The 57671-nt window shown below is 53.2% G+C and carries 42 protein-coding genes and 1 tRNA gene (2 of these 43 only partly in view); 22 read left to right on the top strand and 21 right to left on the bottom strand.

What is annotated here, in order from left to right:
* The 12 genes from MK110_12100 to MK110_12045 all read right to left on the bottom strand — a co-directional run.
* On the bottom strand, positions 1-551 hold the 5' portion of the coding sequence (locus MK110_12100) for a cbb3-type cytochrome c oxidase subunit I (protein MCH2212038.1). Its footprint begins 1312 nt before the window's first position; 551 of the gene's 1863 nt are visible here — the first part of the coding sequence; it begins with the start codon at positions 549-551; its stop codon lies beyond the left edge, outside the window.
* Between the two features lie 185 nt (positions 552-736).
* Positions 737-1567, bottom strand: a complete 831-nt coding sequence (locus MK110_12095; GenBank protein ID MCH2212037.1) for a cytochrome c oxidase subunit II — start codon at positions 1565-1567, stop codon at positions 737-739.
* Between the two features lie 137 nt (positions 1568-1704).
* Positions 1705-3114 carry a c-type cytochrome gene (locus MK110_12090; protein ID MCH2212036.1) on the bottom strand — a complete coding sequence of 470 codons (1410 nt, stop codon included), beginning with the start codon at positions 3112-3114 and terminating at the stop codon, positions 1705-1707.
* 50 nt (positions 3115-3164) lie between these two features.
* Positions 3165-4046 (bottom strand): hypothetical protein, encoded by an 882-nt coding sequence (locus MK110_12085; GenBank protein MCH2212035.1) that lies wholly within the window; start codon positions 4044-4046, stop codon positions 3165-3167.
* Between the two features lie 26 nt (positions 4047-4072).
* Complete coding sequence (locus tag MK110_12080; GenBank protein MCH2212034.1) at positions 4073-7948, bottom strand: hypothetical protein; 3876 nt, start codon at positions 7946-7948, stop codon at positions 4073-4075.
* Positions 7949-8143: 195 nt separating this feature from the next.
* Positions 8144-9505, bottom strand: a complete 1362-nt coding sequence (locus MK110_12075; protein ID MCH2212033.1) for a hypothetical protein — start codon at positions 9503-9505, stop codon at positions 8144-8146.
* A gap of 67 nt (positions 9506-9572) precedes the next feature.
* On the bottom strand, positions 9573-10346 hold the full coding sequence (locus MK110_12070) for a cytochrome b N-terminal domain-containing protein (GenBank protein MCH2212032.1): 774 nt from the start codon (positions 10344-10346) through the stop codon (positions 9573-9575).
* A gap of 82 nt (positions 10347-10428) precedes the next feature.
* Positions 10429-11502 (bottom strand): Rieske 2Fe-2S domain-containing protein, encoded by a 1074-nt coding sequence (locus MK110_12065; protein MCH2212031.1) that lies wholly within the window; start codon positions 11500-11502, stop codon positions 10429-10431.
* A gap of 630 nt (positions 11503-12132) precedes the next feature.
* Positions 12133-12633: a DUF420 domain-containing protein gene (locus MK110_12060; protein ID MCH2212030.1), complete on the bottom strand. Its 501-nt coding sequence runs from the start codon at positions 12631-12633 to the stop codon at positions 12133-12135.
* Positions 12633-14330, bottom strand: a complete 1698-nt coding sequence (locus tag MK110_12055; GenBank protein MCH2212029.1) for a GH3 auxin-responsive promoter family protein — start codon at positions 14328-14330, stop codon at positions 12633-12635. Before MK110_12055 ends, MK110_12060 begins: the two co-directional genes overlap by 1 nt.
* 397 nt (positions 14331-14727) lie before the next feature.
* Complete coding sequence (locus MK110_12050; protein MCH2212028.1) at positions 14728-14952, bottom strand: small basic protein; 225 nt, start codon at positions 14950-14952, stop codon at positions 14728-14730.
* Positions 14953-15228: 276 nt separating this feature from the next.
* Positions 15229-15972 (bottom strand): hypothetical protein, encoded by a 744-nt coding sequence (locus MK110_12045; protein MCH2212027.1) that lies wholly within the window; start codon positions 15970-15972, stop codon positions 15229-15231.
* 336 nt (positions 15973-16308) lie between these two features.
* On the opposite strand from MK110_12045, the gene MK110_12040 reads away from it, so the two are divergent.
* The 5 genes from MK110_12040 to MK110_12020 all read left to right on the top strand — a co-directional run bounded on the left by MK110_12040 (position 16309) and on the right by MK110_12020 (position 22994).
* On the top strand, positions 16309-16935 hold the full coding sequence (locus MK110_12040) for a nucleoside monophosphate kinase (protein MCH2212026.1): 627 nt from the start codon (positions 16309-16311) through the stop codon (positions 16933-16935).
* Between the two features lie 171 nt (positions 16936-17106).
* Positions 17107-17787 carry a hypothetical protein gene (locus tag MK110_12035; GenBank protein MCH2212025.1) on the top strand — a complete coding sequence of 227 codons (681 nt, stop codon included), beginning with the start codon at positions 17107-17109 and terminating at the stop codon, positions 17785-17787.
* A 201-nt stretch (positions 17788-17988) separates the two neighbouring features.
* On the top strand, positions 17989-20385 hold the full coding sequence (locus MK110_12030; protein ID MCH2212024.1) for a penicillin acylase family protein: 2397 nt from the start codon (positions 17989-17991) through the stop codon (positions 20383-20385).
* A 7-nt stretch (positions 20386-20392) separates the two neighbouring features.
* Positions 20393-21817, top strand: a complete 1425-nt coding sequence (gene larA, locus MK110_12025; GenBank protein MCH2212023.1) for a nickel-dependent lactate racemase — start codon at positions 20393-20395, stop codon at positions 21815-21817.
* Positions 21818-21941: 124 nt separating this feature from the next.
* The gene (locus MK110_12020; protein MCH2212022.1) at positions 21942-22994 is read left to right on the top strand and encodes a cyclase family protein; all 1053 of its coding nucleotides are present in this window, start codon (positions 21942-21944) and stop codon (positions 22992-22994) included.
* Positions 22995-23098: 104 nt separating this feature from the next.
* Here the strand turns inward: MK110_12020 and MK110_12015 are convergent, their stop codons facing one another.
* Together MK110_12015 and MK110_12010 are read right to left on the bottom strand one after the other, a co-directional pair.
* Positions 23099-26860, bottom strand: coding sequence for a PQQ-binding-like beta-propeller repeat protein (locus tag MK110_12015; GenBank protein MCH2212021.1), 3762 nt, complete (start codon positions 26858-26860; stop codon positions 23099-23101).
* A 104-nt stretch (positions 26861-26964) separates the two neighbouring features.
* Positions 26965-30894 carry a PQQ-binding-like beta-propeller repeat protein gene (locus MK110_12010; protein MCH2212020.1) on the bottom strand — a complete coding sequence of 1310 codons (3930 nt, stop codon included), beginning with the start codon at positions 30892-30894 and terminating at the stop codon, positions 26965-26967.
* Positions 30895-31068: 174 nt separating this feature from the next.
* On the opposite strand from MK110_12010, the gene MK110_12005 reads away from it, so the two are divergent.
* From MK110_12005 to MK110_11970, 8 genes are all read left to right on the top strand, one after another.
* Positions 31069-32319 (top strand): hypothetical protein, encoded by a 1251-nt coding sequence (locus MK110_12005; protein MCH2212019.1) that lies wholly within the window; start codon positions 31069-31071, stop codon positions 32317-32319.
* Between the two features lie 116 nt (positions 32320-32435).
* Positions 32436-33791: an ABC transporter permease gene (locus tag MK110_12000; protein MCH2212018.1), complete on the top strand. Its 1356-nt coding sequence runs from the start codon at positions 32436-32438 to the stop codon at positions 33789-33791.
* Between the two features lie 6 nt (positions 33792-33797).
* Entirely contained in the window at positions 33798-34496 is a 699-nt protein-coding gene (locus MK110_11995) for an ABC transporter ATP-binding protein (protein MCH2212017.1), read from the top strand.
* A 459-nt stretch (positions 34497-34955) separates the two neighbouring features.
* Complete coding sequence (gene modA, locus MK110_11990; GenBank protein ID MCH2212016.1) at positions 34956-36605, top strand: molybdate ABC transporter substrate-binding protein; 1650 nt, start codon at positions 34956-34958, stop codon at positions 36603-36605.
* On the top strand, positions 36602-37501 hold the full coding sequence (locus MK110_11985; GenBank protein ID MCH2212015.1) for an ABC transporter permease: 900 nt from the start codon (positions 36602-36604) through the stop codon (positions 37499-37501). The genes modA and MK110_11985 overlap by 4 nt, the downstream gene beginning before the upstream one ends.
* Positions 37502-37636: 135 nt before the next feature.
* Complete coding sequence (locus MK110_11980) at positions 37637-38278, top strand: ATP-binding cassette domain-containing protein (protein MCH2212014.1); 642 nt, start codon at positions 37637-37639, stop codon at positions 38276-38278.
* The gene (locus MK110_11975) at positions 38275-38556 is read left to right on the top strand and encodes a MoaD/ThiS family protein (GenBank protein ID MCH2212013.1); all 282 of its coding nucleotides are present in this window, start codon (positions 38275-38277) and stop codon (positions 38554-38556) included. Before MK110_11980 ends, MK110_11975 begins: the two co-directional genes overlap by 4 nt.
* Positions 38557-38731: 175 nt before the next feature.
* On the top strand, positions 38732-39511 hold the full coding sequence (locus tag MK110_11970; protein ID MCH2212012.1) for a HesA/MoeB/ThiF family protein: 780 nt from the start codon (positions 38732-38734) through the stop codon (positions 39509-39511).
* Positions 39512-39771: 260 nt separating this feature from the next.
* On the opposite strand, the gene MK110_11965 is transcribed toward MK110_11970, so the two are convergent.
* Positions 39772-40062, bottom strand: coding sequence for a YunC family protein (locus tag MK110_11965; GenBank protein MCH2212011.1), 291 nt, complete (start codon positions 40060-40062; stop codon positions 39772-39774).
* Between the two features lie 81 nt (positions 40063-40143).
* A complete protein-coding gene (locus tag MK110_11960; protein ID MCH2212010.1) occupies positions 40144-41112 on the bottom strand; it encodes a nitrilase family protein in 969 nt (322 codons plus the stop codon).
* A gap of 236 nt (positions 41113-41348) precedes the next feature.
* Between MK110_11960 and MK110_11955 the strand changes: the two genes are divergently transcribed.
* Both MK110_11955 and MK110_11950 read left to right on the top strand, forming a co-directional pair.
* A complete protein-coding gene (locus tag MK110_11955) occupies positions 41349-41639 on the top strand; it encodes a hypothetical protein (protein ID MCH2212009.1) in 291 nt (96 codons plus the stop codon).
* A 535-nt stretch (positions 41640-42174) separates the two neighbouring features.
* Positions 42175-42247, top strand: a tRNA-Lys gene (locus MK110_11950).
* A gap of 200 nt (positions 42248-42447) precedes the next feature.
* Here MK110_11950 and MK110_11945 read toward each other — a convergent pair.
* Together MK110_11945 and MK110_11940 are read right to left on the bottom strand one after the other, a co-directional pair.
* Entirely contained in the window at positions 42448-42780 is a 333-nt protein-coding gene (locus MK110_11945) for a hypothetical protein (protein MCH2212008.1), read from the bottom strand.
* 131 nt (positions 42781-42911) lie between these two features.
* On the bottom strand, positions 42912-43778 hold the full coding sequence (locus tag MK110_11940) for a carbon-nitrogen hydrolase family protein (protein MCH2212007.1): 867 nt from the start codon (positions 43776-43778) through the stop codon (positions 42912-42914).
* Positions 43779-44010: 232 nt separating this feature from the next.
* Between MK110_11940 and MK110_11935 the strand changes: the two genes are divergently transcribed.
* On the top strand, positions 44011-44247 hold the full coding sequence (locus MK110_11935; protein ID MCH2212006.1) for a hypothetical protein: 237 nt from the start codon (positions 44011-44013) through the stop codon (positions 44245-44247).
* 135 nt (positions 44248-44382) lie between these two features.
* Here the strand turns inward: MK110_11935 and MK110_11930 are convergent, their stop codons facing one another.
* Positions 44383-45882 (bottom strand): hypothetical protein, encoded by a 1500-nt coding sequence (locus MK110_11930; GenBank protein MCH2212005.1) that lies wholly within the window; start codon positions 45880-45882, stop codon positions 44383-44385.
* A gap of 838 nt (positions 45883-46720) precedes the next feature.
* On the opposite strand from MK110_11930, the gene MK110_11925 reads away from it, so the two are divergent.
* The 6 genes from MK110_11925 to MK110_11900 all read left to right on the top strand — a co-directional run bounded on the left by MK110_11925 (position 46721) and on the right by MK110_11900 (position 55457).
* Positions 46721-47716, top strand: a complete 996-nt coding sequence (locus tag MK110_11925; GenBank protein MCH2212004.1) for an alpha/beta hydrolase — start codon at positions 46721-46723, stop codon at positions 47714-47716.
* Positions 47717-47932: 216 nt separating this feature from the next.
* Positions 47933-48655 (top strand): FHA domain-containing protein, encoded by a 723-nt coding sequence (locus MK110_11920; GenBank protein MCH2212003.1) that lies wholly within the window; start codon positions 47933-47935, stop codon positions 48653-48655.
* Positions 48656-48939: 284 nt separating this feature from the next.
* The gene (locus MK110_11915; GenBank protein ID MCH2212002.1) at positions 48940-50814 is read left to right on the top strand and encodes an RDD family protein; all 1875 of its coding nucleotides are present in this window, start codon (positions 48940-48942) and stop codon (positions 50812-50814) included.
* 38 nt (positions 50815-50852) lie between these two features.
* Positions 50853-53654, top strand: a complete 2802-nt coding sequence (locus MK110_11910; GenBank protein ID MCH2212001.1) for a hypothetical protein — start codon at positions 50853-50855, stop codon at positions 53652-53654.
* A 192-nt stretch (positions 53655-53846) separates the two neighbouring features.
* A complete protein-coding gene (locus tag MK110_11905; GenBank protein ID MCH2212000.1) occupies positions 53847-54848 on the top strand; it encodes a bile acid:sodium symporter in 1002 nt (333 codons plus the stop codon).
* A 108-nt stretch (positions 54849-54956) separates the two neighbouring features.
* Positions 54957-55457, top strand: coding sequence for a GNAT family N-acetyltransferase (locus MK110_11900; protein MCH2211999.1), 501 nt, complete (start codon positions 54957-54959; stop codon positions 55455-55457).
* Positions 55458-56070: 613 nt separating this feature from the next.
* Here the strand turns inward: MK110_11900 and MK110_11895 are convergent.
* Both MK110_11895 and MK110_11890 read right to left on the bottom strand, forming a co-directional pair.
* Positions 56071-57504 carry a DUF1501 domain-containing protein gene (locus MK110_11895; protein MCH2211998.1) on the bottom strand — a complete coding sequence of 478 codons (1434 nt, stop codon included), beginning with the start codon at positions 57502-57504 and terminating at the stop codon, positions 56071-56073.
* Between the two features lie 89 nt (positions 57505-57593).
* On the bottom strand, positions 57594-57671 hold the 3' portion of the coding sequence (locus tag MK110_11890; protein ID MCH2211997.1) for a PSD1 and planctomycete cytochrome C domain-containing protein. It continues 2343 nt past the right edge of the window; the window shows 78 of its 2421 coding nt (coding positions 2344-2421); its start codon lies off the right edge, out of view; the stop codon is at positions 57594-57596.

The raw sequence follows: 57671 nt of genomic DNA, 5'->3' as shown, positions 1-57671 counted from the left end.
GCGAGTCCCGACAGAAGCGGGTAAGACGTCCAGCCAGCTGCAGGTCCTGCGGTGACTCCGCCGGCAAAGAAGCTGAAACCGAAGCAGGCAATCGCCGGCAGCATGAACCAGTAACTCAACATGTTCAGTGTGGGAAATGCCATGTCGTCCGCACCGATCTGCAGCGGGATCAGGAAATTTCCGAATGCCCCGGCGAGAACCGGAATGATCACCAGGAAAATCATCACGGTGGCATGCATCGTAAACAGCATGGTGTAGAACTCGGGCGAGATCTGACCACCCTGACCCGCGAAGATTGACGTGCCGGCACCACTGAGCAAACCGAACAGGTCGCCGATGATCGGCATTTTTGTCCACGGAAAGGCCAGCTGCCAGCGCACAGCAAGTGCCAGCGCACCGCCCACCAGCAGCATAAATAACGTGGTAAACAGGAACTGCAGACCGATCATCTTGTGATCAGTTGAGAACACATATTTTTGGACGAAACTCAATTCGTGATGATCATGTGCATGATCGTCATGAACTCCGATTGTCGGACTGGCCGTGGCCATCGACATTGCCTTTTCGATGAGGAATCAGGATCTGGATCTGGAGGGCCGGACACTCCTGCCGGACGACCTCGCCTTACGTCTGGCTCCACTCACTTGAAGCCTCATATTGTCTGTGGCGAACCGCTTGTCCTCTGGTTCGCTCTACGGCATGCGACGGTCAAAACCTACCATCAATGCCGATTTGTTCATTCGTCGCTTTCTTCCACGTCAGGAACAACGCCGTCGAAATTCTGTTCCTGATGCAGTGTCTCAATATATTCGTTGTAAACGTGTTCCGGTTCGGCGTAGATCATGGCCCGCATTTTGTAATGGCCCCAGCCACACAGTTCCGCACACAGCAATTCATACTCATTGGGAAGTGGAATATCGAACCACATCGGGATGATCAGACCGGGGACTGCGTCCTGTTTTACTCGCAGTTCAGGTGCAAAAAACGCATGCTGCACATCCTGACTGCGGAGTAGAAAACGGACGGGGCGTCCCGCCGGTACATGCATTTCGTTGACAGTGTACAGGTCGTCCGGTTGTGGCGTGTTTTGTAGCTGTTTACCGGGAGCAGGATAACGCATTCGCCATTCAAACTGACGGGCAGTTACCTCAACAAGCGGCGACGCTTTGGCTTCATCAGGAAACTTTGCCTCCACGCGGAATTTCATCCACACGTCCATTTGGTACAGCGCGATGAAAACGAGGATAAATGCCGGAACGATCGTCCAGATCAATTCCAGACTGTGATTGCCATGACTGAATTCCGCAGGTTTGTCTTCGGACTGTGTGGCCGACTTCCACAGCACCCAGCCAAGAGCAAACTGAGTCAACACAAAAGTGATCGCGACAATACCCAGAATCAGATAAAACAGACCGTCGATTTCTTCACCCAGTGGAGTCATCGGATCACTGGGAAACCACCAGTTGCGACTGGGCGCAACCCAGCAGAAAACGATGGCGACCACCGGCCAGAAAAAGAAAAATATTGCCCAGAATTTCTTCACAATGATGACTCCAGAGGTCGCCATTTAACGTGAGTACAATTGTTGAAACGCCGGGTCACAGACGACCACGGGCGCTGCATCTCCGGTAGGAGTAATCGCGAATCTGAAATGCATCGGGGAATAGGGACGATCATCGGTTTCTACTCATTCAGTTATTACTCTTACTCAGCTGGTGCCGCTCGACCTGGGTCGACTTCAAAGGGCACACTCAATACGTAATTCACCAGATGCCAGATCTTCTCCTGCTCCAGATTCTTGAATGACGGCATACGGGTTCCTTTGATGCCGGCATGCACGCGTCGAAACAGGTCAATCGGCCGCCGGCCTCCGCGATAGATTCCGTAGGTCAGATTCCGGGGCTGATTCAGATTGTCCCAGATATCATGCAGTCCCGGTTCGTTATACAATTCTTCGGTCACCGGGTTCTTTTCGAAGACGGTTGATTGAGGCCCATTTCCCTGGCCACTGATTCCGTGGCAGTCCGCACAGGCAACTTCTTTGCTCAGAAAAAGCTCCCGTCCGATACGCCGGGATTCGATAGTGTCGGGAACCCGGGGAATTGAGGGGATCACAGCCACATCTTCTGATTCTGCTGCTTCCCAGGCGTCTGCAACACTGTCACCCACGAATTCCAGTGCATCATTGATCTCCTCACCCAGAACGTCTTTCAGACTGTCCACAATCTCCTTCCGGGTTTCGCCACCATCTGTACGGCTGCTGACCGCATCCCTGGAGTAATCACTGGACAGTTCACTGACAAGACGTCGTTCGAATTCACCACGCATTGCCAGAAAACGAATATATTCCACCACGTGATCCAGCTCGACTTCGCTCAGCATAGGAACGAACGACGGCATATAGGTGCCTGGAATTCCGTTGCGAAGGATCCGTTCCAGGTCATCCCGAGACGCCTTCTCCGGACCCTGAGTGGATGTGAATTTGAACACGCCGTTACGATAGTCGCGAGGCCTGGGGGTGAGATACTCGGCTGTCGGTCCTGCGCCGTCGCCGCTGGTACCGTGACAGTGAGAACAATGACGCTGGTAAAGCGCCCGGCCGCTTCTTAGAACGGTTCCGCCGTCCAGAATGACCCGATCACCTTCTGCCGGCGCGGTTGCCATTTTGTCATCCAGCAACGCCGTGCCGGTTTTCGGATCCCAGCTGACTACGGTTACGACTTCGGGCAGGTCTTGTGATGTTGCTGCTGCTCCGGTTACGAACTGCAGCAGATGCGCACTGTCATCGAATGCTTCCGGAGGTTCGTCAAACCGTAGTTGGAGTTGTTTGATCGCACCTGACTCGGGAGGGGCTGCTACGGAACCAAACAGACCACCCGCGTTGAGCGGCAGCTTTGACCAGAAACGTACCTGCTGCGGATTGCCAAACCGTACGTCGAGGTGCTGTTTGACACCTGGAAGGTCACCGCCGAAACCCTCCTGGGCTTCCCGCATCAGGGACCGTGTTCCCGGTCCGTAAACGAAGGTTGAATTCCCCCCGTCTGAGCAACCGGCGGCCGTTAGAACTGCCGCCGTGGTCAGTGTGAAGAACATTCTGTTGATCAACGTCAACATGGTCAAATTCTCAAATGTTATAGACTGATCTGCATGTGCAGACGATGTACCTAAAGTTCCAGCTGAGACGACGGGTAATCAATTTTTACACTGGTTGTCTCACCCGGTCGGATCTGCACTTTCAGTTTTCGATTAACGAATTTTCCCTTGGCCGCTTCGTGCCAGACCTGGAACACATGATCGCCGGACGGCAGGTCATTGATTTCAAAATTCCCGTCAGCATCTGTCAGTGCCGCATAGGGATGTTCCACCGGGAGGTGCCAGGCACTCATCCATGTGTGAAAATCGCAAACAACCCTTACCGGCTCTTTCTCTGCCGACTTGTACACAAACTCCAGTTTGCCGACACGGTCACCGGGATCCACTGTCTGATTGACTGCAGCATTTCGAGACGGATAGCTGTGGGTATTATGGCTGACTGTGTCGTCACTGAGGACCTTCACCAGCTGGCCGGTGGGAACTACAAGACAGTGTGGTAAAAAACGACAGTTCTTTTGATCGAAGATGACAGCTTCTTCGACCGGAGTCGGTCTGGGTGTCCCTTTGGGAGCCTTTTTTATATAGACAAATGTATTTGCAACTCCATTCCCTCCACCCAGAACCAGCTTCTCGTTAGGCATGTCTTCAGCGGAACAGGCCACCGCATCTTTGACGGCTGCTCCCTGAGCATGGATCAGTCCGACGGCGGGAACATCTCCCGTCATCACAACCTGACCTGAGAGGTTGCCCGTCCCGTCTCCCGCCGATGTCGTGGTACCGGGGCTTTCGCTTAAGTCATTACCGCTGTCTTCTTCGGCGGCGCCGAACAAATCAGGCGGCAGCACCACGATAGAAGTCGCCTGGGAGGCTCCTCCACCGATACCGTTGTCGCTGCAGCCACTCAAAAAGAGTGTCCCGAATACGATCAGGGTGAATGCTGGAAATGATTTCATCGAATTCTCTCGAACCGAACCTGAAGTTATTTGGATGATACTCGAAGTGGTTCCGATATTGCGTTGTTCCCGTCCTTCCGGACACCTGCGTTGGCGGCTTCCTTCTTCGGAGGCGCATAGGTGACAGGTCCGACTTCTTCCATCATGTGCGAATAGTTGAGCAAAGCGTCAACCGTTCCCTGTACCTGCGTACCGGCGTTTCCATGGTAAAGATCCGGGAACTGAGCTCCGTTGTTATGCGGGAAGTTCAGGGGCATGGACGTATAAGGGGTGATCCACTTGGGATTGTAAAGCCAGAGCCTGACCCAGTCAGAACGCAGTCGATGCTGCACGCGATTCAGATTGGGGCCCTGCACATCCTTGCCGGGATCGCTGACCTTGAATTTGCGGGTACCGAGCGAATGACATTTGATACACAACGGACCGTTCAAAGACTTCCAGCCTTCTTCAAGATAGTGCTGGCCAGGATCTAATGCTCCTGATTCCGTAAGTGCCTGCTGCTGAGATGTGAGGTAAGCCTGGCTTGTTGCCTGTTGTTCGTGATATGGAAAATCGGCCCCGTCTTTTGCCGCAAAGTAACCGGCCAGCACCCGTGCTTCATCGGGGCTCATGTTGAATCGGGGCATTCGCAGCACAGTGGTGTACCGAATCGTTTCCGGTTCCAGCAGGAAGTCGTACAGCCACGGTGTCTGGACTTTGATTCCTTCCTGGTACAAAGGTGGCGGGCTGGCCTGCCATGCCAGTTGGCGGTTACCGTCGGTCCTGGTGTCAACCAGATGGTTGACCAGCCATTCGGCAAAACGACCACCACGGCCTTCTTTGTAGTCAACCAGCCTTGTTTCCGGAACGATGACACGAGCCGACGGCAGCAGACGCACTGCGTCCTCGCCTTGGCCGAAATCAACAACGTCAAAGTTATCGAAACCGGTTTCCCGGAATTCCGGATCTTCCTCCTCCGGATCCGGCAGTACCATTCGCAGGCCGTTGATCGTGGCCAGCGGCAGGGTGATTTCTTCACCATCGATGGTGAATGTTCCGGTTTCGCCAGTAAATGCCTGTCTTGGTTGTCTGAGTTCCAGCAACAGATCGAGAGCCGCGGGGTGATCAGCAGGTGTCAGTTCGGTTGGCAGGATGTCCTCGGGAATGGCTCCATACGTTACTTCCGGCATTTCAACCATGTGGCAACCGGTGCAGTTATATTTTGTCAGCAGGAACTCGCCCTCAATGCGGGTTTTGTCCGGCACGTCCGGCTGGTAGATATATTTCGAGGCCGGTGGCTCGGCGACGAGACCTAATACAAACGTTGCGATGGCCTCGATTTCATCTTCCTGCAAAGGAAATTTTGGCATCCTGAGCAGTTCGTCGTATCCCTTGGTTTCCGTGGTTTCGAAATCATAGCTGCGAGGATCCCGAAGCTTTTGCCAGATGAAACCGGGCCGGCCGTGATGAATCAGACTGTCATAGAAAAATGCCGCAGACAATTCGCGTGTTTCTTCTTCGGGACTGGTAAATGATTTCGTCGCAACCCCACCGCCGGCGGCGGCGGTTACCGCGTGTTCAACCCGCCTGGCGGTTGACTTAAACGCTGCTCCTTCCGGCTCTCCGTGATGGTGTAAAAATTCTTCGATATGTTCGAGCCCCAGTTTGCTGGTGTCCTTGCGGCCCCAGTCGTGCAGTGCGGCTCCTATCGGACGCGAAGTTTCGAAGCCTGGAATATCGTGGCAACCGTAACATCCGTAACGAGACACCGTCTTGCGACCGACGTACTCAAGCTTCATGCGGTGCCATTCGGCATCGTCCGTAATTGCGGAACCGTCCACTGTCGCCAGAGCGATTTCATCGCCTTTCACGATCGATTTCTTCTGAGGGAACTGTTGACTCTCAAGAATTTGATCGACAGCGTTCTTGCTGAAGCGTGACTTGCGCAGGAACAGTTCAATCAGACTGTTAAGAGCCTGATCAGAATAATCAGGATTCTGAAATGTTTCCGGTGGTCCCTGGCTGAGAAGGAAGGCGGTTACATCTGCAGCCGGATCAATATCACCTGGAGACTCTTTTCCATCGTAATAATCATAGAACACCACCCCCATTTTTGTACGACTATGGTGCAGTGTTGGATCGCGAATCCACGTGTACAGCCAGTCACTGAACCCGGGATCGTCCGCGTTTCTTTTCACTTTACGGTGAATATCACTGATGTTCGGACCGAAGTCTTCTGAACTGCCTGCGACAGCGCTATGAGTGTGACAGGCCAGGCATCCCTTTTCAGTGAAGAACATTTTCCCGCGCTGAATGTCCGGCTGATAGGTGTCAGCCGGTTGCAACAGCTGAACGTCTTCAGAAATCCCCGTGAGCAGTGAAGCCAGTCCGGCGAGTTCCACGGCTTCGTAGTCTCTGGCCTGCTCACTCTGCTGATTACTGTTTCCAAAGAACCGTGGCATTTTTGTCGACGGACGGAACGCCGAAGGGTTTTTCGTCCAGTGGGCTATGAATGGTCCACCGGTTTTGGCGGCGATGTGTCGGAGACTGGGACCTACCTTGCGGAACATTCCCGCGTGTTTGTTGGGATCCGTGGCAACCGCCAGTACTTCCTCTTCGGTTTGTGGCTCAAGTCGCATATCCGGTCCAATGGCCATACCACTATCGTACCCGTGGATTTCATGGCAGCCAAAGCAGCCGTATTTACGAATCAGATTAAATCCACGAACCACTTTAGGAGCCGTTGTCCCGAATTCCGGATGCTGTCCCAATTCCACTACGTCGTGATGACACTTAATGCAGGTGGCTTCACGCAGGCGTTCCGGAAGCATGGGATACTCCCAGAAATGATTTGCGTGATAACCATATTCCTGCTCCCACTCATGTTGCTGATGCGGATCATTGGGTGTGTGCTCCCCATTGCCAAAACTGGTGCCGGATCCCTGTCCGTCGTGACAGATCGTGCAGCCGAATTCACCGACTGGATGGGGACTCGCAGCCGTCACGTACAGCTCTGGCCGCGGATGTGTGGCATAGGGATGAGGAAACTCGTTTGCTGCAACCCAGTCGGCAATTTCCTCGGACTTCGCTTTGCCGTGCGGGAACGCCAGTCGATTTCCTGGCAGCGTTTTGTCTACATTCATGTGACAGGTGCGACAGCGATCGAAGCGAGCAATCGACGTCATTCCCAGTGGCTGCATCAGGTCCGGCAGCCAGTCCTGGTGAGGTTTCAGGTGTGAATTGAAACCGTCAATGATAGGCAGTTCCATCGACCAGCGTTTGAGGGCTACGTACCACTTTGTCGGTTGTTCTTTTTCCTTAGCGGCGTTCAGCAGCCTTTCATCTGCCATCAGCTGATCGATTTGACCATTGACATTTTTCAGCTCCAGTTGAAGTTCAATCAGATCTTGCCGACGTTTCCGTTCCTCAGGATCTGTCGCCAGTTGCGGGCTGCCAATCTGTTCCAGCTCACGAACGGCTTCTTCCACCTTCAGTTGCTGCTCGTCAACTTCGTTCTGAGCAACGTTGAATGCGGCCATGGTGGCATCCGTCGGGAGTTCGTCACGAACCGCCAGATTGTTGTCTGCGCGTTCTTCGTCACGGACAGCTCCGAAAGACTTCAAAGTTTCACTGAACTGTTCCACCCGGCGCTGGGCGACATCTCTTTGTGAGGCAAAGTCGGCAGCGAGGTCGGCATAATCTTTGAGTGCATTTTCTGTTTTGAGACGTTCAGCCAAAAGGCGATCGTGCTCAGCATCGTAGTCGGTGGTGTGCAGGGCCTTAATGTCCCTTTCTTTGGTCGCCGCAGAGAGACTAAACCCTTTACGCTGATAAACACGCCATTCGTCTGTCTGGTCCTGAACCATCATCAAGAAGGTGGACACAAGCATCAGAATGCTGCTCACCGCAAATACGGTGTGCATTCGGTTTTGATTTCGAAAAAAATGTTCAGTTGCCGGCATTTCGAATCAGGTTCCGACTCTGTGTGTAAGAAACACTCACCATCGACAGAGCACCAGGGTGGTACAGGGTGTCGAATAGAGTAATTCAGATTCAGTAGTTGTTTTCGCGGATCGCCATCCTGCAGCTTTCCGTTTAACGATCTCGTAAAACAGATATCAAATATTAAAGAACCATTCCGGGATGCCGACGATGTACTTCAGGGACATTGTCCACCGAAGCACCATTTTGATCGGCAGGACTGCCATCCACAGAATCAAATTGGAGAACACGAGGAAGCGTACGACTCCCATTTGCACAAAATATTTTCGGAGTATCGTCATTCCGAGTATGGGCGGTAAAACAGCAAAATAAGCACCAACAAGGACGATGCCTGGAAGTTCGCGAATCAAAATAGTCACGATATCACCGCCTTTTGGAATGCCTCCAAAAAGACCGCGTGCTACCGGGAATTCCCAGAAGATCTGGGACAGGTTCACATTGTTAGCGGCTTTGACTTTATGCACGTCCCAGAATTCATAGATGCCAAAAAAGTTCCAGTTGGGACCTCGCAGGAACGTTCCCAGAACGATCATTGCCACCCACAGCGGGAGGAATCCGAACATGAACGTACTCACAGCAAACGCGCGTTTCTTGAAACAGTAATAACCATTACCCGTCTTGTTAAAATCAATGTAAGGGATGGCCATCAGGCCTCCCAGAATTATCAGCGGCAGCACAACCCCCGCGAGCCAGGGGTCGAAATAGACGAGCATCTCCTGCAGGCCGAGGAAATACCAGGGGGCCTTTGACGGGTTCGGTGTCTTCACCGATGAGGCGGGCTCCTCGAGTGGAGCCTGCAATGCGATACCCCAAAAAATCAGCAGTGTCGTCAGCAGCACCATGCAGATCAGTTCGGTATAGACCAGGTCGGGCCACACAAGAACCTTCTCATTGTCTTCCTGTTCGAACAGGGGGCGTCCTTCCTCGATACGCTGGTCGTTTTCAACGGCGCGACGGAAATAGATCCAGGTCAGGAATCCCAGAATGAACAGCATGCCGACGATCGGTACATTGTCGGGTTTGCCGACAATCTGACGAAAGTCCCAGTCGGTCATGCTGAGTCCCATGAACAGCAGTGATGCGTTCAGCAGACACCACGCAACGGTATCCTTAATCCACCATCCTCGCAGCACGATCATGGCGAGGAACCCGGCGATACTGAGAGTGAAAAATACCACCGGGTCGGCGAACAACCAGTCGAAGTTGTCCTTGAACCAGTCGGGCAGGCGAATCAGGAACGTTTCCGGACTACCCGTGCCGCTGAAGTGAGCGGCTGAGACCATCATCAGTATCGACGTCACCACGGCCCAGATTGCAGAGACCGGCAAACCTCCGATCCATGGAATCGACTTTGGCAGATCACCATCCACCTTATAACTGCGGACCGTCCACAGCAGATTCATGAGGCACATGATGAGATAGTACCAGCCGAGCCCGATCAGGACTGCGGAAGTAACATTAGGATGTGGATCCAGCATCTGGATAACCGAACAGAAAAGAATTCAAACAGGTACAAAAATATCAAAACCGGCCGGACTACAACCGTTACAGCGGCTGACTGATACCGCCGTCCTTTCGCACACGCCAAAAGTGAATCGCGATGAGGCCGGCAACAACCAGCGGTATGGCGACACAGTGCAGGATATAGAAACGGTTGAGGGTCGCTTCTCCAACGAAGCGGCCTCCAAGCAGAATGAACTTGGCATCACTGCCGGGGGTGATCAGGTCATAACCGCCAAGGTTAAGCAGTTGATAGCCTGGTCCCTCACTTCCCAGTACAGGGTGGGCGCGAGCCATATTGGACCCGACTGTGATCGCCCACACGGCGAGCTGGTCCCATGGTAGTAAATATCCGGTGAATGAAAGCAGCAGTGTGAGTACCAGCAACAGGACTCCAATCACCCAGTTAAATTCACGCGGCGGTTTATAGCTGCCCGTCAGGAACACCCGATACATGTGCAGCCAAACCGTGATGACCATTGCGTGAGCTGCCCATCGATGTATTTCCCGCATGATGCCCAGTGTTTGGACATCGCGCAGGGCCTGGATATCGGCAAACGCCCATTCAAGGGTCGGACGATAGTAAAACATCAGCAGAACACCGGTGATCGTTTCCACGATAAACAGGAAGAATGTGATCCCTCCCATACACCACGTGTAGGACAGCGCAATTCCCTGCTGATTGATCGAAACCGGATGCAGATGCAGAAAGAAATTGGTCAGCATCACAACCACGCGGTTTCGACGATCTGTCGGAGCCGGGTGGCGAAACACGCTGCGCCAAATTTGTGAATTACGAATGTAATCGCCTACGGACACTGCCGAGTTTCCTTTGATCGGAATTCAGTGTGACGGGTGTACAAACGGTCGAACCGTCGTACACGGTGTCGTTGCTGAATTATCAGACAACCGGAACGTAAGAAGCCCCATTTTCCCACTGACCGAGTTCCTGCTGAAATTTGACGCTCTTGTCAACTTCAAGCATTCCGTCCGGAGCGAGACGAATTCCCATCCGTTCCAGCGGTCGGGGAGCTGGACCTTCAAAGTTGACCCCCGTCTTCCGAAACCCGGAACCGTGGCAGGGACACTTGAATTTCTGTTCCCCTTCAAGCCAGTTCGGTGTGCAGCCCAGATGTGTGCAGACCGTCGACAATGCGTAAACCATCTGCGCACCGTCCACTTCTGCATTAACAATCCAGACTCCGAACTGAGCCTTCCATTTCGTCGAAACCGTTCCAGGCGAATAATCGGACGGAGGTCCGATCTTAAATTTTGTGGGTGGTTCCACCAACACGTTGGGCATCATAAAACGCGCCGTGGCAAGGCTGGCAATCCCCGCTGTGATGCAAAAAGACGTCCAGGCCATGACAATTGGTGCCGTAACCCAGGTCAAAAACTCCTGGAAGAAGCTGCGCCGCTGAATGGTTTCCGCTTTTTTGGTAACCGGCTTGACCGACGTTTTTGATCTGAGTGGCTTTTTCGGAAGCGTAACCGGCCGGGACTCAGCCTCCTGAGGCGACTGGCCGGCTCGAGCAGCCTGAATCATTTCGGCTACAGACAGTCCACTCACGACTGCCGGATCAATAGCCGGCGCTGCTGCTTCTGTTGTTTTCTTTTTTGCTGCCGGCGCCGGAGCACCGCCTCCGCGGACCGCAGCCAGGATGGCACTGGTCCCTTTTGATTCGGGGGCGTCTAACTGCTTGGCGGAGCCTGCGGTATTTGCACGCGCTGCTGCGAGGATTTCAGCGGTTGACGTTGGTTTGTTGTCTGAGGGCGGGCTTCCACCCGCACGGATGGAAGCCAGAACACCGGACGTGTCTGATGGTACATCAGCGGGGGACTCAGTTGCCGCTGGAGAGTCCTGGGGAGACTCAGGCGGGGCAGCAGAGGGTTCCGCCGGTGCAGATTCATCGGCGGACGCCGAACCGGCGCGAATCGCTGCCAGAATTTCTGCGGTGGAAAGCTTTTCGCTCATCTGAGCTGCCACATGGTCGTGAAGTAGTACCTGAACAGTTGAGCAGTGCCGACCCGACGAATTGGTGGAGTGCGAATATTGTTTAGCAACACACGCACCCTGCGCCGCGAATTTTCATCGACGGACAGCCAACGGTGTAATCGTTCCACTGAACGTTGACACTTTACCGAAATCACTCAGTACAAGAGCCGTCAGGAATTCTGCATGCCACCTGTGAGACTGACAAGCTCCGAAGAAAAATGGCCATTTCTTTTCTCAGAGGCAGGAAGCAGCAAAAAAACGACTTCCCACCCCCGGGAAGGTCATTGTTGCGAGTTTTGGCTGCAACTGTGTCATCACTGGTATCTGGGGAGCAGGGATTTGTCAGTTGGATAAAACTTGAGGACGGTGCCGTACTTTCAGTTCAAGTTCGGTTCACTTTCAGCTCATGTGACTGAAGAGCGACGATCGGCGGCTGCCGCTTGGATTCCAGCAAGACTCGGCGTGAGTTTTGTGAAACAGAGCCTGGATTCAAACATCGTTGCCGTTGGGGCAGAACCGCTGGCGGATGACACACACCGTCCGGACATGACTGTGTGGTTTCCCTGGACGGTGGTCAGGGGTGGTTTTGACCGGCTCACCTGGCAGGTGCTAAACGGCAATGAAAGCTACGTAATAGAAGATCAGCCCCGTGACCGCGGTAAGGGTTACATCGATAGTGGAAAGCCAGCCGAGACGCCGATGTGTTCTGCTGTGAGTTCCAGGCCGGGGCGGTTTTGAGAATTGTCGGGAGGCCATGCATATTGTAATGAGCCAGAGTAGCGGAGTGGTTACCGCAAATACCAGGTGCAGCCACAGCCACGGCTGTGCGTTGCTGACCCGCTGTGCAAAGACGGCATCATCGCTGTATGACTTCTTCACCACGTTTTCCCAGCCGCCATGAACGATCTGGAGATCGATTTCGAATGCTCCGACCGCCAGAAACAGCACGACGCACAGCAGAGTCTGCAGCCGACGATGTTGATTATAACGCTGTCCAAACTTTACCAGGCAGATGCTGGTTATCAGAATCGGTACGATCACGACCAGCGCGCAGACAACGAAGTCCAGCATGAACGAGGTGCCGTAGCCAAGAAATCCGTCTTTGAACATCAGCTGTGAATTCCACACTGCCGCAGGAATGTTTGTTGGAACTGAGGGTCGGGCATCAGGCAGGGATGCTTGTACTGTTCCGGGCTGCCGCCGGCTACTGCCAGACGATATTCGGTAAAGCGATTCCACGATTCCAGGGGAAGTACCCGAACTTCAATCGGATCCAGCCGTCCGGTTTCCCGTTTCTCCTGGTATTCGCAGTTGGATTCAGTCAGCAGTGTTTCTGTTGTTTTGGCCAGACTCCTGACGGCATCCTCGTGGAGTTTCTTCACAGGACAAATGAACAGGGTGTAACCGGGAGGGGTCCCCCAGCGTGGCGTCAGGGTGAAGTGATGCAGATCAAGCTCATGTTGTTCACAGGTTCGGCCAACGGCCTCGACGACCTGTGATTCGGCCAGTTTCTCACCGGTGATGCTGCTGATGTGGGCTCCCTTATGTCGAAATTCCAGCAAAGGTGTCGACCCGTAGAAACCTGTGCAGCGAACTACGTCACGAATATTGTACCGATAGAGTCCGGAGGATGTCGTCAGCAGTATCAGATACTCTTGGCCTTCCTGAAGTTCATGTGCTTCCATGATTACAGGATCAGTCGAATCAGATTCTTCAACAGGGATAAACTCAAAGAAATGCGTGGCTATTTCCAGCAGTCCGGATGAGGTATTGTCGGCGATCGGCAGGGTCATACGTCCTTCGCTGGCATGCAGTCCGTGATCACGAATCGCGATGTTGCCGAAGGTTTGTCGCAACTGGGGGATGTAGGAGGCTGCGCTTCCCCCTGACCAGACCCCCAGACAGGCGAGATGGGGCCAGCACGCTGACAGTTTGAGTGTGCCGTGTTCTTCTACGATATCTTCCAGAGCCTGGGCACGACGGCGGTTTGGTTTCAGATAAGTTTTCAGCAAACTGTGGTCGCCGGGTTGCGTCACCCGGCTTGCCGTTCCGTCATAAATGTCTCGAATTAATGACTCCGCGTTGTCTTCAGCGTACTCGACCATCTGCAACAGCGTACTTGGATTTGCAGTGACCAGCATTCCGACCCATGGATCTTCAATCGCAAACCGCACGACGGCATGGCGTTTGGCCAGAGGATCTTCCAGATGAGCGACGGCAAGTGGCACCGTGTACAACGCACGAACCATGAAATTCTGCATTGCGGCGACCAGTCCGCTGATATTTCCGCAAGGTGTGCCGTCCTGAGTTGTGTAGCGTTGATGACTGCTGGCCACCTGAACCATGAACAGCATCTGCAGAGTCGTGTGATCCAGATGGCAACCGGCTCCCCAGGTTTGCCAGCTGCGACGATAATCGTCAACGAAATGACTGGTGACAGGGATCAGTTTTGATTGCGCTGTTGTGCCACTGGTGACTGCGTACATCAGCAGTCGGTTATCTGCCCCAAGCAGAGCGCTGTGTTCCCCGGTCTTCATGCGTTCGATGTAGGGTTTAACCAGTGAGTAGTCCGAAACCGGTATTCTGGTTCGGAATTCTTCAACAGTCAGGCCTGGGTCAAGGTGGTAGTCTTTGGAGAATTGACTGTCGGCATTTAATTTCAGCAGACGCTGCAGCGTCTGCTGCTGTGATTCACGACACGAATATCGGGCTGTTTCCAAAAACTGTGCTCTGGCCCTCATTAGTTTCCGGCGGAAGAGGGCTCCCACTTTGCTTCGCAGTTTATATCGCAGTGGGATTGAAGGCATGCGGGAATGTCAGGGATTGCTGGCGGAGGTGTTCGCATCAGGCAGAATTGGTACTACCTGGCCCCGAGCGAGCCCTCAGCACCAGACGGCGGCTTTCGGTCCTGACCGCGGCAGGGAATCGCTGTGTGCAATACGATAGAGGGACGCATCACTGACACTCAAGGATCAACGGCTACCGAACACTGCGATTGCCGGAAATGAATCACCGCACTGCGGCAGACGAGTGGACACCGGTTGAGTCTGAGCAAAGTAAAAAACACCGTGCCTGAAGTTCACGGTGTTTGTGTGTGGAGTCAAATGCTGAGTCGACTCGGCGATAAAGCCGATGCTTCCGGGTTTGTTCCAGCCAACGATGGAAAAGTCAGTTGGCGAATTCCCTGGGCACTGTTCTGCTGTGTCAGGTCTCTGTTGTTTCCTGTTCCTCTTCGTCTTCTTCCTGTTTCTTCTTCTTCTTCTTGCCGGCAACAGCTCGTTGTACCAGAACCTTGGGCAAACCCAGAGCAGACTGTCCTTCCTGCCAGCGACCTTCTTCAATGAGCTGGTCGATTCGCTCACCACGTTTCAGAACGTTGCGAGACCGCTGTATTCCGCCAGGGCTCTTCAGTGATTTATCGATCGACACCGCTGAAAACTCCGATTAACTCAGTTGAAAATACCCACGTTGTCTCTGTCACCCGGCTACGAAATTGTCACCCGGCTACGAAATTCATCAGCCGGAGTTCGGGACAGACAGTGGTTTCGAAGGTCGTCACGTTCATAACAGTCGGGATGTCCAGTACCACAATAACATAACTGAACGCACCCGGGGGCAAAATGTTACCGCTATTAGACGCTGTTCTCAACCGCGGTTGTTTGTGTTTTTACTGATGGCCAAGGATCACCGTAACGGACAGGGAATTTAGGATGCTGCGATTGCCTGGCCCAGTGGCTGCAAAACCTGCTGAATGACGAATTTCTCCATCAGCTCCTCAGAGTGATCTCTTAACTGACTGAATCGGTCCACAAAAGAGGCATCGTGTTCCATGCTTCCGTACTGTCGAACGGTGAAATACACGCTGATGTGTTCTTCCGGGAAATCATTCCGGCGGACATGGTATGCATTGGTACGTGTTTCGATGAACAAACGCGCCTGCAGCCGGCAGGATTCATCGATACTGATGGTGAGTGAGGGTTCGCAGTTGAGGACCGTGGCTCCTTCAACATCGAGAAGCCTGTCAAACGCCGAACATGTTCCGAGGGCCCTGGCGACGAGTGCGTCATGATTACCTCGGTACGCGAAATCGAATCCCAGCATATAGTCCAGAGCCTCGCAGTCCAGCGGGCTCACCGTCAGCATGTACGGCACCAGATCCAGGATCAGTTTGTGTTGTTCTTCAGCGGTGTCTGAATCAGGAGGATTCACAAACCCGCTGCAGATCCGTCGGGCTTCCATGGAAATCCAGCGGTATCTCGGCTGATCTTTGTCCTCTTCAAGGACGAAGTCCCCGTTTTCACGGGTGTAGAAGTTTCGCATGACGGGAAAGGATTTTTGGACGCGTCCAAAAAAGTCAAGTACCGTCTCTCGGGAGTTGGGAAGCGGTAACTCGGTATTGAGATTCATGTTCACGTAAAAGTCATGAGCCAGATTGCTGTAATGATTCATCGGGACACAATTCAGGTGGCGGGCGGTGACGGCAGCAAAATATGTTCACACAGGACCACTGGACCGGCGTGAAGTGGTGCTGATCAGGACTCTGTTAACAGGGAAACACAAAATTGTAGGGTAATTCAGCTGTTGGTCTATGGGCTCAGCCGGGGCTGAGCTGGCGGGTTTTGTGAGTTGCAGCAAACGATCAAGGTCACGTTATGTTGGTGGGCCCTGGAGATTGAACTGAAGTCCTGTGATATTCCTGCCTTCTCAGTCTGGTGACCTGGATTTGAAGTCGTCATACTCCCGCGCACGAAATAGTCTTCGAAACATCAGGACAGGAACAGTTCGATGGTCCATAAACAGCGGTACAGAAGTATTCTTCTGTTTGGTCCTCCAGGTGTCGGCAAAGGTACTCAGGGTGGAATTCTGGCCAATATCCCGGGTTTCTTTCATTTGTCGGTCGGAGACGTGTTTCGAGCGATCGATATCGGGTCCGACAACGGCAAGGAAGTCTACGACTATATTTCGCGCGGCGAACTGGTCCCCGATGAACTCACTTTTCGGATTTGGAAGACCGCCGTCGACGCCTACATTGCTCTGTCACGATACAAGCCGCGGGAAGATCTGCTTGTTCTGGACGGTATGCCAAGGAATGTGGAGCAGGTTGGAATTGTTCGCGAATATCTGAATATCCAGGGCATCATCTATCTGGAGTGCAGTGATCAGGAAGACATGGTGCATCGCATCCGTCGCCGAGCGATTCGAGAGAATCGGGCGGACGATGCGAATGAAGATGTCATCCGCCGGCGATTCAGCGTGTATGACGACATCACTGCTCCGGTGCTGGAAAAGTTTGATTCATCGATCGTGCATCGTGTCGACGCCAACGGCTCTCCGGCGGAAGTCGTTTATTCGATCCTGGCCTCGGTGATTCCTGTGCAGAACGAATTGTTTGCAGCCAACAAGAGTGATTAACTTTGCGCAAATCCTCATATAAACCCGTCTGATGTCGTTTTGTGTTCTTTTGCTGGATACCGCTGTCCCCCCCGTGTTTGAGGAACTCACAAGGCTGATCGTCACCAGTTATGAAAACGACGCACAGACGCTGACGACTGATACCGAGGGAAATCTCTGACATTCCGTAAATTGAATGGCCTGTCGACGGACACGCAGAATGAACGCCGGGATGACATCAAACGCACGTTCCGTCAAAACATGGAGCTGCGAGAACTTAGAGGACTTAGCAGTGATGACAAAACCGGTCAGGTGATTGACCACTGGGCAACCTTGGTGACGCACTTTCTGAGATGCAGAAAACGCTTATGGAGGGTCTGTCAGCAGCAAACCAGCGGCAGGCAGATGGACAAACAGCAGAAGTCTCTGAACTTCAAGAATCGTCCAGCCGTCTTCGATGTCGTTTTTGAGGATCTCCAGGGGCTAAGAGAGGGACTGGAATCGATCGGTCCGTTGATTGCTGCCGGTGTTTCTCAGTTGGTGGAATCCCCGACTTTGTCGACTCTGCTGAGACCAGCGGAACCGAATGAATCCGTGGTCAACGAGGGAGCGACGTCTGTGACGCAGACAGCGGATGACGGTGATTCGCGTCAAATTACAGTCATCAACAGAATTCCTAAGACGGTGGTGGCTGTGCTGAAGCAGCAGTTTTGTCTTATGAATCGCATGGCAGGAATCGATGCACCGCGCCAGTCAGACTCAACAGGCCGACATCTCGGAATTGCGCCGACAGACGGAAGAGTGTCTGCAGCTTTACGAAAAACTCATACAGCGAATCGATACCGCGGCGAACTCGTAGGCAAGTCGCTGTGAAATCTGACAATCGCTGTGAGATGTCCTGACCTGGAGATCCTTCTGTCCGGTGACCTTTCGGACTGGTGTGGCAGATACAGAGCGGTTTGAAGCGTGATGCTGTGGTCAGAGATCGGACGAGTGCAATTCTGGTTGCCTAATCCCTACAGTTCCGGGACGGTGATCGAATGGCATCAGTAACCGTTCCGAATTGGAGTGTTCATGCAACTTTCATCAAAAGAAATCCTGAAGAGACTTGGAGACGGGCAGTCGATAGATGACGTTTGCGGTGTCGCAGCTGTCAGCCGCGAAGAATTTGATGCCTGGTGGCAGCAGGAGATTCAGTCACGTGTGCCAACAACCGAGGGCTCGATATCGGCAAGGGTAAAAAATTCGGTTGTGATTGAACGAGATCGCCGGGGAATTCCTCACGTTTTTGCCGACAACGACCACGATCTGTTCTTCGGTTTCGGTGTCGCAGTCGCTCAGGACCGTCTGTTTCAACTGGACTATTTACGTCGGAAAGGGATGGGGCGACTATCGGAAGTGTTTGGGGAAGACACCCTGTCCCTGGATTCGACTGCACGAACTGTCGGTTTAAACCGGATTGCGGCAGCGCAATGGAAGCAATTTGCCCCGCGTGTTCAGGTGCTTGTCGAATCATTCACGGCCGGTGTGAACCGGGTCATTGCGGACACGGTCCAAGCTCCTGCCATCGAATTTGATTTGCTGGGATACCGACCCGAACCATGGCAGCCTGTGGACTGCCTGGTGATTGAAAACGAATTCCAGTGGTATCTAACCGGACGGCTGCCGGTAATCGCCATCCCGGAACTGGCCAAACGCGTCCTCGGGGAAGGTCCGCTGTTTAACGAATTTATTTTCGGTGAGGCTGACGACGAATCGATCCTGCATTCCGGCGACTATGATCCCGTGACGCCTGTCAATGAACGTTCATCAATTGGTCATTCAATGAATGATCCCGAAGCGACGGTCGGCAGCAATAACTGGGTGCTGTCCGGACAACGCACCACGACCGGACAGCCGCTGGTTGCCAGCGATCCGCATATCGCGTTCGAAGCCGTTTCCTGCTGGTATGAGGTCCATTTATGTGGCGGTTCGTTCCATGTGGCCGGTATGGCATATACCGGAATTCCCGCAGTCATGTTTGGCCGCAACGAAAGTGTCGCCTGGGGAATAACTAATAATATCTGTTCTCAGCGAGACCTGTATCAGGAACGAACCGACCCTCAACACGCCGGGTGTTTTCTTTACGACGGTGAATGGGAAAAAGAAAGTTGTCTGACAGAAACCATAGACGTCCGGGACAGGCCGGCTGTCGATAAGACGATTCGGTTTTCACGTAACGGTCCGATTGTGGATGAGATTCTGCCGGCGGAGGCAGCGCGTACCGGACCTGTGTCGCTTAAGTGGCGGGGGGCACACGGAGGTGAGTGGCTGACGGCGCTGCTGGACATGGATCGAGCTGCCAGTGTTTCTGAGTTTCGGCAGGCGCTGCGGCCGTGGCAGGTTCCTACGTTTTCAATCGTGATTGCTGATACGGAAGGAACCATCGCGTTCCAGACTTCAGGAGGAATTCCGATTCGTAGTGACCTGGAACGCGGTTATCGACGTGGTTGGGATCCGAATCACCAATGGAATGGTCAGATTCCTTTTGATTCGATGCCGTCGACGGTCAATCCTTCGCGAGGCTGGATTGCCTCAGCTAATAATCGCGTTGCACCAAACGATTTCCCCTGGAAACTCTTCGGTTGCTGGAGCAGTGGCTGGAGAGCCAGACGTATTCGTGAGCTGATTGAAGCCAGGCCGCGTCATGCCCCGGAAGACATGGGGAACATGCACCAGGATACTAAGTCACTGCGTGCAGCAGAGCTGGTGCCATTGATCGTTCCAATACTGAAGAAACACCCGGATCGGTATATTCATGACGCTGTCAGTGTTCTTGCTGAATGGGACTGTTACTGCGATTCGGATTCCGTTGGCACTACAATTTTTAACGTCTTTTTTACTCACTGGTGCCGCAGCGTGGCATCGCAGCGTTTCGAATCCAACCTGATCGACATCATGTCCACAGCTGTTTCAGGATGTGCCGGACGATTGTTGAAGGCGGATCCCGTCGGCTGGTTCCACCGGGAGGATCGACAGCAGGCTATCGTCGAATCGTTCGAAGACGCCGTCAAAATGCTTATTGATCGATTCGGACCCGATCAGCAGGTCTGGACGTGGAAGCAGTTGCATCGAATGCCGCTCAAACACGTTCTGTCCGGTCGCGGCGAGCTGAGCCAGTTGCTGGACCATGGTGGTGCGGGTGTGCAGGGTGATATGGTCACGGTTTGTAACACCGGCAGCGGAGATGACTGGTCTGCTGCAACAGGCGCCGGATACCGTGTCGTCTCCGATTTATCTGCGGAACCTCCGACGTTGCGGGCTGTTGACGCTCAAAGTCAGTCCGGTCATCCCGGCAGTGTGCACTATGGAGATCAGTATGAGGCGTGGCGTTCGGGAGACTCTCACGAAATTCAGCTCATTCGTGGCACGACTGGCGATCTGTGCGAGACAAAATTAACCGTCGAGCCGGAACCGGGCTCCCCGCGGTGAAATTTCAGTGGCAGGACGGCTTCGAATTCGTAATGGTTGTTGGAAGCTGCTGACGATTGACCGCAATGTACCGTCTGCGATTCCCTGTACAATCGCAGACTGGTTCATATTTAATCGGAGTATGGGTGACGGCATGCGAGTCGAGTTACGTTATGGAAGAGGCAGTAAATCGCTGACGTTGCCGGCCAGTGTGTCTCCGACGATCATTCGTCAGCCACCGATGCCGCAGGTTGCGGATCCTGCCAGAGCCGTTCAGAGTGCTCTCAGTCAGCCGGTCGGCACCGCGTCATTTGCTGATCTGGCGCAAACTGCCCGAAGTGTGTGCATTGCGGTATGTGATATCACTCGTCCTGTGCCTAATCATCTGTTTCTGCGACCGGTGGTTGAGACACTGATCGATGCGGGGGTCCCTCCGGAAAACATTACCATTCTGGTTGCCACGGGACTTCACAGGCCCAACGAAGGTGCGGAACTGGAAGAGCTCATTGGCGATCGTTGGGTCCTGGAAAATGTCCCGGTACGGAATCACTTTGCCCGACGGGACGAGGATCATGTCACACTGGGGAGAACCTCGACACGCAATACACTTGTTCGTCTCGATCGTCGGTTCGTTGAAGCGGATCTTCGAATCGCCACCGGTCTGGTAGAGCCTCATTTTATGGCCGGCTATTCCGGTGGTCGGAAAGTGATTGCTCCAGGCCTGGCCCATGCGGAAACGATTACGACATTTCACAACGCACGATTCATGGGTGATCCGGCTGCGACAAGCTGTAACATGACCGGTAATCCGCTTCATGAAGAACAGCTTGAAATTGTGAAGATGCTGGGAGGTGCCCTGGCGATCAACACTGTCATTGATGAAGATCGCCGGCTTTCGTACATCAATTTTGGAGAGATCGTCCGGAGTCATCAGGCAGCCGTCGATTATGTACGGGAATTTTGTGAACTGTCTGTGCCCCGCAGGTTTCAAACTGTCGTGACGAGTTCCGCCGGGTATCCACTGGACAAAACCTACTACCAGACGGTTAAGGGAATGGTCTGTGCAATGGATGTTCTTGAACCAGGGGGAGATCTGATCATTGTGTCGGAATGTTCCGAAGGTCTGGGGTCTGCCGAATTTGTTGAGGCACAGCGACAGCTTCTGGATCTTGGTTCAGAAGATTTTATAAAAGGCCTTCTGCAGAAATCTCATGCGGCCATCGATGAGTGGCAGACACAGATGCAAACGAAACCGATGAATGTCGGCAATATTCACCTTGTCACCGATGGGTTACGAGCATCGGAATATTCATTGACCGGCGTCAACGTCACCGGATCGCTTCAGCCGGTTGTTGATGCCAGTCTGGCCCGCAGTTCCGACCGGGCGATTGCCGTAATTCCTGAAGGTCCGTACATTGTGCCGTTTTTCCGACCGGAACCAGCCCCTGTCTGAAATGATTAGCTGCAACCTGTGAATTCACACCGGCTCACTGTCATGCATTCACTTTTCAGGATGTTTTGAACATGAGTCAGCACTCCAAAACTGTTTAGCAGTCCATCCTTACGGAAAACTATCAATGAATTCCAAAGTCTTCAGATGTTTGAGTGTCGTGTTTGTTTCTTTGCTCACCGTCGGGTTCGGTGTTGCTCAGGTCACCAGTGTCATCAGCCTTCAGAAATGGGAGCCTGGCAGAGGGTGGGGCTGGGTTTGGGGACCGGACGATGAAGTTGGTGCTCTGAACGAAATGACCGATGCCAGTCGGCTGACCGCGGTAAGAATGATTCAGAAGGGAAAAACGTTTGATCTGGGCATTACGTATGATCGCAATTCGTTCAAATGGCCGGGGCACAGCCCCGGTGAAATCATTACGTTTCGTTCTCCCGAAGGAGTTAAACGCCAGGGAGATTTTCTCCCCGCTCTTGATAGTGCGCGTGGCACGACGTGGCACAGTAGTGCACTGTTCATCAATGACAATGTGGCCACTCAGATTGACGGGCTGGGGCATGCCGTCGAAGGGGACGACAATCACTGGTACAACGGTTTCAGAGAGGAAGACTGGGGTGGGAACTGGGGTCCCAGGAAATGCGACGCCGTTACAATACCTCCTGTCGTTGCACGTGGTGTGCTGATTGATGTGGCCGGGGCGAAGGGCACTCGCGCACTTCCAGCGCACTACGAAATTACCTCCGCGGATCTGCGCGATGCACTGGCAGCACAGAGGACCAAGCTGCACCCCGGGGATGTGGTTCTGATTCGTACCGGAGCAATTCAATTCTGGGAAGACATTAACGATCGAGAGCTGCTTGCTGCTCACGATACTGCCGGGCTGTCCCTGGAGGCTGCTCAGTGGCTGGTGGAGCAGAATGGTGCGATGATGATTGGCAGCGACACCAGCGGGCTTGAATACTGGCCGCGTGCAGAGAATGCCGATGCTCATCGAAAGGAGCACGGTTCATTCATGCCGGTACACAACTACCTGCTGATCGAACAGGGAGTGCATATCGCGGAGTTTCACTATCTGGAGGAACTGGCCGCCACCAAAACCTGGGAATTTTGCTACATCTGCACGACTGCAAAAATTCGTGGAACCACCGCCGGGTTTGCACTGCGACCAATTGCCATGCGGTAGGAAACACGGCCGGATTGATCGGAACCGGGTGACCACGGGACACGGTCGGCCGGCAAATTTCAATTTCAGCACCAGGTCTCGCTGACGATGATCTTTGCGGTACATCAGTTCGGGTCCGAACTGAGCAGGTTGGCACTGAGACTGCTGGCCACGATTTCAATACCGCACAAAATCGGACGTCCGCGAATCGGACTGAAGGAAACACGAACGTCATTTTCTGCTTCCACGTCTGTGAACTCTCGGACGACTGCCGTATGACGACCTCCGGAAACCTTCGAGACATCCAGGCCTTCAATCACGGTTTTACCCTGCAATGCGACGTCGAAGACGCGTTCGCCGGTCTCAAGCGGGTCGGGTTCGCTGAAGTGCAGACGTACCGTGTAGCGACCGGGGGTATCCTCCTGTTTTCCGAGACCAACCGTGATGGACGTGAGTCCTTCAATTCCCGATCCGGCTACCCACTCCAATCCGTTGCCACTGACCAGCGACGAATGCTGTCGGAACTTTCTTTGTTGGTCTCCCTGCATATCGACAGCAATGTCCGGTGAAGCCCCTCCCACGTTAGGTGCGTCGAACCACATTGTACCGTTGCCTGCCATGCGGTCGCCAGGTGCCCCGAGATTGATTCCCACACGGCGAATGCGGTCGTTTTGTCGGTCGAGTGCCAGAGCACTGTAGCTCCAGACCTCTGATTCGGGCAGGTGAACCAGAGACAGCGAAGTGAACAGCGAATACCCGCACACACAACCGTGTGCGAAGTTGGGTGCGTTTAAGACTCCGTTTGCCGGAATCAGACTGTTGCGGCAACCCGAACGAAATCCATTGAGCCGTGAGGTTGCCCCCGATTCGATGTCGCAAAATCCTGCGGTATCGGCCCGAAAGGTCATCAGGTGCGGGCTGGCGATCGCGTAGTTGCAGTGATGTCCGGATTTTGTGAATTCCCAGTCGACCTGTTCATTTGTCAACGGATGCACCCGAGCGACACGTTCACCTGTTTCAAGGTTCCAGGACAGTCCGGGCCCCCGCTGATCAAGTACTCGATCGTTCCAGACAATTACGCGATCCCAGAGGCTTTCCGGATGTCCCTTGAAGCCTTCCCCTTCTGCAGATCGTTTCCAAAGCAGTTTTCCCGTCTGACCACGATACGCCATTACGTACTTTTTGTTGGTCATCAGCAGAACGTCACGATCTTCGGAATACGCTACCCATGTGCCGATGATGTCGGAATGCTTTTTCCACTCGAGCTCGCCTGTCTCAAGATCGATGGCTTTGACATACCGAATATCGGACGCTTCGGGAAGCAGGCCGCGACGTTTCCAGTCTTTATAAAATCCTTCAAGTGCTCCGTCGTAACAGAATATTTTGTTGCCGCCTGCCGCGATCACGGGAAAACTCGATTCAGCTTCATGAGACCACAGACGTTCACCACTGATTCGATCCAGGGCAAGAATTTCGAGCGGAGCGTTCTGGCCGGCCAGCAGTTTTCTGGCGTCCGGCAGGTTAACTTTGTTCGCGTCCAGAGTGCGAAACACCACTGCAATCAACAAATTGTCTTTGACACGGATACGTCCCCAGTCGTCAGCGGCGTTCGGTAATCTGAATTCTGCCAGTCGTTCCCCGGTTGCCGGATCAAGCCTCAGACAGCTTTTCCCGTGCACCAGATAAATGGAGTCTTCAACCGCAAGAAAATGAAAACCCGATATCCGGTCTTCGAAGTCATTGCCTCGACGTCCAGGTAGATAATTTGATTCATCTTTAAGAGCAATCTGCCACAGAATCCGGCCGGTATAGACGTCAACCGATGTCATCTTTCCTGGGCCCTGAATGAACATTCGTCCACCGATCACAGCCATGCTGGGCCCCCAGAAGTGACGGTTGTAAAACAGGCTGCCGTCTGATGCCGGACCGCCGAACCACAGGACTCCCAGGGGGGCCTTTACCAGCTGATCATGTGACATCAGTGTGTTTGACGCGTCACCGTATTCATGCGTCCAGTCCGCCGCACCCGGCAGAGCACCCCTGCGGGTAATTTGTGACAACGGTCCGCTCCGAACCACGTCTGCCTTCGCAAGCTTGGTGTCACGGACGAGATTAACGATTTGAGAGTGCTGTGACTCCCGGGCGGGCAGATAGGCTGTTCCGCCATATGGTCTGAGACGTTCGTAGAGTCGCTTCAGACGATCCGGGCTGCGAGTCAGCCCAAATCGATGTGGTTCTTCCGACACCAGGACTGTTGCCAGGTACGGCGGAAGGTCAACGAGCCCAGGATCGCCGACTAGTGCAACGACGCGAGGACCATACAGTCCCATGCGATCATAATGCCGTCGCAGTTTGCTGACGCGGTCTTGGTCCGGGTCAATGACGATGATGCGCATCTCTGACCTGCGAACCAGTTCGGCGATCAGTTTGCCGGATCCGATTCCCAACGCCACGCAGTAACTGTCCTGCGGTGCGGCGTGCATCAGCAAACGTTCGGCCTGATCGGACCATGCCGTCGTGTTCGCATTTTTCGGCACTGACAGACGGCGTTGTGAATGGACCTGTGGCCGGAGTCGTTCCGCACCAAAACAGCGAATGCTGCCATCTGTGGTGACGACGATCAATCGTCCGTTCGCGGCCAGCATTGTGGAAGGACGACCGTCCACACGGGTCCGCCACGAGACCGCAGCGGACTTGTTTTCTTTCGGTAAATTGATTGCGAAAATCTCGTGCCCCTGATGACCGTACAGTCGGTCTCCGGCTTTAAGATCCACAAGAAGCGGGTTTGCCAGCAACCATTCCTCGTAATCCGTGTTCGGTATTTCGCGAATCTGATTGTTTGGCAGGGACCAGGACTCGTTCAGCAGCGTGACCATCTTTTTGTTGCCACGGCGATCCAGTTGCTCGATTTCCTTCGGATTAAGCAGATCGTATGCGACAACTCGTCGGTTTTCCCCGGCATAGATCATCTCCTTACCGGGAACGGGAGTCTGAAGACTCATTCCCAACTGCCGATTTCCGGCCGTGTCGAATGTTACGGCGCCGTGAAACAGCCATTGCCCGCTCGAGCAGACGTGATAGTTTGTGACGTTGCTGGTTGAGTAACGGAAACTGAGGAATTCACCGGTCTTTCGATTTTGACATCCAACCACGGACCGTCCCTGTGGAATGAATAGATTTGTTTCGCTGGCGGCGAGATAACCCTGAGGAGTCATGTTGTTCAGTGTGGTCACTTCATGCGGTGGAGCAGCCGTCTGGTGGGTGTCGATCAGGTTTCCTGTTTTGGCGTCGACGGCAAACAGAAATGTTCCTTCAAAAGGCCATACGCCTGCTGTGAAGTGAATCTGATCATTGATCAGCACCGGGCCGCCCCGGACCGGCCACACCGAAATCAGGCGTTCATTGCCGATCACCCGACGTGTGTTCGGGGCCGCACGGAATCGCCAGCGGAGTTCGCCGCTGTCGGCGGACACACAATACAGTGCCCCGTCATCGGCACCGAAATAAACATTGCCGTCAGCGACCAGTGGTGCAAATCGTACCGGCCCGGACGCATAGAAACGCCAACGCTGTTCGCCCGTTACCAGATCCACAGCAGTCACGGAGTCATTACGGGAGGACCCGTAGAACAGTGTCTGTCCTGAGACAACCGGTTCATATGTGGCGTCAAACTGCAGACGCGGATCTTCCGACCACGCCGGCTTCAGACGCGGAAGTTCAAGTGTCCACTGCAAATGTAACTCATCGGCAAGCTGTTCCGTCGTCGTGGCGCTGCGGTTCGCATCGAATCGCCATGTCGGCCAGTCAGTCCCATTAACAGAACGTATCGCTGTTGCCGAAATCCCGGTCAGCAGTACACACATAATGATTGCCGGGCGTTGCCTCATGATTACCTTCCTGAGTCAGTGAAGACCGATGTGTCAGACTGAATTCATCAATTCTGATCGTATCGCTGCAAATCAGAATCCGGGAGTTGATCAACCTGAAGTGTCTAGTCTGTTCGGACAACTTCGATGGCATTCAGCAGAGTTGTACCCTTTTTGCCACTGAGTTCGACAGTCAGTGAATCTGTGATGCGGACGTTTTCGACTTCATGAACAACGGGCTCGCCGGCAGCAGTCGATTCGTCAAGTGTGAGTTCGTCCACGGCCGGTGTTCCGTTCAGTATCACTGAAAACGAAGCGGTGTCGGTACTCCTGTTACGCGTGTCAGCAAAGTGAAGCTTGACCGTGTAATCAGCAGGCGCATCCTCTTTTCCGAGCAGTGGCAGTGTGAGTTTTGTGATTCCTTCAGCCAGTGAGGAATAAAGCCACGGCGTCTGAGTACCAGTGAATGTCAGGGAACTTTCACTGACGCTTTGAAATCCTCCTCCATTTACAAATTCAGGCTGCAGATCAAGCTTGATGTCCAGAGACGTCTCCTGGTAGGCCACACGGCGCGGCCAGGAAAGCCAGACAGTGCCGTAGGAATCCCTGCGGTCACCCGGGGCTCCAAGATTAATCGCCATATGTCTGACAGGCGTTTGTACACCGACAGAACTGTAAATTGACCACGGACGCCGTTCTTCGCGCGGCTCAAGGACGACCGTCGAAGCAATTGAGAACTGGCAAACGCATCCGGCACTGGCTTCCGGGATCATGACCAGACCGTTGGCCGGAATGGCATTGATCCAGCATCCCAGGCGATGTCCGGCGAAGTGTCGTATCCCGGCATCGAGGTTGAGATCCATGAACCCCGTAAATCCGGATCGGAACACAATCATCCCTGATTCCGACCCTGTCAGCATTCCGCAATGGTGGCCGGTTCTCATCATTGACCAGGGAACCTGTTTGCCGGTCAGCGGATGAGACCGAGTCAGCTGTTCCCCGGTTGCGAGATCATACATCCATGGTTCGGCCAGCACTCTGTCCCCAACAATGATGGGACGGTTTCGGTAGTTGGCATCTTTGGACCAGAGTTTGTAACCGTCCCGAGCCCGGAGGGCGACCAGTCGCCGCCGTGAAAACTCACCCGCAACAAACTGTTTCCAGTAGTGACCGTTCGCATTGGCCCCGCACAGAATGAGCATGTCGTTCTGATACATCAACGTAAGCATTCCGCCACCGATCCCGATTTCACTGCAGTCGGTGACGTCCACCGGTTTCTCCCAGCTCTTGACACCTGTCTGCGATTCAATCGCCACCGCACGTCGAATATCTGCATTCTTCAGTCGGTCTTCAGCAATCTCACGCTGTTTCCCCGTCAGAAATTTCAGGTCAGTTTTGTCAGCAGCCAGAATGGTGGCCCGCTGCAGACTGGTGATCGAACTGTCAATGAAATAGACATGTTTCGGACCGACTGCGATGGTGCGATGGGAAATGCTTTGGCCCTGATAGGTCCACAGGTGCTCACCCGTGGTCAGATCAATGGCAAAGATGGCATCCGTGGCGTCCCTGGTTTTTCGACCTCGGCGACGTTCTCGTGAGTCGATGTCTTCCAGAACGGTTGCCGTTCCGAAAAGCAGATCGTCCTGCACAACAACATAGGCCCATGCATGTTTACCGTCATCGGTTTCAGCGGGAAGCTGGTGAACCCGAACTGTTTTTCCCGTGACGGCATCGAGTTCAAAACATTGCCCCCCGATGAAGTGGAACAGTCGGTCGTCACTGGCGGCGAGATTTCCCGGACTGACGTTCTGGAACACTCCCAGTCGAATGGCTTCGGGATTGTCGTAGTTCCACAGAAACTGTCCGTTATAGGCGTCATATGCACGAATCGTTGTTTCCCCCTGCACAAACAGACGTCCGTTTGTCGCCAATGGTCCGACGGCTCCGTCGTGACGGTTGACCATCTCGCCTGGTCCGGGATCGCCGTACCACAACACACCAAGTCCGCCACTGATTCGAAGATCATTACTCACTGCTGTGTTTGCCGGGTTGCCGTATTGATGAGACCAGTTTCCGGCACCCGGAAGCGGACCCCGGGTCACTGTGGCCCATCCACCGCTGGTGGAAATTTCCACCTCGTCCTCCGTAAGACTCTGACCACTCACCACCCGACTAATTGCGGCCAGAGCGGTTTCGGCATTGGTTGTTTCGGGACTTCCCAGTGTCAGCACGCCTCCCGTCGGCTTGAGATGTCGGTTGATCAGGGCCAGGTCAACTCCCAGTTCACCCTGTTTGACGAATCGGTCGCTGACGATCAGGTTGGCGAAGTAATTCGCATAGGGAACAGCACCTGCATCGAACTGGTGGACCGTAATTCGGTTGCCGTACAAATCTGTTTTTCCGAGAGCCTGGCGTGCAGCAGCCACCCTGGCAGGATCGGGATCAACTACGTAGATCTCCAGTTCGCTGCGTCTGGCCAGTTCGTAAGCAAGCCTTCCGTACTCTCCGTCGACAACCAGACAGAACCCGCGTCGAATACCGGTGTTCTTCAGAATCTGCTCGGCGGCCTGCCGGTACGTCCGGCTGAATTGGTCTTCTGGAAACGGATGATCAACCGCTGCCACCTCTGCGGTCTGCTGAGCGGGGGGCAGTTCTTCCGAGCCGTAACAATAGATTTTGCCCTGATCAGTACTGACCAGTAGGTGACCATCGGCGGCGGCGAGGCCGCGGGCACTGCCCTCGATCTGTGTGTTCCAGAGCGTCTCTCCGGACTCACGCGAATAGGCGGTGACGCGACCGGAACCTCCGGCGATGATCAGATTTGCTGTCGCAAGCAGAGCGGCATCGTCGGAGGTTTCCCGCTGCCAGACGACACCGATGTCGGCAATATCGAGAAGTTCCCGGTTGGCGTCGGCCAGACGATCCCGGTATTTTTGTTCCTGTTCATCCGGCTTTCGAAGTTTGCGTGTGAGGCCATAAACCTCCATCTCAAGCTGGTGTCGTCGACGACTGTTAATCGCGTATCCCATGTGGTCCAGTCGTGCCACGACGCTACCTGTAGCGACGAATGAGTCATTTCCGTCAACGACCATCCGGCGACCGGCAAACCACCCGAAGCCGACATCTCCGGTTTGTTGATCCATGGCCAGCAGATGATGCGGTCCGTTGGAAAAGATCTGACCGTTAGCCAGGAGCGCCTGCGTACCACCTACAACTCCGCCCGCGGCTGTCCGCCAGCTAAAAGATCGCTTATGAATGACTTCTCCTGTTTCCTGATGAATTGCAGCAGGAAGTGAGCGGCCTGAGGGAACGAACAGCAAATCGTCGCTGGCCAGAAAGTAGCCCTGAGGTGACAAGTCGTTTCTGCCTGCATCACGCGAACTGACATCGTCCTGCTTCCAGATGACAGCGCCGCTGGCGGCGTCGACCGCATACATCTGAACATTTTCGTGTGGAAAGATTCCTGCACCGAAATAGGCGACATTGTCCTGCACGAGCACTCCGGAACGTACCGGCCAGCGTGAAATCATCTTTCCCCTTGCCAGTAACCAGTCCTCTTCAGGTCCTGCGCGAAATTGCCATACGGACTCTCCGGTGTCTGCCTGCAGGCAGTAGACGTGTCCGTCGTCGGAACCGAAATACACATGACCGTTTTCAACGGTGGGGGCCAGTCGAATCGGCGCTCCTGTGAAAAACGACCACAGGTTTCGGCCCGTGCTGAGATCCACGCAGTGAAGTCGATGATCGACAGAAGATCCAAAATACACCTTGCCGCCGACTATTGCGGGATGAACGGCATCATCGAATTTGACACGATGACCGAGCTGTTTGTTCTCGATGATCCTCCCCTCGGCACTCGACCACGCTATTTTCAGCGGAGCCGGAGATTCGTAATGCCATGTTGCTGCGAGGGGTACTGTGAACGATTCCGGTGTGGTTCCTGTTCGTTCATTATTGCCGCGGTAGGTTGGCCAGTCTGCTGCGGACAAAAGCACCGGAGTTATCAGGATACCAGGCAAGAAGATCAACCGACGCAGCATGCTGACTGAAAACATGACATTTCCTTCGCCTGGAAGCATTGTTGAACAGGTGCCTGACTGCAGATACGATATAGTGCAGTTGGATTTTAGCCAACGCGCCAGTCGGACTCGTTGCATTATTTTGTCTGACGACCGAACAATATCAGCCAGGAGATTAGTCAAATTCGATCCTGTGTTCTCTCACTCGCTTTGATCTTCGCAGGAATTTTTGCAGCTCAGGCTGTCGCCTGCTCGATTCCTGTGTTTCGCTATGCGCTCGAAAACTGGCAGCCTGATCCGTATGTGGCAATTGTTCTCCATCGAGGTGAACTGACCACAGAACAGCAGCAGACAGTACAAGAACTGCGGTCGAACGATGCAGCGCAGTCAGGGGCGCCACATCTGATTGTCAGGACGATCGATCTTGATGTTGAATCTGATGCGTATGCAGCAGAGCTTGCGAAAGAGAATGTGGGCGGGAATTTGCCTGCGGTTTTGGTGCAGACACCCGCCAGGTCAGGCGAGCAGGAAACCGTGTTTGCTGCAGAATTGACATCGGCAAACGTTGCCCGGTTGACAGATTCGCCGCTGCGCAGAGACATCAGCAGCAGGTTGCTGAAAGGAGACTCTGTGGTTTGGGTCTATCTGGAGTGTGGTATCGAAGAGCAAGACAATGAAAAATTTTCCATGCTGTCCGGGGAATTGGCTCGTTTGCAGGGTGAACTTAAACTTCCGGAAATTGAGGATGAGGATCTATCTGACCTGACCGCGGATCCAGAGTCGCTCAGGATTCGGTTCTCCGCCGTTCGGTTGTCGCGAGATGACGTTCTGGAATCTGCGTTTCGTGACATGCTGCTGCACGTGGAACATGACCTGCGTGACGAACCGTATCTTGACCAGCCAATGGCGTTTCCGGTGTTCGGACGCGGGCGAGCATTGTATGCACTGGTGGGTGACGGAGTTGCTCCTGACCTCATTAGGGAGGCGTGCGAATTTCTCACAGGCGCCTGTCAGTGCACCGTGAAGGCTGAAAATCCCGGAGTGGATATTCTCATGAAAGTCGACTGGGATTCGTTCATCGAGCCAACAGAAGCCGTTGAATCCAACTTGCCGCCACTTGCCGGTTTCAGCGGGTTTGGTGACGCCGCGGATGAGAACACCACTGACATTCAGTTGTCACAGAACACTGTCACACCGGAGACGGTTAACACGAATCAGATAACTGTAGAGGATCCGCCAACGTCCGGGATGAGTGTTGAACCGCAACAGAGCCAGGCGGGCGATCTTCAGATCACGGGGGTTCAGCCTGCAGTCGCGGAAGATGGTGCGACCGTGGCGTTGGTGGATATGGATTCTTCGGCAACGAATGTGGTGATGCAGAATGTTGTCTATGTTTTGCTGTTTGCCGGAGTTGCCGTTGTTGTGGCGACGATTTTGCTGACACGTCGACAGGGTTCGTGATTTGACCTTGTCCTGGTGTAGAGGGGGTAACCGGCAGTGCTGTTGTGCTTAACAGTTGCCAGAGCCCATTACGAACGTCACTGTCCGTTGGATTCATTTTTAGCGATCGTGTTGACATGAGTGTTTGGCGACTTGTGATTCGCGAAATCAGGCACCGCCGACTCAATTTCGTGTTGGCGCTGCTCTCAGTTGTTGCTGCGGTGGCAAGTGTCGTGGGAGCACAGACGCTGCTGACTGCTGATCAAATCATTACGTCACGACTGCTGAGTCATAAAGAGGCGGACGTAGAGAAATCAGTTGCCGAAAAGCAGTCCGCCGTTCAACAGGCCGGAAAAGATCTTCAGGACTTCATTCGCCGGCAGATGCTGGGGCTGGGATTCAACGTACTGATCTTGCCGGAATCTCAGTCACTCTCTGAACTCCATCTGGACGGCAGCATGTCGGCTACGATGCCGGAGGAGTATGTCGACAGACTGGCCAGCTCAAAAATCGTGACCGTTAACCATCTGCTGCCCAGTGTTACAAAACGGATTCGCTGGGAAGAACAGGACCGGGAAGTTGTCATTGTGGGTACACGCGGAGAGGTTCCGATTCAGCATCGAGGCTTGAAGAAGCCATTGCTGGACGAAGTGGCTGCCGGAAAAATGGTTGTTGGCCATGAGATTCATCAACAGCTGAAACTGAAGGAAGGAGACACTGTGCAGCTTAGCGGAAGAGACTTTACCGTTTCAAAATTACACGCTGAGCGGGGTTCGGTTGATGACGTTACCGTGTGGATTAATCTGGCAGAAGCTCAGGAATTACTGGGCATGCAGAATCTGATCAATGCCATTCTGGCACTGGAATGTGATTGTTCGGGTGATCGGATTTCTCAGATTCGTGCCGAGATTATGTCCATTCTTCCCGGGACTCAGGTCGTTGAACGGTATTCTCAGGCACTGACCCGGGCCGAATCCCGGGCGAAGGCGAAAGCTTCCGCTGAGCAGGCATTGAAAGACGCCAAACAGTCCGGGGAAGAACAGTTGGCACTGGAACGCAGCACGCGCCGGGATCTCGAAGATCGCCATGCCGGATTCGCGGCGATTCTTGTGCCATTGATTATTCTGGCATCGATTCTGACCATTGGACTTCTTGCGATGGCCAATTCACGTCAGCGGAATCAGGAAATCGGGATTTTGCGAGCCATCGGACTGAGTACCCGACAACTTATGCTGATTTTCCTTCTGAAGTCGGCGGCAATTGGAATTCTGGGTGGAATTACCGGTGTCTTCGTCGGCTTGATGGTCGGTCGCTCGCTCGGTTCGGCAGAATCAGATGGATCCACCTGGAACGAATTATTTGCGTCCGGTGATCTTCCGTTTCTGATACTGATTGCTCCACTGTCTGCACTGGTTCTGTCCGGGCTGGCCAGCTGGATTCCCGCATTCCTTGCTGCACGGCAGGATCCGGCAGTGGTTTTGCAACAGGAGTAGCCGTTCATGATGTTGCAGTTGCAACAGGTCTGTAAGACATACGGTGGAAATCCCTCACCGGTACATGCCGTCAGTGATGTTTCAATTGACCTGGACAAAGGTGATTTTGTTGCCGTTCAGGGGCCCAGCGGATGCGGAAAGTCGACTGTACTGCTGACCGCCGGAGGGCTGCTTCAGCCCGATTCCGGAACTGTTCGGGTCGCGGGGACGAATCCATACGATCTTTCGCCGGATGCTCGAGCATCCTTCCGGGCCGGCACGATTGGCTTCGTGTTTCAGCAGTTTCATCTGATACCGTATCTGGACGTACTGGAGAATGTGCTGTCACCAGGGATTGTAGTGTCGAATTCTCCTGACGAAGTTCGCAAAAAAGCAGAACAACTGCTCGAGCATTTCGGACTTGCCCACCGTCGTGGTCACCTGCCTGGTGAACTCAGCAGCGGGGAGCGACAGCGCACGGCTCTCGCCCGAGCCCTGCTCAACAGTCCTCAGTTGCTGCTCGCCGATGAGCCGACAGGAAATCTTGACCGGGAAAGCGCAGAGGCTGTGCTGGGACATATGAAGGAATTCGCTGAAGCCGGAGGCACGGTTCTGCTGGTCACTCATGACGACCGAGCCGTTCAGTTTGCCGGTCGCGCTATTCACCTCCGCGACGGACGAATTTCGAGCCCGGTGCAGGCGGGGCAAAGCGAAGCATCCTGTTAGTAACAGGATGCAGGGGTGTTTGGGGCGGTGGCTGCAGTCCGTCCGGAAAACGTCACCGTCGTCAAATCTGACTGAAGCCGCACCGTGAATCCCGTCGTATTGCTGAAGAACGGATTCGATGTCTTGCCCGAGTGTTAAAAATCAGGGATTTTGTAACTCGATGTTCAGGAGTCGTGTCGGGGGTTTGTCTCAACCGCAGTCGTTGCTACGCTGTGAAATCAGTGGCTGATGACAACGCAGCAAAAGGCAGGTCTGAGGTACATTACAGTCAGGTCCGGATTGCTCCCCGTATTCAGTTGTCTGAGCTGTCTGCGTGGATATTCTCATCCGTCATTCGCTTTAGCATTCGGTCATGAATTCGGATGCGGAGACGGTATGTGTCGACACGACTGCGGTCTGTCTATATCGTCCTGTCGTCAACATCTTCCAAACCACTGAAAGTCATACGGCCCGCGAAATATGTCTCGCCAATTGTTCAGCATCTTTCAGTCTGAGTCCCGTCGTCGTGTTTGTGCCGGTCGGATGAACTCCATGTGGGGACTGCTGCTGGGTGCTGTGACGCTGATTTGCGTTTTAATCTTTCTGATGCGGCTCGGTCCGGAAAATCGGGACAGTGATCAGGACAGGCTTATCGTCTTCGCGGCAGCCGGGATGCGAGTGCCGATGGAAGAAATTGCCCGCCAGTACGAGTCTGAGTTCGGTGTCACTCTGGAGATACAGTACAACGGTTCAAATACTCTGTTGAATCAGCTGCAGACAGATCGATTCAACGAGGTGGATGTGTATCTCGCCGCTGATGATTTCTATACAACGAAGGCAATTGAACTCGGGCTGGCGATGGACACAGTGCCGGTGGCTTATCAGCGGCCTGTCATTGCTGTCCGGAGAGATTCCGAACAAACGATCAATTCATTCGAGGACCTGCTTCGGGACGGTGTTCGGGTGGCAGTTGCTAATCCTGATCAGGCAGCGGTTGGCAAAGCGACGCGCCGGCAGTTGAGTCCTCTGAACATTGGCGGTATTAGCTGCTGGGATCAGCTGGAACAGCACGTCAGACAGTCCGGGGTTTTTAAGCCAACCGTGAATGACATTGCGACTGACGTTAAGCTCGGAAATATTGACGCGGCGATCGTCTGGAACTCAACTGTGGCTATGCCGAAGTACCGGGAAGATCTGGTCAGTATTTCCCTTCCCGAGCTGAACGGCTCTCCTGATCTGATCAGTATCGCAGTACTCAAGTCTTCGACAGATCTGCCTTCAGCATACAGGTTTGCCCGATATGTCTCAGCACGCGACAGGGGCCTCGAAACTTTTTCAAAATATGGAACGGAAGCGGTTGACGGCGACATCTGGTCGGACGTGCCGCAGGTTAATTTTTTCTGTGGTGCTGTGAACCGACGCACAACCGAACAGATTGTGGAAGAATTTCAGAGGCAGGAAGGTGTGGTCGTTAACACGATCTATGATGGCTGTGGAATTCTCACAAGTCGTATGCAGGGAATTGAGGGACAGAGTCCTGACCTGGGATTTCCGGACGTTTATATGGCCTGTGATCTGCATTACCTGGAAAATGTTAAGAGCTGGTTTCAGGAAGCCGCGAATGTTTCCGACGTTGATCTTGTGATCGCCGTTCCCAAGGGCAGCAGGAAAGTCGGGTCACTGTCAGATCTGCTCAAACCCGAGATACGTGTGGCCGTTGGTGAACCGTCGCAGTGCACGATTGGCGCACTGACGCGCAGACTGCTGCAGACCGAAGGCGTGTATGAACGTTTTGCTGAAAAACAGCAAAACGATGACCAGGTAACAGTGATTGAAAAATCGTCATCGGCCCACCTGGTTCCTGATGTGGTGACCGGACACGTCGATGCGGCCATCGCCTATTATTCCGATGTGTTACCGAACCTGGATGCGGTCGACATTATTCGAATAGAGTCACCAGTGAAAATGGCCATTCAGCCGATCAGCATCGCTAAAACGAGTGAACACAAATTCCTGCTTCGCAGGCTGTTCAGGCGAATTGAGAACTCTCCGGACTCATTTGAGTCTGTGGGTTTCGGTTTTCGACTTGGCGAGGCAGCCACAGCGGACATAGAGAGTGTGGCACCATGAGTGACGGATCTGTTGCTGCTGCCGAGGACAAATCAGCACACACTCCCGATGCCCGCGATGTGACGCTTTCCAATACGGCGTTCATGATTTCTTTGGGGATCATCGGCGGAACCTACGTGTCATTCATCTTGGCTATGCTGTTTGCTGACACCTGGTACATGGCTGAAAAATCGGTCAAAGCGGCTGACGCTGCCCATTCATGGACAAAACTTCTGATCGAAAATCCGATTGCCGCGGCTCTGTCGGATCAGAAGATTCGTTATTCGATACGGCTGAGTCTGATTTCGTGCACGCTGTCCGCCGTTTTCTCACTGCTTGTGGCAGTGCCAATTGGCTATTTGCTGTCGCGTCATCAGTTTCGGGGAAAGCGACTGCTGGATGCGGTTCTGGATATACCAATTGTGTTGCCGCCCCTCGTCGTCGGATTGAGTCTGCTGATTTTGTTTCAGTATCGGCCATTTGCGTGGATTGCCCGGGATGTCGTGTATCAGCTGCCGGCAGTTGTCCTTGCCCAGTTTTCTGTGGCCTGTGCGTTTGCGGTGAGAACAATGAAATCGACATTTGATCATATCAATCCGCGGTCAGAACAGGTTGCAGTCACGCTGGGTTGTTCGCGGGCGCAGGCCTTTGGGGCGGTTGTCCTGCCCGAGGCTTCCCGTGGAATGATGACGGCATTCACGCTGGCGTGGGCCCGCTCCCTTGGGGAATTCGGGCCGTTATTGATTTTCGCCGGCGCAACACGCATGAAAACGGAGGTTCTGTCGACTTCGGTTTTTCTCGAACTGAACGTTGGTAATATTGAAGCGGCTGTTGCTGTTTCACTGATTATGATTCTGGCTGCCGTTACCGTTTTGGTGATCACTCGCCGATGGGGACTGCGCGACGTTACATTGTAGTGCGTTATTAGTTCTTTAGTCGCTATATTCAGGACAGCACGAGTCCTCGCGTATTCCAGTTACGCCGGTTCCGGTATTCAGGTGCTGATATGGAGCAGCAGGAGTTCCTGCAAACAGATGATTGCAATTGAAAACATGTCAATTCAATCCGGTGAGTTCCACCTCTCCAGAGTCTCAATGACCGTTCCCGCGGGGAACTATGGAGTGCTGATGGGGAGGACCGGGTCCGGTAAAACGACGATTCTCGAGTGTATTCTTGGGCTCCGCACTATCAGGACAGGTACGATCCGTCTTGCCGGTGAGGATGTCACACACCTGAACCCGGCTATGCGCGGTGTTGGTTACGTTCCGCAGGACAAAGCACTCTTCCCGAAAATGACAGTCCGTGACCATCTGGCATTTGCTCTTTTGATTCGACGGGTGTCGAATACTGCGATCGATGAACGTGTTCGTGATCTTGCCGAGTCACTTGAGATTTCACATCTGCTGGAACGGACGCCTCGCGGCCTGAGCGGTGGCGAGCAGCAGCGTGTTGCACTGGGCCGGGCGCTGTCGTTTCGGCCGCGAGTTTTATGTCTTGACGAGCCACTCAGTGCACTTGATTCAGAAACACGAAAACAAATGTGCTGTCTGCTGGAAGATATCTCAAGGAAGGAGCAGGTGACAACGCTTCATGTCACTCACAATCCTGATGAAGCGGGGCAGCTTGCAGACTGTGTGTTTCAGCTCGTCGATGGAAAAATTGTGCCGCTTGAAACCGTTCTGAAAACCCGATGATACAGATTACAGTACAATACGAGGCGCAGGCCGGACGAGCCGCGGGAACGAGTACTGAGACCGTTGAGGTCAGTGACACATGCTGCGTGGCCGACTGCATCCGCCAGGTCGCGGACGCTCATGGTGAACAGCTCAGAACAGTTCTCCTGACAGCCGCCGGAGAAGTTCAGCCTTCGCTTCTTGTGTTTCTGAATGATGTGCAGATTATCCGTCATGCTGACAGTCTGCTGAACCAGAGTGACATTCTCACATTAATGACCCCGATTTCGGGAGGGTAATTCGCTGTCCCCGTATTCGTTTGTTGGTCATACCTGGCGGGGGGGCCACACTCAGAGGGGAATCCTTCGTTGAAATCTTCCGGATTTCACAATGACAATTCTTAAAACCACTGCGTCAGACATTCATTTCGGTTCACTCGCTGTCTGTTTATTCCGGTGATTAGTCAGTCAACCTATGTCTCAGCCTGTCCGTACTCCCCTGAATGCAGAAGAGCGTGCCACCTATGAATGGCAGATGTGGGTCGATGATTTTAGAGAAACCGGTCAGGAAAGACTGAAGGCTTCTTCTGTGCTTGTATCCCGCGTGGGGGGGCTGGGCAGTGTGGTTGCTTATGAACTGGCGGCGGCGGGAATTGGTACTTTGATTCTCGCTCATGCCGGAAACGTCAAGCCGAGCGATCTCAATCGACAGCTCCTGATGACTCACTCCTCGCTGGGGACAGCCCGCGTCGATTCGGCGAAACAGCGACTGCTGGAGTTGAACCCACGTCTGAATATTATCTCTGTTAACGAAAATATAAGTTCCCAGAACGCACACAGACTGATCAAACAGGTGGATCTGGTTGTGGATTGTGCGCCCATGTTCGATGAACGTTTTGCGATGAATCAGGAGGCCGTTTGTCAGAAAAAGCCAATTATCGAGTGTGCGATGTACGACCTTGAAGCGAGTCTTACGACGGTGTTTCCAGGACAGAGCCCCTGTCTTTCATGTCTGCACCCTGAGAAACCTTTGGCGTGGCGACGTGAGTTTCCCGTGTTTGGCGCGGTTTCCGGGACAGTTGGGTGTATGGCAGCCATGGAAGCAATCAAGGTTCTCGGTGGTTTTGGTGTTCCGCTGGACGGCACCATGCTCACATTCAATCTTCGAACCATGACGTTTTCTCGTCGCACGATTCAACGTCGCAGAGATTGCGCGGTTTGTGGAGATGTTGTCCGGGGGCATCAAGACGGGTGATCAAATCCGTCTTTGTGAATCCAGCCCGGTCGTTCACGGGAAGCTGATCAGCAGGTCAGGCTGTCGGCAAGCAATTTTGGCTGATCAATCAGGCATTTCCCGCACACTCAAGGTGCTGTGTTTGTTCCGCTGCTCAGTCCGACGTTCGGTGTCCTGAACGATGGACGTTTATTTTGGAGAGGAGTCCGGGGATGATTCCATTCGGCGTTGACGACCGGTTGTTTAGGCTCATCCGCTGATGCCTCTGTGTTCACCGGAATTTAAATGCCTGGTTGTTCTGTCGTGCCTTTGTGCATTCGGGTCAGGGCATCCTTTCCGGACATTCCGACTACAACACCTAAGTCAGCAGCGGCCGAGGAAACACCGGACACACCTTTAGTAAGCATTTCATCAAAGTTGCTGACCCCTGTGACCAGGGCACAGGCTTCTCCGGTCTTGTTGAATGTTTCCAGGTTCAGGTAGCCGCATGCAAGCAGACCCTGTGATGCTTTGATGATGAGAAGCGGTTTTTCCAGTTCAATTCGGTGCTTTTCAAGCTGATCGATGTTCATGTTCTTCTTCCTGGAGTCTCCAATCGAATACTGAGCGGGTCCGCGCGGACTGCGGAACTCTCAGTCCGGGCAAGAGGAGTTTTATGTGATACCTTGATTTTCGAAACGGACAGCACGTGTGTCTGTTTCTTTTCCTGTCAACTCGGTCAGTTTTTCGTAGAGTTGTGGTCGACGGGTTCTTATCCAGCGGCGTCCGGTGGACATCTCAAGGCGTTTGGTTTCAATGTCGGCAACGACCATGTCATCGGCGGCCCGGCAGGTTTCGGTCAGGATCTCACCGTAAGGGTCAAGAATCATTGCGTTGCCGGTCCGGACCTCATTGTCGTCCACCCCGACACCATTGGCATAAACCAGGAACAAGCCGTTGTCGTGGGCTCGGGCAGGAAGCCAGCGCATCAACCATCCACGCCCCTTGTGGGAGCGAAATTCTGCTTCAATCCTTGACGGGTATTCATGGCGTTGTTCCCAGAGTCCGGGGTCGATGGTTCCCATGCAACCGGGACTTGCAGAGTTGCAGCCACCTGTCTGGTGTGGTGCAAGCAGAAGTTCAGCTCCATGAAGGGCCGTTATCCGTACATTTTCACCAATGTTGTTGTCGTAGCAGATCAGTACCCCCATTCGGCATCCCTGTGGTGTATCAAACACGGTGTACTGATTCCCGCTGGCCATATGTTCACTGATAAAGCAGTGCAACTTTCGGTGGCAGGCATGTTGACCGTTCGGCATAGCCACCACATAGGAGTTATACAGTTGTCCGTCGTCACCGCGTTCTATCAGCCCGGCTCCGATTGTCATGTTATTATCCGCCGACCAGCTGAGCAGCTTTCGGGTAGAATCGCCGTCGGGGACGGGTTCCGCAAGATCATTGATTTGTTCACGTGACAGCTTTCGCACATGCCAGTAGCCGGTAATGCACATTTCAGGAAATACAATCAGCCGGACTTCCTGCAAAGCGGCCTTGTGAACAAATTTCACGATCGTGTTTAGATTTTCAGCTTTATCTCCCGGCACGTGATTGAACTGAACGGCCGCAGCCCGAAAATCATTCATGTGAATTGAATACTCCTGTTAAATGTGGCCTGTCGTGTCCGGCGGGTGATTGGATGGACTTAACCTGGCTGTTCACATAAATGGTTCAGTGATGTGACTGCACTGTGCCCTTTATGGGCGGTTCAATATCCGGCCGGGAACTAACACGTATGATAGAGCCAAGGTTCGGCAGGATGTGTTGAGTCCGGCTCAAACTTTGTTGCCGAACCAGTCATTGCGGCAACCACCCGCAGCAATTGAGATCAAACCGTATCATTAACATCCTCAGGGCATCTGTAAAGAACCTGAGATATAATGAACACTTTGTTCAGGGCTTGGCGATTGTAGACGTATGTCTCCTTCCACCGGTTGATGTCAGTGCCCGCGAACCCGAACTGGCTTCCGTAAAAGAAATACGGGCGGTTGCAGCACACAAAGTATTTACCGACCTGTGTCGTATTCAGAATGGATGGTGGTGTGTCTTTCGGGAAGCTGTGGCGCATGGCACGGCAGGTGAAAAATTCGGGGACTTTCTTGTAAGACGCTGAGACCTGGCAGTCAGTGGCGTTGGACGGGACAGACGGTCTGGATCTGCGATGTCCTGAATTGTTGGTCATGCCGGACGGTTGGTTGCTGATAATTCCGGGTGCTGCAGTTTGTGGAAGTGACGGGACCTAACGGACGCGTTCTTCGAGTGTGGTATTTACGATCTCTGGAAGAGAACAGACTGAGCCGGAAAAGGTGCTTGCGGATGACCATCGGCCGTAGGGTGTCACCTGTCATGAAGGTTGGGCGTGGAGTGTCAGTAAACGGGGTGAAGAACGTGATCCCCGTTGCGGGAGCTCTACCTCAGTCGCGATGGTCTCGACAGAGAGTGAATCACTGATTAACGCTGTGCCGGAATTCCCGGAATTCCCGGAATTTCTGGAATGCTGAATGCGTCCGTGTGCGAGTGCGCGTCCGAGGTTGTGGGCGAGTACTTTCCTGCTAAACTGCCGCCCCCTCCGGGGGGAACTCGGGGGGCAACGTTCGGAATTGTGAAAGGCCCAATACGCCACTTGGGCAGTAAATTTACAGCGTTCGGAGGGCGTAGCTCAGTTGGTAGAGCAACGGACTTTTAATCCGTAGGTCCAGGGTTCAAGTCCCTGCGCCCTCACTGTCTTTTAAAGGGTTTCAGCCTTCTGCTGAGACCCTTTTTTGGTTGGTGTCACCTCGCGAAGGAATCAGAGCGTTTGCTGGATATTGATGCCGACGTGGAACTTCTCTGTTGTCGTCACGCTTTCATGTCGCATGAGTTCCTTGAGCACCATTGGCACGACCCATCTCCCCCAGCGGAAGTCGAATGCACGACGCAGGTCAAAATGTTTTCGCGGTGGGGACATACTTCGAAAAGGGGGCCGTCATTGTTGTCAGCACGTCAGAGAAACTGCTGCATTTCTTTCGGTCGCCGTCGCAGGTGATCAGGCCGGTCGTTGGTATTGTCAGCGTATATTGATAGGGCAATTTGTAGAGTCGACCAACAGTGCCGCCAGTTCCGACTGTTGCCGGAAATCGCCCATCGATCGTTTTCTTAAGTGTCAGCTGATTGAAATGCTTTAGGCTGATACTGACAACAGTGGACTCCATGAGTGCCTGAAGCCGAAGACTCGAAAACGACACCCGGGATTTGACGCCGGTGTTTACAGTCATCCTTCTTCAGAACAGGTACTGTGAACTGCCCGGTGTGAATTTTAGGTTGCGGCCGAAATTGACTATCATCGGATGTTTTACCGGTGACGATGCAGATTCTCTTTAGGTTACAGATCGGTGTCTGAATTGTATTAGTTGACAGCAGGATCGTTATCGCGGCCAGGTCGGGAGAACGAATGTTGTTCACAGAGACGTCCGTACATCTCCGGTCTCCGATCCGCAATTCGGTCAATGATATGTTCTCCGGGAACGCGGGTAATGCGTTTGTTGCGCGCCAGATCGGGATCAATTGAGACACGCAGAACAGATTCGTCGCGATGGTCGGCCGAGACCAATGTCTTTCCGGTCGTATCACAAATTCGACTGGAGCCGATAAATTGAAAGCCGCGTTCGGTCCCAATGCGATTTGCGGCAAGAAAATAGATTGAATTTTCCATGGCACGTGTGTTGATCGCATGTGCTGCAAGCTGTTCGGCGCCAGGTGGCCAGTTCGTCGGGAGTACGACGATATCAGCACCATCGAGTGCCAGGCTGCGCACGGCTTCCGGAAATCCGGCGTCGTAACAAATCAACATTCCGACACGGACTCCGTTGATATCAAACACTCGGAAAGGGGCATTGCCAGGCGTAGTAAATCTGTCTACTCCCAGCCAGGGCAGATGGACCTTCCGATAAAAACCGATAATCCCCTGTGGCCCCGTCAGTACGGCAGTATTGAAGATGTCGTCCTGATCACGCTCAACCATGCCAAACACCGCACTGCATTTGTTGTGGCTGCAGAGATTAACTACGGATTCGGTGAATGGACCGTTGAGAGGCTGAGCGTTTAGTATGGCCTCCTCTTTTGATCCGAAACAGTAACCCGACACAAAGCATTCCGGAAATACAATCAGCTCGCAGCCCCTTGACGCCTCGGCGACCAGATGCCGTTCCAGTGTCCGTAGGTTTGAGTCCGGGGCGCCCAGAAAAATGTCGGTCTGAACAGCGGAGATCTTCATTTTTTAGTTCCTGATGCCGCACTCGGGCGCACCGGCAGAATATGCCAGTCGGTGGTGGTGCCGGCCGTCCAATTGAAACAATCTGCAGCGATTATGCGGGTTGTGCCAAATGACAAACAGTTGAAGGCCGATGACAATGGTGAATATCTCCTGTCATCACTTTCACGTACGGGGCACATACCTGTTGCAACCGTGTGAACTTTGTATGGAATCAAACTCAAAGGTGGGTCCGGTGAAGCAATCTCAAGGCCAAACAGTCTTTGTACTGTCAGCCATTATCGCAATTGCGTCCAGCGTTTGCCTGACAGGCTGCCAAACTACGATTGGCGGACAGACGTTGCCGTCTCCTAACTACCTGGAAGATGACGTGCAGTACTTCCCGTCCGGTCCGGAGTTTCCGCTAACCAATAAAGTTGCAGCTCAGCGTAAATACAATGCGGAGCGTGCGTCCCTGGACAGCGATTTCTAAACTGCGGTCTACTAGAGAATAGGCTGATCATTCTCGGAAACACAGACCACCTGAAGCCGAGAGACGATGCCGTCTCTAATCGTGCCTGGGATACCGATCGGTCATTGTCTTGGTGGAACCCTCACCTGACTCCGGTTACTCGGCTTGAGTATTGTCGGACGTGGATTCCGTCACTTGCGATTCACTGTCTGCCTTCGTGTCGACGGTGGACGCGGGATGATTATCATCGTTTTCGAGCGAAGCTCTTTCCGGAGCTTTACTGATTCTGAATACTGGTTCGTTGCCGAACTTCGCCGAGCATTTTGGGCATTTGGCTTTGGCGATCGTTTTTCCGGAAGCACCGCCAAGTTTGTTTTTGGCCCGTGCATCCTCCGACACGGAAATTCCGCAGGCAGCACACTGGTATCCGGACAATTCCAGCTCAAAGTTGTTGTCGGTTTTGTAATATTCGACGTTCTGAACCGACTCAAATTTCGTCTGGGAATAGTGACACAGCAGAGTTTTGTGAACCTCTGACTCGGGCACACCGTTTGCTTCAGTTGGCAAATCAACTCCGGCCTTCTGGAAATGCAAGGCCACCTGTCGCCAAAGGCTTAGGGGCATGGAACAGAATGCCTGCTGTCCTTCATCCAGTTCGAGCGGCAGATAGATCACCACGCGACCATCCCCAAACACGGGGACTCCGGCAAACATTGATTCGTGGGCCAGCCGAATGGGCTGTACCAGGCGAATCGAACTCATTGCGGTGGCAGGTACGGTGTGGACTTTACCGTGAGGAATATCGGCGAAGTTACCTGTGTTGCCGATATGGTTGCGGATCTCTTCGCGTTTCTCAGATAAGTCGTTCTGGGTACGCCGTGAAAACAGAGACTTCTTTTTGGGTGGCTCCGCCAGTGTGATCAGATGAAGACCTCTGGTATCGAAGGCGGCGTCCGCTGTTTGAAACTGATCCTGCAGGCTGCCGTGCTTAAGCGTGATGTCAGTGGGTGAAATCAAATGTACATGAATATCTTCAAGCCAGTCGAATTCGATCGCAGCCGACTGGGTCTTGGTTGTTTTCTTTACTTTTCTTTTCAGGGCCGGTACAGGAACGGCCGACTTGCAGCTTCGACACCGCACGGTTTTGCCCGACTGTTCTTCACGGATACGCAACCATACGCCACATGACGGGCAGGGGATTAAAATGCGATTTCGGTTCATGGTTGCGCGTCTGTCCCGTCTTCGAAGAACAGCTTCTTGTTCCTGGATCAAAGCAACTCTGAGCAAATCATTTTCACTAACGTCTGCAGTCTGCGGTACAGCTGTTTCGGAATTTCCGGATGTCTCCGGAGTGTCTTGAGGCGGCACCTTTTCCGGAGCGGATTCTGCCACCGAAACTGAGGCTTCCGACACAGACAGATTGGGTGATGTGGCAGCGATTGAGTCTGAAGACTCAGGTTTTAGTATAAAATCGGCCGATTCAGACGCTTCATCTTTAAGTGTGAACTCATCCGCATCCAGGATTCTTGCGTACCCTCCCCGCGCGGGCCGTGGAGGGATGGTTTCCGTACGTTCGCCGGCTGGAACATCACTGAAGGTGATCTTTTGCGGGTTGCTGACCAGGTCCTGATACTTTTGTGCGATATCTTCGCGCATGAACGAATTGCATGACCAGCACCGCACGAGACCGTTGGGAACCTCGTCTCCACAAGTCTGACAAACCTGGTGAACGGTATTAAGCTGTTCGGACTGGTTCGTTTCTGCGGAGTCAGTCTGAGTCGGAAATTCGTATCCGCATTCAGGGCAGGAGGGCGTATCTGCCAGAATCAGCGAATCACATCCCGGGCATGATTGAAAGTTGTCTGACATTGAACTGCGGGGTTTTCACCGGCATCAGCAGAGGCGGACGCGGTGATTTTTGGATTTTGTTCGGTTTCAGTCCGGAGGAGAAAATATATTTGCCACTATGGTTTGTGGCGAAATTGATGACCGACGCTGTTGCGGAAGTCAGCGTGGGACATTTATGTGACTGTGAATTGAGTCTTCCGTCCCGAATCAAAAGCCGCAAGTAGAAACGGCAAACACAACCGGAAGAAACTCTGGAGGAAATTGACGACAGCAATTATTCGGAACATTCCACGCAGTCGGGAGGTTTCGCAGAAGTCCTTTTAGGTTCAGTCTAAAAATCATACCGAAAATACGGTGCAAATTTGATCTATTTTCCGAGGAATATAGGAGATTGGGTTGCTCATCGAGGCTGATTCTCAGCTCCGGGGGCGCTGTCTGAATCAGACGATACCAATGATGAGGGACGAGTACCGTAAGGTGTCGTAAGTTACAATGGTAACTGACTTTATTGACCGGGGTACGTGTCAGTCGTAGACTAGACCATGGTTCTGAAACAGACAGCGAATCGTCTATCAGACGTCGGACCGGACCATATTGAAGTCCTGATGGGACGGTGTGCGGTGTTTCAGTCCTGGGAGGGATTATGATGATTACCGGGATTTGTGGTCGCACGGGAGTTGTGGGCGGGAGCGGTTTCCGGATTGCCTGGAGTGCTCAACGACGTTTGCATCACATGGTAGTGGTCACGTTTGTGGTGGCCTGGACGATTGTTACATCGTTGAGTGCGTCAGGGCAAACGATCGATGACGCAAAGTCCGACCATATCCTTACGACTGTCGACAACTGGCCGGTTCATGTTACATATTTCAAATCAGATAAAGGTAAAGAGGCAGCGGTTGTTGTACTTCTGACTGCGGCGAACGGCGATGTTGATTCCGGGCCGACACGGCGGGTCTGGACAGAACTGGCAACGCACCTTCAGAAGAACGGATTTGCCGTCCTGTCAGTCGACTTGAGAAAACATGGAGACAGCAAACCCGAACAAGATCTTGGAAAAAGACAAAAGAAAGTTTTGCCGCGCGACTATCGTAATATGGTCATTGGTGACATGGAGGCCGTGAAAGCCTTTCTGATGGAACAGCATCATCTGCAGGAACTCAACATTCGCAAAATGGGGATCATTACTGACGGTGCAAGTGCTCTTGTTGGGGCAGCGTTTGCTCTGAACGACTGGCTGCGACCGCCATACCAGGACGCACGCAAGTTGGCTGATCGTACTCCACGTGGTCAGGATGTTCGGGCGATTGTTATGTTTAGTCCGCGGTCGACGCGAGGGTTCAACCACACGAAGATCCTGCGGCCGCTCAGTGACCCGAGAAGGGCAATCGCTTTTCGGATCTACCATTCATCAGAAGATGCAACCGAACAAAAATATGCAGAGAAACTGTTCACCGTTGTCGACCTCAAAGGTGAGGACGATTCTGAGCTTCGGTCAACCAGGTCGGCACCGGCAAATGGAGCAGGATTTCTGAAGGGACGGGTAGGAACCGTTGTTCAGGAAGATCTAAAAAAATTTCTTAACAAACGTTTAACCGAATTGCCAACGCCCTGGAAGTCCCGTACGAGTGCCCTGGATCGGTGATTGCTGTAGTGAGGGTTTCCGTAAGGAGCAGAGGAACGGCCGAAATGTTATCCAGACCAGTGAAGCGTCTGAATACGCTGAGTTGTCCGGCTGCGGATATTCCTGAGAAGATAGAGTGTTGCGTTTTGCCCCTTTCCTGACTGGCAGCCACAATCGGTGGGAGGGGGCGATTAACGTTCGGGTAGACAATTTGTCACGATTACTGGATTGAACCGGATGGTACCCGTCACTCTGTCTGTCATTGAAGGTCTGGAACGCGGGCATGTCTTTGATCAACTGATACCTCCGATCACGATTGGTCGTGAAGAGGACAACGAGATACAGTTGAATGATGAACGCGTGAGTCGTATTCACGCCAAGATTCAGGAAGATCGAGGTCAGGTGATCCTGACTGATCTTAACAGTACTAACGGTAGTCGAGTCAACGGCCATCCGGTTCAACTTCGGGTGCTGCGTCCGGGAGATCATCTGCAAATTGGTCGATGCACCCTGTTGTACGGCAGTGATCATCAGATCGCGGAACATGCCCGGGTGATGGGAGTACGTGTTGCGGCACTTTCTCCGCTCAAGCATCCGGAACAGAACCCGAGGTCAGCCGGTTCATCGTCTTTTGATCTGGTGGCTGAAGCTGAGGTCACCGGAGAACAATTGCACCTTCCGTTGTTCCCCGACGGGCTTCCTCCGGTACCCGATCTGCTGAATGTGGGACAGACCGCCAGACTGGCAGATGTGCTGACCTACATTCACGAACGACTCAGTGACCTGACGTTCGGCGGTCATGAGCCGGACGAATCCGAGCTTGATGCTCTGATCGAGGTCCCGTGGGACCGCTGGCAAAATGTCCTCTTTTTGCAGCGAGATCTTTCGGTCTGGCTGAAGCAGATCGTCAATCCGGACACGGATGCGGGGGAACCTCCTGAACCCGGGCCGGATATTTGAGAAACTGAAATTTATGTCGAACGTGACTGAGATTGAGCACGGAGCATGAAATCAACCACGACACCCGCAATAATCAAAGTTGCTGTGCGAGTCTGTCTGCGATTGCCTGTTCACGATGTGTAAAAGACTATGATCCCGATATGGTGTTTGGTGGGTGCGACAGAACGGTCCTTGGCGTTTCGGTGATCCGCGGGGCTTGTCGATTCGTCTTTTATTGTTGACCGTCGGGGAGATTTCGAGATTCGTCGTTGAGGCGAAAAACACGGAATCAAGTGAGAATATCTATGCCGATCAAGGTTCGATGTAAGCACTGCCAGGCTGTGCTGGCCGTTTCCGACAAAGCCCGAGGTCGAGCCATTAATTGTCGTGAGTGTGGAGGCCGCGTCGAGGTTGGTAACGGCCAGTCAAAGTCACCGGAAAAGAAAAAACGCCGACAGGCATCATTCAGTTCGGATAATCTGTTTGGCGGGATTGATCTCAAAGCGGTTGAAGACCGTAAACAGAAAATCTGCCCGTCCTGTGCGAATGTTGTCAGCGACGAAGACACCATTTGCTCAAATTGCGGGGTCCACATTGAGACCGGTGTGTTGAGTGAACGTGAGCGACTGCGTCGTGAGCGTAAAGGGCCACCACCCGAAGAGTTTTATGGTGACGTATGGGGGAACGCCTGGAAGTTTACCTGGGAAAACCGCAGCTGGATTCTGAGTAGTGCCGTCATCTGGTCCGTTACTGCAACAATGGCGCTGTGTGCATTGTTTACATTGAGCTGGTACATCGATGGTCGTGCTGAGGAACTTCGTTACTCAGGCAAAGGCATGATCGATATAACGGAAGAACGCGTTCTGATTGACCTTCGTGAAAATTTGGAAGACGGCGTTGCCAACTACGACGGTACCCGGTTCACAAAATCAAGTGTTTATGCGGACGGAACGTTGACGTTTCCCGGACCCAGAGTTGGGGCAATGCAGTCGCCACCATCAGTTTTTTGGGGGATTATCTTTCTTGTATCTGTTCTCGGATTTGGAGGCTGGGTGTGGACTTTGGCGGTGCAGGTAGTCCGGACAACAATGAGCCGACAAGACAAGATCAAGAGATTCCACACTGATATGTTTGCATCGATGGCAATGGGGTTTAGGTCAATTTTCTGGCCCCTTGTTCTGTTTTGGCCGTTTGCCGCGATTCCTTTTGTGATTCAGTTTCTGACGGGCAATTTGGTTGCAGTCGGCATTGCCTGGGTCTGTATTTACCTGGTCCCGTTATTTCTGTTTCTGCCATCGGCACTCGTTCACATGACACAGACCTACACATACCGTGGCTGGTTGCTGAACTGGGTATCGCTGGACTTTGTAAAGACTTTGCTGCCGTCGTTGTACGTGAGTGTGCTGATGTTTGGGTTTGTCCTGATCACGCCGCTTACCTGCTGTATTCTGATGATCGTCTTCAAGGACTCTGTTGCATACGCGTATACGAATCAAGTAGAGATTCCGATTCTGTCCTCACTGATGCAGTATGACCCGTCAGGCGGAGCTGAATTTAAGACGTTTGCGTTTTTTCGCCTGCCGCTGCTGGCTGCAACTGCATTCATGGGGTCGATCATTTTATTTGGGGTTTTGGCGTGTCCGACAGTTTTTATGATGAGAATCTATGGACTGTTTGGTTATTACTTCAGGCCGGATCTGTCACTGATTAACGAACAGGTCGAGCTGGAACCGGCGGGCTTTGGTCCGCGATTTTTGTCATTCCTGATCGACACGATTCTGCTTGGCGTCATGGCAGGCGTTTCGGCGGTGATCGGTCCGCTGGTGATCAAAGTGTTTGGGTTTCTGTACAATTTTTCAGAGTCTGCCGTGTCAGTCGGTTCGTGGGTGGTAGCGGGGACACTTACAGCAATTCTTTGGGCAATCTATTTTTCAACCTGGGAGTCGGGGCAGAATCGCGGCACACTAGGAAAGATCGCAGTGGGACTGATCGTACTCACAAAGGATGATAAACCGCTGACGGTTAAGAAAGCTTTCAGCCGGACACTTTGTTCCGTGTTGACCGTCCTGTGTTTGTTTGCCGGATTTGTCATGTGTGCGTTTCACCCTGGAAGACGATCTCTGCAGGATGTGATCTGCAAAACCAAGGTGGTCTGGCGTGGTGAAGGCCAGGATGCTTAGTGAGAATGTGCGGTGTTGTGTAATAAAAGGTAGCGACAATGTTGATTAGGAAACTGAGTGCACGACCCTGCCGGCGAATTTTGATTGAAGTGCTGGCCCTGCTGGTTTTGATTGCCGGTATTCCGTCCGAGACGGGAGCTGACGATATTGCTCAGTTGCTCCGAACCTACTGCATTGGATGTCATAACAATGTCGATCGTCAGGGGGGCGTGTCTCTGCTTTCGGCGGAGATGATCCAGGAGGGTTCGGAACACGGGAGTCTGCTGGACAAAGCTGATATCAACAACAGTCGCCTGCTGATGGTCCTTACGCTGGATGCAGATCTCTCGATGCCACCGGCAGAGGAAGCTCAGCCTTCATCGCAGGAACGTGAGGCTTTGAAACAGTGGGTATTGAAGGGGGCACCGCTGTCGACATCGATTGCAAAGCCGTCTGTTCCCCAGATTAGTGCAAGCCGGTACTCAAAGCCGGTTCTTTCGTCGGTCAGAATTACGAACAATGAAGTGTGTCTTGGCGGAATCAACCGGATTGAACGAATCAATCCCGCCGACCATACATCTGTCTGGACGACTCTCGGGGAGTTCGGAAAGGTCACGCGACTTAATATCTCTTCCGACGGTCGGTGGGTCGTTGCTGCCTGCGGGACACCGGGCGTGGATGGGCAGGCCGTTCTGCTGGGGGCGGAAGACGGTCAGGTCATTCGTCGATTTTCGGGACATGCGGATGCCGTGTATTCTGCTGTACTTGATGCCGGGAACTCCCGACTGGCAACCGCTGGATATGATCGGCGGATTCTGATTCACGATGTGGAAACCGGCACAGTGCTGCGGACTCTGACTGGCCACAATGGCAGTGTGTTCGACTTGAGTTTCGATCCTTCCGGACAGGTGTTGTGTAGTGCGAGTGCGGATGCCACTGTCAAGGTGTGGAATGTTCAGTCCGGCGAACGGATGGATACGCTGAGCCAGCCGCAGTCGGAACAATATTGTGTGGCCGTTACTCCGGATGGTCGACGAATCGTGGCAGCGGGGGCAGACAATCGTATTCGTGTTTGGTCACTGGTTTCGCTGAATACGGTACGAATCAATCCACTGCAAAGTTCAACATTCGGACACGAACAGACGATTACTTCGCTGACACTGTCCAACAGCGGTGATCGACTTGTTACAGCGGCCGAAGACGGGTCCCTGCGGCTCTGGTCACTTCATCCGTTTACGCAGCTGGCGACTTTTCCGGAACAGGATAGCTTGGTGACGTCGGTGACGTTTCTGAGTGATCAGCAACTTCTGATCACTCGGATTGACGGTTCGTGGAAGCTGTATTCGGTACCGGACTCCGCTCCTGCTTCATCTGAGGTCAATCGGCAGACTGTTGCGTTGTCCGTGATGGATGTGCCAAGGGAACCTGTGGAGATTCAGGAGGTGGAAGCCAACGATACGGCTGATAATGCACAACCGGTTACACTGCCGGTTCGGGTTCGGGGAACCATCGATCGGGAAGGAGATGCCGACAGCGATTGTTTTCGGTTTTCAGCCAAGGCCGGTCAAGCCGTTTTGCTGGACGTTACTGCCGCTGGCAATGATTCTCCACTGGATTCAGTGGTCGAAGTTCTGAGTGCGTCCGGACAGCCGGTCCTGCGAACAAATCTTCAGGCACTGCGGGATTCCTGGTTTACTTTTCGAGGAAAAGATTCGGATACTTCCAACGATTTTCGATTGTTTTACTGGCAGGAAATGGAATTAAACGAGTTTTTGTATGCCAATGGCGAGGTTGTTCGTCTATGGCACTATCCACGAGGGCCCGATTCCGGTTTCCGTGTTTATCCAGGATTTGGAGCGAGACACAGTTGGTTTGATACCACGCCCACTTCTCATGCGTTGCTGGCGCCCTGCTATATTGTTGTCCCTCGAGACCCCCGGTCGGAGATCACTCCCAACGGCCTTCCGGTCTTTCCGATCTACTACCGAAACGACGACGATTCGCAGCGTGTGAAAGGCAGCGATTCACGGTTGTTCTTTACGGCGCCGGTCGATGGTCAGTGGACTGCTCGTGTGACGGATGCACGTGGTTTCCAGGGAGCGGACTATTCCTACCAACTGGAAATCCGTTCACCGCAACCCGATTTTCATGTTACTCTCAACACGCGTAAACTGGAACTGGCTGCCGGTACCGGGAGAGAACTGGAGTTCAACGCAGAGAGAGTTGAGGGGTTTTCCGGGGCGATCACGATTCGAGGATATGATTTGCCACCGGGGTTTGCCCTGTCCGGACCAGCCGTTATCGAAGAAAATCAGCTCAGAGCCCGTGTCAGTCTGTTTGCCAGGCGGGGGGCCACGATGCCGACCGCCGATCAGCTGAAAGCGATTCGGTTCATAGCGACCGCAAAGATTCACGACGAGGAGGTGACACAGACGCTTACCGGTCTTGATGAACTCAAACTCCTGGATTCATCTAAAATTTTCGTTCATGTTGAATCAGAGAGTGGTCGACGTACGTCTGAAAACTCCTTCATGCAGTTGCAAATTCGGCCAGGGGAGACCATCCGTGCATTCATCCACCTTGAGCGTGCGGAAACAGACGGTATTGTTTCTTTTGGCAAAGAAGATGCAGGCCGGGGCCTGCCATACGGAGTTTACATTGCGAACACCGGACTCAGTGGCCTGTTGATTCCTGCCGGTACAAACGAACGTGAGTTCTTTATCGCGGCCTCTCCGGTTGTCTCGCCTGGGCAGCATCGTTTCTTTCTGAAATCAAACATTGACGGGATCACGTCGCTGCCGGTTGCGCTGGAGATTCTGCCTCGGGCAACATCCGGCGAGACAGTGTCGACCAGTCGGTGATGATCCCGGTTTGACTAAAGTGTGATGGTATGAATCACGGGTTTGTTTAAATTAATTGTGCTGCCGAATCACTGTTCTGTGCATCCCGATGCGGGTTCTGAAAAACGGCTCTGATATTCCCCGGGGCTGTTCGGTAGTGGTTCGTCCGTTGTGTGCCCTCCAAAAGCTTAACCTTGCTGCAGAAACCACTTGATGATTTCATTCTTTCAACGGCACTGGTTTCTGGTTTGGCTGCTGATACTTATTCCGTTGGGGATTGTTCTGGGGCATCACGATTTGATTCCCGGGCTGGCCACGCTGATTGAGAATCTGCCCACATCCGCATGCACCGGGGCAATTCTGTTTCTGATGTCGGTCACACTGGATACCGGCAAGCTGATGCAGTCTTTGCGCCGACCGTACCCCGTGATTACAGCCTGTTCCATTAATATGCTGTTTGTCCCGCTGTTGTGTCTCCCCATGTTGACTCTGCAGCAGACCCCCGATTTTAAAGTGGGACTGTTAATTGCTGCCTGTGTCCCCTGTACCATGGCTGCTGCCTCTGTCTGGACCCGTAAAGCGGAAGGCAATGATGCCGTCTCCCTGCTTGTAACACTGGTGACAAATGGATTCTGCTTTTTGCTCATACCAGTGTGGATGGAAGTGGGGCGGGTCATGTTTGGGACTGCAGACACATCGGATACGGTGTCTTTTGGCGGAATGATGCTTCTGCTGATCTTTGGTGCACTGCTGCCGGCACTGTTGGGGCAGGTCGTTCGGACTGACCGAACCGTCAGGAGCTGGGTTGATCGCAAAAGGACTATGATCAGCGGCTCTGCACAGGTGATCATCCTTTCGCTGGTCTTTATTTCTTCATTCAAGGGAGGCCAGAAAATTGACTTCGGAGGGAGCGGTGCCCTGCCCCATCAGGCCTTGCTGATTGTCTGGGGCAGTTGTATCGTCCTGCATCTGGCGGCGGCCGGTGCCGGCTGGCTCTTTAGCGGACTCTTCGGGTTCGCGGAGGGTGATCGGCGGGCGATTGTACTGGCCGGCAGTCAGAAGACACTTCCGGTTGGCCTGCTGGTGTCGGAGGCAACCGGAATGCCGTTTTCGATCATTCCAATGTTGCTGTTTCACGGTTCACAGCTGTTCATAGACACTTGGATTGCCGGCCGACTGCAGCAACGTGGTGAAAGAACAGATTCTGTGGAGTGACCGCTTGACCGGCAGGTTGTTTGGGGTGTGGGTGAAGAAGTGCAGGTGGACGCACCGCGTGACTTTCGGTAACGGCTTTTCCCCAGCCTTTACAAAGAAATGCAATGTATGTCGGACCCGGATTCTGCAGCTGTCTTCCGTTTTCGCAGAGCAGATTTAGGAGATCTGGAATCGATCGTCTGTTTCAATCTGCGTCTTGCTGAAGAAACCGAAGAGAAGACGTTGGATCGGGAGACGCTTCGTGCAGGAGTGTCCCGGGGAATGCGACTGTTTCCGGAAGCCCAGTACTTTGTTGCTGAAATCGAAGGTTCAGTCATCGGGCAGCTCATGCTCACTCGTGAATGGAGTGACTGGCGCAACGGCTGGATGCTATGGCTTCAAAGTGTTTATGTGCAGCGGGAGTTTCGCTGTCAGGCAGTATTTAGCCGTTTGCTGAGTTGTGCCCTGGATACTGCCAATGCTGATGGAAAGGCTGTCGGTCTGCGATTGTATGTGGAACAAAAAAATGCAGTTGCTAATGAGGCGTACAGGAAAATGGGCTTTGACGACGCAGGGTATCGGATCCTGGAGATGGTGCCGCTGAGTTGTGACTCTAAAACTAATACCTGAACATTTACTTCGACGGTGTCCGTGACCACATGCAGACCGTCCAGTCGGAGAACTTCGAATGTGAACATAGTTTTCGCTCAAAATTCGTTCGCCAAAAGGATCCTTCGTTTCAGATCGTGCATTGGGATCTCCGGTTGGCTTTCAGTAATGAGGCCGAGAAACCGGCCCGGTGGTTTCTTCGGCCGTCAATTCATCGTTGATACAATGCAGCAACGGCATGTGCTGTGGCAGGACAATCAGCTGATCCCGTAGACGAGGTGTATGAAACTGTTTCAGTGAGGCCGCACGCAGTCGACCGCGGACTACGGGACCTGTTCCGCACATTAATGTTTTCCGAGAGGAGGATCGGCTCTCAGTTGCGTTGGATTGGCAATGTGATGCTGTCGACAGTTGTTGTGCGGGTCCGTACCTGCGACGGTGCCGCGGTTGGTGAACAGAATGAGAGTCGCCTCAAATTCTGCTTTGAGTTCAAAGGTACATGAACTCTAACATTGTCCGGCAGTGGCCGATGATGTCGAGCAGACGCATAAAAAATTACGCTTCGTTTACGTGTTACGTTTGGTCTGACGAGGGTGTTTTTATGGACATTTGTTTGCCACATGTTCGCCGGAAGTCAGCGCAGAATCCCCTTCACCACACCAGCATTTTCGACTCCCGTTAACCGCATGTCCAGACCTTGATATTTCACTGAAAAACGGTTGTGATCAATTCCGAGCAGGTGAAGCATGGTGGCATGCAGGTCACGGACATGAACGATGTTCTCCACGGAATTGTATCCCAGCTCATCTGTGTTGCCGTAGGTGATGCCGCGTTTGATTCCACCACCCGCCATCCACATGGAGAATCCCTTGATGTGGTGATCTCGTCCCGCGCCGCCTTTTCCCTGGAACATCGGAGTGCGACCAAATTCTCCGCCCCAGATGATCAGCGTATCTTCCAGCATTCCTCGTTGACGGAGATCCTGGACCAGAGCCCATGTGGGTCGATCGGTCAGCCCGCAACAGGTATTCATGTATTTCACCAATCCTCCATGGTGGTCCCAGCCACGGTGATACAGGTGAATGAAGCGAACACCTCTTTCCGCAAGCCTTCTTGCCAGCAGACAATTGGACGCATAAGAACCATCTCCGGGTGTGGCACCGTACAGGTCAAGAATATGTTGTGGCTCACTCGACATATCCAGAAGTTCCGGCACCGACATCTGCATCCGAAAGGCCATTTCATAGGCTGCAATTCGAGTTTCTACTGCCGGATTCCTGTTCTGCCGACTGTGATACCGGTTCATTTTTCGAACGGTGTCGATCAGTGATCGCTGGCTGTCGACCGTCACTCCCGCTGGCGAGTCCAGATAGTGTACCGGAGTACCGGTAGCATTGAATTCAATTCCCTGGTACCGACCCGGAAGAAAACCACTGGACCACTGACGGGAGGCAATAGGTTGAGGATTTCGGCCACCAACACTTGTCATCACCACAAAACCTGGCAGATTCTGTGATTCACTGCCGAGTCCGTAGTTTATCCATGATCCCATCGACGGTCGGCCACTGATTGCAGTCCCGGTGTTCATGAAAGTGTGAGCAGGGTCATGATTGATCTGCTCGGTCACCATGGAACGGACCACACAAATGTCGTCCGCCATTTTTTGATGCCATGGCAGGAAGTTGCTGATCATGATGCCGTTACTGCCACAGGGTTTGAATCGAGTCAGCGGGCCCTGGCACCTGAGTTCCTTGCCCTGTAACTGTGCGATCGGTTGTCCATCCGTGAACGACGATGGCATGGGCTGGCCATCCATTGATGCCAGTTTCGGTTTGTGATCGAATGTTTCCAGATGTGACGGTCCGCCTGCCATACACAGAAAGATGACTCTCTTGGCTTTTGGCAACAATTGAGGCATCTCCGGCAGTCCGGAATTTAATGTTGTAACGGGAGATCTGCCGTCTGCTGTCTCCAGAGCGGCCAACGCTGCACCGCCGACGCTGATGCCTGATCGGCCCAGAAATGTACGACGCCGGACCTGTGTCGCGAACGCCGAATGTGGTGTCATTCGTTTCATTGTGGTGGATTCAAAACGTCAATCGCCTGATTTCATGCGGAGCCCACCTGCCGACATGCGAATCAGACTGTGTTTGAGGTTCAGTTTCGAGTAATCAATTCATCGAGATTCAGAATGGCACGTGCGACCATCGTCCATGCAGCCAGTTCTTTTGCGTC

Origin of the sequence: Fuerstiella sp. (assembly GCA_022447225.1) — a bacterium.
GTDB lineage: Bacteria > Planctomycetota > Planctomycetia > Planctomycetales > Planctomycetaceae > S139-18.
This window is presented reverse-complemented; position numbering and strand designations above follow the sequence as displayed.

Excerpts from the sequence above, each read along its gene's own strand:
- MK110_11930 (MCH2212005.1), bottom strand. The coding sequence starts at position 45,882 with ATGCGCGAAGATATCGCACAAAAGTATCAGGACCTGGTCAGCAACCCG.
- MK110_12030 (MCH2212024.1), top strand. The coding sequence starts at position 17,989 with ATGCAACTTTCATCAAAAGAAATCCTGAAGAGACTTGGAGACGGGCAG.
- MK110_11965 (MCH2212011.1), bottom strand. The coding sequence starts at position 40,062 with ATGAACATCGATCAGCTTGAAAAGCACCGAATTGAACTGGAAAAACCG.
- MK110_12080 (MCH2212034.1), bottom strand. The coding sequence starts at position 7,948 with ATGCACACCGTATTTGCGGTGAGCAGCATTCTGATGCTTGTGTCCACC.
- MK110_11910 (MCH2212001.1), top strand. The coding sequence starts at position 50,853 with ATGTTGATTAGGAAACTGAGTGCACGACCCTGCCGGCGAATTTTGATT.
- MK110_11970 (MCH2212012.1), top strand. The coding sequence starts at position 38,732 with ATGTCTCAGCCTGTCCGTACTCCCCTGAATGCAGAAGAGCGTGCCACC.
- MK110_12085 (MCH2212035.1), bottom strand. The coding sequence starts at position 4,046 with ATGAAATCATTTCCAGCATTCACCCTGATCGTATTCGGGACACTCTTT.
- MK110_11940 (MCH2212007.1), bottom strand. The coding sequence starts at position 43,778 with ATGAAGATCTCCGCTGTTCAGACCGACATTTTTCTGGGCGCCCCGGAC.
- modA (MCH2212016.1), top strand. The coding sequence starts at position 34,956 with ATGTCTCGCCAATTGTTCAGCATCTTTCAGTCTGAGTCCCGTCGTCGT.
- MK110_11985 (MCH2212015.1), top strand. The coding sequence starts at position 36,602 with ATGAGTGACGGATCTGTTGCTGCTGCCGAGGACAAATCAGCACACACT.
- MK110_12020 (MCH2212022.1), top strand. The coding sequence starts at position 21,942 with ATGAATTCCAAAGTCTTCAGATGTTTGAGTGTCGTGTTTGTTTCTTTG.
- MK110_11925 (MCH2212004.1), top strand. The coding sequence starts at position 46,721 with ATGATTACCGGGATTTGTGGTCGCACGGGAGTTGTGGGCGGGAGCGGT.
- MK110_11905 (MCH2212000.1), top strand. The coding sequence starts at position 53,847 with ATGATTTCATTCTTTCAACGGCACTGGTTTCTGGTTTGGCTGCTGATA.
- MK110_11895 (MCH2211998.1), bottom strand. The coding sequence starts at position 57,504 with ATGACACCACATTCGGCGTTCGCGACACAGGTCCGGCGTCGTACATTT.
- MK110_12075 (MCH2212033.1), bottom strand. The coding sequence starts at position 9,505 with ATGCTGGATCCACATCCTAATGTTACTTCCGCAGTCCTGATCGGGCTC.
- MK110_11920 (MCH2212003.1), top strand. The coding sequence starts at position 47,933 with ATGGTACCCGTCACTCTGTCTGTCATTGAAGGTCTGGAACGCGGGCAT.
- MK110_12060 (MCH2212030.1), bottom strand. The coding sequence starts at position 12,633 with ATGTTCAAAGACGGATTTCTTGGCTACGGCACCTCGTTCATGCTGGAC.
- MK110_11915 (MCH2212002.1), top strand. The coding sequence starts at position 48,940 with ATGCCGATCAAGGTTCGATGTAAGCACTGCCAGGCTGTGCTGGCCGTT.
- MK110_11945 (MCH2212008.1), bottom strand. The coding sequence starts at position 42,780 with ATGACTGTAAACACCGGCGTCAAATCCCGGGTGTCGTTTTCGAGTCTT.
- MK110_12015 (MCH2212021.1), bottom strand. The coding sequence starts at position 26,860 with ATGAGGCAACGCCCGGCAATCATTATGTGTGTACTGCTGACCGGGATT.
- MK110_12010 (MCH2212020.1), bottom strand. The coding sequence starts at position 30,894 with ATGTTTTCAGTCAGCATGCTGCGTCGGTTGATCTTCTTGCCTGGTATC.
- MK110_11960 (MCH2212010.1), bottom strand. The coding sequence starts at position 41,112 with ATGAATGATTTTCGGGCTGCGGCCGTTCAGTTCAATCACGTGCCGGGA.
- MK110_12090 (MCH2212036.1), bottom strand. The coding sequence starts at position 3,114 with ATGTTGACGTTGATCAACAGAATGTTCTTCACACTGACCACGGCGGCA.
- MK110_11975 (MCH2212013.1), top strand. The coding sequence starts at position 38,275 with ATGATACAGATTACAGTACAATACGAGGCGCAGGCCGGACGAGCCGCG.
- MK110_12045 (MCH2212027.1), bottom strand. The coding sequence starts at position 15,972 with ATGAATCATTACAGCAATCTGGCTCATGACTTTTACGTGAACATGAAT.
- MK110_12000 (MCH2212018.1), top strand. The coding sequence starts at position 32,436 with ATGAGTGTTTGGCGACTTGTGATTCGCGAAATCAGGCACCGCCGACTC.
- MK110_12040 (MCH2212026.1), top strand. The coding sequence starts at position 16,309 with ATGGTCCATAAACAGCGGTACAGAAGTATTCTTCTGTTTGGTCCTCCA.
- MK110_12065 (MCH2212031.1), bottom strand. The coding sequence starts at position 11,502 with ATGAGCGAAAAGCTTTCCACCGCAGAAATTCTGGCAGCGATTCGCGCC.
- MK110_11900 (MCH2211999.1), top strand. The coding sequence starts at position 54,957 with ATGTCGGACCCGGATTCTGCAGCTGTCTTCCGTTTTCGCAGAGCAGAT.
- MK110_12055 (MCH2212029.1), bottom strand. The coding sequence starts at position 14,330 with ATGCCTTCAATCCCACTGCGATATAAACTGCGAAGCAAAGTGGGAGCC.
- MK110_12095 (MCH2212037.1), bottom strand. The coding sequence starts at position 1,567 with ATGGCGACCTCTGGAGTCATCATTGTGAAGAAATTCTGGGCAATATTT.
- MK110_11995 (MCH2212017.1), top strand. The coding sequence starts at position 33,798 with ATGATGTTGCAGTTGCAACAGGTCTGTAAGACATACGGTGGAAATCCC.
- MK110_11980 (MCH2212014.1), top strand. The coding sequence starts at position 37,637 with ATGTCAATTCAATCCGGTGAGTTCCACCTCTCCAGAGTCTCAATGACC.